Here is a 57,671-nt window from a genome sequence, read left to right as displayed (position 1 = left end):
GAGCAAAAAGAAATTTCTGGGAGTGAGGTTAAAGGCGGGATCGAGGGTTGCGATCGCGCCGTTGATGTTCGAGATAAACGGTTGCCCAACTCCAGTCACGCGCACAATCACATTTTGAATCGCGGGATTGGTGATGAATGCCGCAACATCTCCATTCGGTAGAGAAAATTGTAGGAAACTATGGAATAAATTGCTGCCTCGCGTGGTGCCGTTGATGATTCCGCAAGTGCCACCTGCTCCAGCACAAGCTCCGATCGCTTGAGTACCCAAGGTTGCATCGGGCACAATTTGAGCTTGAATGGGTAGGGAAACGAAAATAGCAGAAACAGTAGCGCTAGCAAGGGTGAGGCGGTGCAACAGGTTCAGCGGCATGATGGATAGCAGCGGTAGTAGAGGTGCGGTTATTCTACCAGCAGGGTTAAGGATGATTCATTAAAATTCGCTGCCTGCCTGAGCCAAGTCAAAAGTATCTACAAAATCACCTCATGAAGTTTTTAGTAGCTCCTAAATGCGGCAAACTGTGGCAAAATCACTGCCATGCTTCATCCTTTGCAACCCGGACAAATTATCACTAGCCCCGGCTGCCATTTTAGCTATCGAGTAGTTGGCGCGTGCTGTCGCTTGTTCGATCGCGAACAGTTGCCTTGGCCCTGCTGTCGGTTGCAGTGGCACAGCAAAGAACCCAGTTGGCGGCGAATTGGACGACGGCTAATTTTAGATATGGCGAGTCGCGCTCATCCTACTTATAGCGTTGAACTGTTGGGGCAAGGGGGCGATCGCTCCCTGTCCAATCCATCGGAGCCAATGATTTTGACCTGTTATTGGGTAAAACTGCCGCAGCCGATGAATGAATGGTGGTATTCCGATCGCCTCAAACGAGAGATGCTGCTGTCTATCCAGCCTCCTGCACCCATGACTCGGCTGGCAACCTGCTCTACCACGGTTGGCACCGCCGATGACACTAAAACAGCCGGATAAACCGCCGTTCCCCATTCTGGGTGCAGCAGAATAGAACAGCCATCAATTTCCAGGGTGTTGTATCCCAAACACGCTCTGACCACCGCAACATCATCGATGGATCGCCCTGCTTGAGAGCGCATCGGTAAACCAGTTTTTGGATCAAACAAATCGGCATCGTATCCCTGATTTTGTAGTGCTGCTGCGATCGCGCCGCCTGTTTGCAAAAAGCGATCGCGCAATAAATGCTTTTGCGTTTCTGTCATCAGCGATCGCTCCATCAACCCGCAGCCGGACTGCTGTAGCACAATCAATACAGACGCGATCGGACACGACCAACCGGGCAAGAGTTGATCGGCATACCGATACATAAACGGGCTAGGCGGATGAACCGAATAAAGCATCGGAAGAACACTGGATAAAAAGAAGGACGCAATTTGAATGCGCCCTTATCACCATATTATTAAAACGGGCGAGGAGGGATTCGAACCCCCGACACCGTGGTTCGTAGCCACGTGCTCTAGTCCACTGAGCTACACACCCCTATCAGCTTTGCTATAGTAGCATATTCAATTCACATGACACAAAATTTTCTTTCTCTTTCTGACAATCCTTCTGCGGCGCTAACTCACCTAGATGAACAGGGACAGGCGCAGATGGTAGATGTTTCTGGTAAAGCTCAAACCGTCCGAGAAGCGATCGCGGTAGGACGAGTGCGAATGTTACCCGAAACCCTCACCGCGATCGCGGCTGGCAATACGCCCAAAGGGGATGTTCTGGCAACGGCGCGACTGGCAGGGATTATGGCAGCCAAACAAACCGCTAATCTGATTCCCCTCTGCCATCCCCTGCCCATTCACAAAGTAGATGTGCAGATTACGCCCAATCCCAACCTGCCGGGATATCACATTCAAGCGATCGTCAAAATCAAAGCCGAAACTGGGGTAGAAATGGAAGCCCTCACTGCCGTGGCGATCGCGGCTCTAACGCTTTACGACATGGCAAAAGGGTTAGAAAAATCAATTTGCATTGAAGATATTCACCTGCTCAGTAAAACAGGCGGTAAGTCCGGTGACTATCACAACCAGGATTAAAGTACGAATTCCGAAGTGCGAATTCCGAATTCAAAACTCAATAGTCACCACTCGCCATTCGCCATTCGCCATTCATTATGTTGCAAACCATTTCCACTCAGCCTTTCCTCGATCAACAGCCGGGAACTTCTGGACTTCGTAAAAAAGTTTCCGTGTTTCAGCAGCCACACTATCTGGAGAATTTTGTTCAGTCGATTTTTGACAGTTTGAAGGAGTTTGCCAGAAAAACGCTGGTAGTCGGTGGCGATGGACGGTACTACAATCGCACAGCCGTTCAAATTATCCTGAAGATGGCGGCGGCAAACGGCTTTGGACGAGTGCTAGTCGGGCGCGACGGCATTCTTTCTACGCCTGCCGCATCCTGTATCATTCGGAAAAATCAGGCATTTGGCGGCATCATCCTATCTGCCAGTCATAATCCGGGTGGGGTGAAGGGCGACTTTGGCATCAAATATAACAGTGGCAATGGTGGACCTGCGCTGGAATCCTTGACAGAAGCGATATTTGCTCGTAGTCAAACCATTCAGGTCTATAAAATTTTGGCGGCAACCGATGTCGATCTGAATAAAGTGGGCTTGACTAAACTGGGTGAGATGGCAGTAGAGGTGATCGATTCGGTGAATGATTATGCTCAACTGCTGGAGTCTTTGTTTGACTGCGATCGCATTCGAGAACTGCTGACCAACGGGCGGTTTCGATTGTCTATTGATGCCATGCACGCAGTCACCGGAGCCTATGCCCATCGATTGTTTGAGCAACGGTTAGGGGCAACGTTGGGCACGGTGCAAAAGGGTGAAAGTTTAGAAGATTTTGGCGGCGGACATCCCGATCCAAACCTAGTGTATGCCCATGAGTTAGTGGCGCGGCTGTTTGGAGATAATGCCCCTGACTTTGGTGCCGCGTTTGATGGCGATGGCGATCGCAATATGATTTTGGGTCGCAATTTTTTTGTCACTCCCAGCGATAGTCTTGCGGTGCTGGCTGCCAATGCAAAACTGGTGCCTGCCTATCGTGCGGGGCTAGCCGGAATTGCCCGTTCCATGCCCACTAGCCAAGCAGCGGATCGGGTTGCTGCTCATCTAGGCATTGACTGCTACGAAACTCCCACGGGCTGGAAATATTTTGGCAACCTGCTTGATGCTGGAAAAATTACCCTCTGCGGCGAAGAAAGTTTTGGCACCGGGTCAAATCACCTGCGCGAAAAAGATGGCGTGTGGGCGGCACTATTTTGGCTAAATATTCTCGCAGTGCGGCAGCAGTCAGTTGCCGCGATCGTCCAAGAACACTGGCAGATGTTTGGACGCAACTATTACACTCGCCATGATTACGAAAACCTGGAGAGCGATCGCGCCCATGCGTTAATCCAAAATTTACAGAGTCTCATGCCAACCCTCAGAGGTAAGCAGTTCCGTAGCTATCAGGTGAGCGGCTGCGATGACTTTAGCTACACCGATCCGGTGGATGGCAGCATTAGCGCTCAGCAAGGCATCCGACTAAGCTTCACTAATGGGTCGCGCATCGTCTTTCGGCTTTCTGGAACGGGGACCCAAGGCGCAACTCTTCGAGTTTATTTGGAGCGCTACGAGCCAAATGCTGCTCACCACAGGCTCAATCCTCAAGCTGCCTTGAAAGACCTAATTGCGATCGCCGCAGAGGTCGCCCAAATTCATGCCTTCACTGCCAGAGCCACTCCAACGGTAATTACTTAATGGCATGGGCATAATTACTTTTTACTAAAGTGTAGATTTATGATGAAATTGAAAGATTTGTAAAGAAAAGTATTTATTTGTACCATTCTCAGTTAAGTTAAGGCAAATTTGAGGACTCTCTATGAGATATACCGTAGAAGATGGTGGGCGCTTAAATAACTTCGCGATCGAGCCAAAGATGTATAAAGCAGAACCCCCAACCGGAAACCAAAAGCGCAACTACATCATTTTAGGCGTAATTGGAATGGGGTTAGTTGGAGCGCTAATGGCTGTTGCGGTATCAGTATCTTAGCCATCTGTTGATCATCATAAAAATGGGAGGATTTCAAACCCTCCCATTTTTGCTTTGTAACCGTCTTTATTTCAGCGTTTCAACTAAAATTTGCCCTCATCCTCAATTGAAATTAGAGGCTAGATTTATGGCTTGCGGATATCCTTTGCCATATCACGGAACATATCCATACTGGAGTCAGCGCGGCGACGTTCACGCACCTGGGCTGGAGTGGGCGTTGCGGCAGAAGTGCTAGACTGAGCAGCACCAAAAGACGACTGGGCTGCGTCCGTTTTCTGTTGTTTCTTAGCCGTCATTGACGATACTTGTGTGTTTAGGTCAGGAACAATTCCGTTAACCCCTTTTGCGTAAGTGCGCTTGATATTTTTCACGGTTCGCATATAGTCTATGTTGCCCATGCTGCTTGCACTGTCTGCATCTAGGAAGTAGGCATCAGAATTTTTCTGAACTCGTTGAGTTACAGGTTTTACCTTTTCAGGCTTTACTTTTTCAGGTTTTACTTTTTCAGCCTTCGCTTTTTCAAGTTTTGGTGCGGCTGCTTCGTCGGGTTGCCGCTTGGAAAATAAACCTCTGATAAATCCAGTCACAATGTCTCCCTACCTCTGTTTTATTGCGATGTGTTAATCGATATGAACAATCATAACAACAGAGGTTATCTCTTGAAAACAGGAGATTGTAAGGATTTCGAGGATTTTAAAAAATAATTGAGCGATCGCCCCAGATCCGATCTCAAGCCTCAGCATTAGGATTGCAGCGATCGCGCCATCAAAAACGGCAAAATATGGGCAGCAAGCTCGGCAGAATGATTTTGGGGCAAAGAATGGGTTGCTTCTGGCAAAGTCACCAGTTGAGCATTGGGAATCTGGTTAGCATAGGTTTCACTGTGCCATTGAGGGATCGTGTCATCGCGATCGCCCGTGATCACCAAGGTTGGCGTTTGGAGGCGATGAATTTCTTTTTCAACGGTGTCGATCGCATCTTCGGGACGAATGCGATCGACTAAAAATGATCGCGCGGCTGGCTGACTGTTTAACTCACCCCGCATCCAAGCAATTTTTTCTAACGTCTCTTTCTGCCCAAACCAATTTGAAAAAGGTTTGATTCCATTCAGCACCCAATCGACCCAAGGCGTTTGCCACAGAATCGGACGCAAATGATCGTATCGTCCAGCAAAACTATCATCTCGAATTCCGGCTGGAGCTAGCAATATTAATCCTTTAACCGCAGTGGGATAAGCCAAGGCATAAGCAGCAGCGACCCATCCGCCAAAGGAATGTCCCATAAGGTAGCAGGGTTCCAAATGTCGAGCTTGAATAAACTGCCGGACAAACTCAACTTCTTTGGCAACATTATATTGAATATCAGGTTTGGCGGAATCACCAAAGCCTAATAAATCTAGCGCAACACAGTGTATTTGAGAGTGTATTTGAGAGTGCATTTGAGTTTGTAACTGCGCCATCAGTGGTAGCCAGCACTTGCCGCTACCCATGAATCCATGCAGCATTAACAAGGGTACGCCCTGTCCTTGCTCTAAGTAAGCCGCTGGCTGCGGTTGGGTTGCCTGAAGAAAGTCTAAATTAAGGTTTTGGATGAGTTTTTCGGTCATATAATCGGTCATATAAATTGAGGAATTTTAGATTATTCTTCTACGTTTTCTGATGAGATCGCAGTTTCTACTTCGCTTTCAAAGGTGACTCCTTCATAGATGTCAGCGATCGCAATGTCTACCCCAATGGATTCAAGCTGAATGATTGCCGAATCCGATTCATACTCCCTCAAAACCCATCCGTCATCAGTTTTAGTATGATGTTCTACATACATTTCATACTGACTCACTAATAAATATTCTTGGAATTCAGAAATGGAGCGATAGTAGCGAAATTTATCGGTGCGGTCGTAATTTTGAGTTGATTTCGATAGCACTTCAATAATTAACTTGGGATTTAGCACGACATCTTTTCTGCTCTCTTGGAATACAGGTTGTCCCTGAATAATATAAACATCAGGGTAAACATAAAGGCGATAGCGAGGTATCCAAACTCGCATATCTCCAGCACGAACGGTAAAATCTTTGCCGCGTGATGCAAATTTGAGTAGCGCACAAAAATTGACAAATAATGTGTTGTGGTCAAACGATCCGCCTGTCATGGGTACGATTTCTCCATTCCAATATTCGCTGCGAGACTCGGCGGTTTCTTCTAGGGCAAGATATTCTGCGGGAGTATAGTTTTTTTGTTGAACTTGCATTGTGAATATTGAGTAAGTGGGTAGCGATCGCTCAATTCTTATAATCCTAGCGCTTACCCTAAAAATAGCTTGTAGGCAGGATTTTGGCTTTCATCCCAATAGAGATAGCCCAGCGTTTCAAGAAATGCTTGCCATTCTGCCATTTCTTGGGGTGGCACCTGCATTCCAACCACAATGCGCCCGTAATCTGCACCGTGGTTGCGATAGTGAAACAGGCTGATGTTCCAGTTGGGACTCATGCTAGTGACAAATTGCATCAGAGCACCGGGGCGTTCGGGAAACTCAAATCGATAGAGCAGTTCGTTATGGGCGAGGGGAGAATGTCCGCCGACCATGTGCCGTAGATGCAGTTTCGTGAGTTCGTCATCGGTGAGGTCAATGGTTTTAAAGCCACACTGTTCAAATTTGATCCCCATTGTGGCGGCATCGGCGCGGTTTTGAATTTGTACACCCACAAAGATATGAGCCTCTTGTTGATCAGCAATCCGATAGCTGAATTCAGTTAGGTTGCGATCGCCCAAGCATTGACAAAACTGGCGCAAACTACCCGGTGCTTCGGGAATGTTAACCGCAAAGACTGCCTCGCGTCGTTCACCAAATTCTGCCCGTTCTGCCACAAAACGCAGGCGATCGAAGTTCATGTTGGCACCGCAGGCAATGGCAATCAGAGTTTGTCCGCTGATTTGTTCGCGCTCGACATAGGCTTTGGCAGCCGCGATCGCCAACGCCCCGGCAGGCTCCAAAATCGATCGCGTATCTTCAAACACGTCCTTAATCGCCGCGCAGGTCGCATCCGTATCCACCAGCATCACTTCGTCTACATACTGCTGGCATAGGCGAAAGGTTTCTTCCCCCACTTCCCGCACTGCTACGCCATCGGCAAACAAACCCACTTGCGGTAAGCGCACTCTGTGCCCCGCTTTCAATGATTGAGACATCGCATCGGCATCCACGGGTTCCACGCCGATGATCTTGATTTCAGGGCGAATCCGTTTGACGTAAGCTGCAATCCCAGAAATTAAACCACCGCCACCGATCGCCACAAAAATCGCGTGGATCGGCTGCTGACACTGGCGCAAAATTTCCATCCCGATCGTGCCCTGTCCGGCAATCACATCCGGGTCATCAAACGGGTGAATGAAGGTCAGCCCTTTTTCCGCCTCTAGCTGCCGTGCGTGGGCATAGGCATCATCATAGGTATTGCCATGCAACACGACCTCGCCTCCCCTCGCCTTAACTGCATCAATCTTCACCTGAGGCGTGGTCACTGGCATGACAATCAGTGCCGTCGTGCCCAACTGCCGCGCCCCCAATGCCACTCCCTGAGCATGGTTCCCGGCGGAAGCCGCAATCACGCCTAGTGCCAACACCTCTGGCGGCAACTTCACCATTTTGTTATAGGCACCGCGCAGCTTAAATGAAAAGACCGACTGCATATCTTCCCGCTTGAGCAACAGCCGATTATTCAGCCGCCTAGACAGGTTGGGCGCATCATCCAAAGCCGTTTCCTGAGCGACATCGTAGACACGCGCTGTCAAAATTTGTTGCAGATAGTCGCACATGGTCATAGTTGAAAGGCTGAATGGAAGACAATTTTACGTTACCACTCACAAGACTCCTTAAAGCTCTAAAAATTTGCTATTCAACCCCACAAAAATGCTACGTTACCACTCACAAGACTCCTTAAAGCTCTAAAAATTTGCTATTCAACCCCACAAAAATGCTACGTCGAAAACCTAGATACAATGGAGGCAATCCGTAGCGAATAGTGCCGTGATGAGACAGCTACCCGTCAAACTGCCGACCGATACTTGGGTTAATGCCACTTGGGAGGAATACTTGCAGGTAGCGAACGAGCCTACCCATGAAAGAGCTAAGGGCTACTACAACAACGGACGCATGAGGTTAGAAATGTCGCCTTTAGGTAATCCTCACTCGCGTGATCATTTTATTGTTCTGGTCGCGATCGCTCTGTTTGTCAGTATTCAAGATATTGATCTTGATGGACACGATAACTGCACCTATCGCAAAACAGGCTATGAGGAAGCTCAGCCTGATGTCTCCTTTTATGTGGGAGCCAATGCCGAAGTGGTGTCCTGGGAAACCACAATCATTGATCTCGATACCTATCCAGCCCCAGATTTGGTGATTGAAGTTGCTTATTCATCTTTGGCAGATGATAAAGGGGAAAAGCGCCTACTGTATGAGTCTTTGGGCGTACAGGAATATTGGATTATTGATGTACAAAAAGTTGAAATCATTGCCTTTGCGATCGCCAATCGCGGGAGTCGGCGGATCGATCAGTCTCTAGTATTGCCGGGACTGGCGATCTCGCTGTTAGAAGAAGCCCTGTGCCTCAGCCGTCAAACAAATCACGGTAAAGTCAGCGCTTGGCTACTCTCCCAATTTCAATCAACAACGCACCCAATCAATCAAGCTCCAATGGAGCAGGACAAGTGATGCGGATAAAATTCCCAGTTTTGGGATGAATGAAACCGAGATGATAAGCGTGGAGATGATAGCCACAATCACCCGGAACCGGAAAATTCCCAGCCTCGCTACTGGACTGCAACACAGGAATACCGCCCACGCCATAGAGCGGATCACCGAGCAAAGGAAACCCAGCAAAAGCGAGATGAATCCGAATTTGATGCGGTCGCCCCGTTAATATAGTGACTTCTAGCAAAGTGCTGCTAGGTTTGCGTTTGAGGACTTGAACATCGCTGTGGGAAAACAAGCCATCCGGTGAGGCACCATAAATGTAGCCTAGGACAGGATGGGGAAGTTTACCGATCGCCTGAGTAATCGTGAACTGATCCGGCATATCGCCCGCTCCCACCAGCGCCCGATAAACCTTATGGATCTGCCGCTTCCGTAGTTGTTGACTGAGATAGGCTTTTGCCAAGGGCGATCGCGCCAACAGCATCAAGCCCGATGTACCGCGCCCCAGTCGATGGATTGGCACCGGCGTATCTTGCGGATAGATCTGGTGTAACTGACCTAGCAAGGTATGGTCTAAAAAGCCACCTCCCGGCAACACAGGCAATCCCGCAGGCTTCGCGATGACCAACAAATCCTCATCTTCATGCAGCACTTCAAACTCTAGCGGCACCTCTGGCTCTTGCCATGGAGGACGATGATATGCCAACCATTGCCCTGGTTGCAAGAGTGTTTCTGGCGCGATCGCCTGGTCATTCAGCAACACTTGCCCTGCTGCAATTCGATGGTGCCAGTCATCCCGGCTAGAGTGGCGATAGCGTTGAGTGTAGTAGTCTAATACCGTCGATCCCGCATCCGGACATTTGACCTGCTCTCGATAAATCCAGCCACGGTTCATATAGCCCTCACCCTAGCCCTCTCCCGATGGGAGAGGGAACCGGATCTGATAAAAACGCTTGGAGATAGAATCAGCAAATTGGTAACGCAATTGGATAAATTCCTTTTTTAGGCTTTAGAGAGACGGTGAATCCAAAGATAGTTTTCGCCTTCTGGAGAACACTTTGCCTGGATCAAAGCATTGGAATAGTACAAATTTTGCCCAGATAGATCATTGCGATAGCCGGAGGATGTCCATTCGCCATAAGGATCATTCACAAAAAATCCATTCTGGTCATAGCCGCGCACTACGATAATATGCCCAAAGGTAGTGAAATAGCCGTGGATGATGCAAGGTCGCCCTTCTGCGATCGCCTTGCGAACATCAGACTGACGACCTCGCATTGTAAAGTCATTTTTTAAGCCATAGTTTCGCGACATCGTGGCTAAATCATTGCCATCCCAGCGGCTTAAACCCTTGTTGATCATATAGATGTATAGTTCATCTTCTAGTTGACTCACGCCCGTATTGCCCCGAATCTGAAAGTAAGTCATCACCATGGCAAACGCAGTGACATTGCAGGCTCCAGTTGGGTTTAGCGCATTGTCTAACTGGCTTTTGTAGGGAATATTTAGCTGCTTGGTTGCAGGAATACCGCCTGACTCCGGCTCCGGTTGAGGAATGGGAATATTTTTTTGCTGGGTGTTGATAAATTCAAAGTCTGGAGCGTAGACATACCAAGTGTTACGGGGCGGATTACTCAAAGCCTCCCACAGGAGAGAAATTTTGTAATGATTGTTGGGAGCCGTTGCCCACGACTGAAGATTGACAATCCTGCCGGTCGAGATCGCCACCTTATCCTGAGCAGGGAGCTTGGAAGAATCAGCCGTGGACTGCTTAAAAAGAGTGCTTCGAGTAATTTTGAGGCTGGGAGGTTGGATCAGTTGAATATGAGGAATATAGACATACCAAGTGTTGCGCGGCGGATTCCCTAAAAACTCTCCCATTAAGGCGATTTTTAAATAGCTTCTATCTACTGCTTTCCAAGAATGAATATTAAGAACTGTGCCCGCAGAAACCGACACTTTATCCACGGGAGATAGCTGAACTGCATCCTCAGTCGTCTGCTTAAAAACGGTATCCTGGACGACTTTAAGTTGTATAGCCATACGTTTTACCCTAAATTTTGGTCTATTGCTTAACCAGTTTGACTCAGGGGCGATCGCAGAGAACTACGGACTGCAAAAATAATTTCCGCCCCAGTTAAATGAATTCATCGTAACTACACTAAATCCTATTCTTCATCGCGCTGCACACCGCGAATAATTCGAGATAGCTCGGTTTTTTCGTCTACAGCAATTCGGGTCGGTGATCCGCTGATGATTCGTTCAAAGTTGCGGAACGAGTCCTTAATTTCGGGACCATGGTCGCTGATTGTGTATTCCCGAATGCCTTTATCATGCCAAGAGCCGCGCATTTTGAACACATTGATCGCACGAGACATTTCTCCCCGAATTTCCACATATTGCAGCATTAGAATGGTGTCGGTAATGGTGGAAATATGCGAGTCGGTGATGGAGTTCGACCCCATAAACTGGTCGGTGGTGTTGGTAAAGAAGCCCGTAATTTCTTCTTGCTTGGCAAACCCAGTCACACCAATCACAAACTGGCGAAATGCATTGTTGCTGACTCCACGGGCGATCGCCGACAGAGAATCGATCGCAATTCGAGCCGGCTTAAAATCCGCAATCTCCTGCTTAATCGTCTGCAAATGATCTTCCAACCCTGCCGATTCTGGATAGGCACAGAGAATTTTTAGTAAGCCCTGCTGCTCCAATTCTTCAAAATCAATTCCCCAGGAATAGGCATTTCGCGAGAGTTGAGCGCGCGACTCTTCATAGGCAAACAGGATCGCTCGTTCACCTTTGATGCAGCTTTCTTCCAAAAATTTGCTCACCAGCATCGTTTTACCTGTGCCTGTTGCGCCCGTCGCCAGAATGATCGAATCTTTGAAATAGCCACCGCCACACATTTCGTCCAGAGTTTTTACGCCAGACGACACGCGCACATTCGACGATCGCTGAGTCAAGCGCATTGCCCCCAATGGGAAAATATTGATCCCTTGCCGCGTCATCGTAAATGGATATTCCCCCTTCATGTGAGTAGTGCCGCGCAGTTTCAAAATTTCGATCGTGCGGCGACGGCGTTCACCCTCCAGCACATTTCGCAAGATCACCACATTGTCCGAGACAAACTCTTCTACGCCAAAGCGGGCAACCTGCCCATATTCATCTACCCGCTCCGTGGTCATAATCGTGGTGACACCCACCTGCTTTAACCGCGCCACAATCCGAAAAATTTCTCGCCGCACGACCGACACCGCATCATATTGTTGAAACACTGCCGTCACGGAATCAATCGAAACCCGCTTTGCCTTATATTTGCGAATGGCATATTGAATCCGCTCAATCAATGCCGAAAGGTCAAAGTTACCCACCACATCCTGCCCATCAGGATCGGGGGACGCATCGAGAATAAACAACCGACCTTCATCAATAAACTTTTGGAGATCCCAGCCAAAACTAAAAGCATTTTTGATAATATCGGCGGGAGATTCTTCAAAGGTGACAAAAACACCAGACTCATCAAAATTAACGATGCCGTTGTATAAAAATTGGACAGCGAGCAACGTTTTTCCGGTGCCAGAGGTGCCACTAACCAAAGTTGTTCTGCCAATGGGCAAACCGCCATGGCTAATGTCGTCAAACCCTTCTATCATCGTGCGGATTTTGTCAACCCCTGCTGTGGGGATGCCGCTCCTGTTTTGTTGATTCAATTCATTCATAATGATTTTTGAATTGACCTGCTAATTGCGCCTAGTTCTTTACACCGCTTGTATCACAAAAGCTACCCACCAATTCTGTTTATTCTTCGTAGACGTTATTCGTTGGCAGCTTCATCTTCCCGCAGTTCTTCATACAGTAAATCTAGTCCAATTAACACTTTTTCGCGATCGGATAGATCGCCAATGATTTTGCGAACCGGCGGCGGCAAAATTTTTGCGAGGGTCGGGGTTGCCAAAATCTTATCTTCTTCGGCTAACTGCGGATTTTTTAAGACATCAATTACTTTGAGCGCATATACCCCCTTGAACTCTTCTTCCAGAATATTGTTGAGGGTTTTTAGCGCTCGAATCGAGTTTGGCGTGTTGCCAGCAACGTACAGTTTCAGCACGTAGGTTTTTTTCAGTGGCATAAGCTTGGGGGTTAACTAGCGAAAGAGTAGGAGTGAATAGCCTAGGGTTCTCTAGGAATTGAGCGGCGATACATTTCGCATAAATGAGCGATGATGTCAATCAACGTCAGCCGATAATCCAGGAGGATTTCTTCGCTGCGTCCCTCTAATTTTAATTGCTTAGAAATTTCGTCGATTAACTCCATGTGAATTTCAACGATTTGAGGCACAGACATGTCTGTAAAAAAGGAGGTATTGATAAAGTCATCAATTTGCTGGTTCAGCGTACCATCGTTTGTGAAATAGCACAGGATTATATCGCGATAGCTTGCTTTGAGCTTGTCTAATAGTTCCTGCTGTTGATCATGGGATAGGTGGCGGAAAAAGTTTTGGGAATTGCGCTTGTAATATACGCCTAAATACCCCAGCCGTTCTTTGAGTTTTTCGGCGAGGCGTTGCTGTTGCAGCATGAGCAGGGTTTGGGTGGCTGAATCGATCGCGGTTTCTGTCTCCACGGAATCTCCAATCCGGCAAGTAGGCGACAGATGAATAAACCGGGCGATCGCTTGCTCAGCTACGTCATCCATCAGCACAAATTGGGCGGGGGTTGTGTGAAATTCGGCAGTGTGATAGATAAAAGGCGATCGCCCAGAAGCATCATGCTCATGAATGAAGTCATGCTCTGAAATAGATACGCCATCTAATCCGGTATGCAAAATCACGGCAGGTAAGACAATCACCTGACCATGTAACCAGTTAACCAAGTGAGGCAACTCTGAACCACTCTGCAAGATGAGGCAATCAAGCTGTTGTTTTTCTTTTTCAATCGACTCACAAAATTGGTCACTAGCAGTATGAAAGGCAACATGATAGCGATCGCGATTTAAAGCATCTAAAAGAGCTTGGGCGGCAAAATCAGAATTGAGAAATAGACCAATAGAAAGTTTTGAGGACAAAGTTTTTAGAAAGTCAACAGTATTAAGAGAGAAAGAAAAACGTTGGGGTCAGTTGAGGCATGGGGAAAGCCGACGGCTGCATCGGCTGCTAAATCTTGCATATAGGCACAACTTTAATTAATTATAATTGTCTGCCTGTTTTGCTCAATCCACCTCCATAATGAGGGCTGGAGTTTAAAAACTAACTTGTTCACCATTCTCTACCAAAATTTGCGGATTCACACCGCTGTTAGAAAAAGGTGACGTTATTCTGATATTTTTTCTTGCATTCAATTTTTCTCACTGGACGCTTCGCTTGAATAAACCATTCTCAAGAATAGAGCGCGATTAAAAAGCTTATAGAACCTGGAGGGTTATTGAGTACACCAAGCTTTACCTTCCTTCACGGTGCAATTGATCATGCTTCTGCCTAATATCTGCTTGAGTGAGTTGATGTATTCTGTTCCGGTTTTTCCAAACACGGTGACAGTTCAAGTAGCGTTAACGGCATTAAGCCGCAGCCAATGCGATCGCTTGATTATTTTAAATTCCCAGCAGCAACCGATTGGGGTTGTCAAATTGCAGCACTTGTTGCCCCAATTACGGTTGCCCACAAACCCTGCTCTTCTTCCTCCTCTCACCCTACCACCACGCTTGGATTCACCCATTACCGCGATCGCGCCTTCGGTGATCGAGCCGATCATTGTGGTGCCTTCTGAGTGGCAACTCTCCCAACTGATGATGCGGGTGCAACTTCCCGACACGGAAGCGATCGCCCTTATTAACAACGCAGGCGAAGTTCTAGGGCTTTTGGATACCGAACAAGTCTTTCAGCTACTTACCGAAAATGCGATCGCCGTCGCTCAAACTGAAGCACCCTCTAATTTGCCTGACTTATATTTGCCTGCCTACTTATCCACAGAAGCGCCCCCAGAAAACCACTCCAACGACTACTCAGCCCAGCAACAGCGCCAGATCATTCAGCTTACTCAGCAATTGCTCGCTCAACGCTCCGAGCTAGAACAACGCATTAAAACTCAGCAAGGTGAAATCAATCAACTGCGGCAGCAAAATCAATCTGTCAATTCAGCGGCTCCCCCCCATAGCACCCAATTTGCCGCCGTTTCAGCGCCACCCTCTCAAGCTGCCCTGTTTCACTCATTGTTAGCACTTCTAGAACGCCTACCTCTGCCCCTGATGTTGCAAACCAACAGCGGTACGGTATTAGCCCAAAACTCCATTTGGCGTAGTCAAGTCGGCGATTTACTTGATCCTGCCTGGATTCGCCAAGAAGCATCTCATTTGTTAGGAGAACCCAATGCAGCCCCGCCCCTATCCGAACCCAACCTGTGTTATTTGGGCACCTCTCCGGATAGTTGTGTGTGTTCCTGTCCTCTCAAAGATGGGCAGGAACGAGTATTACAGTTCATCAAAATTCCACTTTGCACCTTGCTACCTGATTGGAACATCGACTGGTCAGATCCCTTACCTCAAGCAGCCCCAGCGTTCTTGCCCCAGGCAAACTCATCTCAAGGCGGCTCGTTTCGGTTAGCAAACCTAACTGCTGATGGCAAGCTCACCACAGAAGCCAGCGAATCTCAGCGTGCCGTTTCATCTAGATATAAATCTCAGAATATTCTGGTATCATCTCAGAGCGCGATTCAGGATGCGATCGCAGCCGGAACTGAAGCGCTTTGGCTAGTGCAAGCTCAAGATATCACCGAACAACAGCAGCTAGCCCACGAACTGACCGCCAAAAATGCCGATCTGATTCAACTGAATCGGCTTAAAGATGAGTTTCTAGCTTGCATTAGTCACGAGCTAAAAACTCCACTTACTGCCGTTTTGGGCTTATCAAGCTTACTGAAAGATCAGACATTAGGCGAATTGAATCCGCGACAAATCCGCTATACCCAACTGATTTATCAAAGTAGTCGCCACTTGATGACCGTGGTGAACGACATTCTGGATTTAACGCGAATTGAAACAGGACAATTACAACTGTTGTTTGCCCCGGTTCATGTCTCTACGGTGTGCGCCCAAGCGTTTGAGCAAGCAAAACAACTGCGACTCCTAGAAAATAAGTTGGAAGAGCCGCCAACGGATGAGCAGCTAACGGCTCAATTTTCCTTGGAGATTACTCCAGAGCTAGATATTCTAGTTGCCGATGAATTGCGACTCCGCCAAATGCTGATGCATCTCTTGTCGAATGCGCTGAAGTTTACCGACCCAAACAAGCCCATTGGTTTAAAGGTGAATCGGTGGGGAGGCTGGATTGCGTTTACGGTTTGGGATCAAGGGATTGGTATTCCGGCAGAAAAGCAGCACTTAATCTTTCAAAAATTTCAGCAGCTAGAAAACCCGTTGACGCGCCAGTTTGAAGGGGCAGGGTTGGGGCTGGTATTGACGCGGCGATTGGCTCGATTGCATGGCGGGGATGTTACCTTTTTATCGAAAGAAGAGGAAGGCAGCCAATTTACCGTTTTGTTGCCTCCATTGCCGCCGAATAAAGCGCCTTTCGCCTATCAGGATGAGGCAGAGAATGGGACTGCGTTGACTGCTGAATCGGGGGAATGGTTGGGAGGACGATCGCCGATTTATCTGCCACAGGATCGGTTTAGGGCAGAGGTACATTCGGCAGTGAATGGTTCTACTCGCCGCGATCGCTTAGTGTTGATGGTGGAAGCGGTGCCGCAGTTCATCGAAGCATTATCCAACCAGCTTGTGGGTTTAGGCTATCGGGTGGTAATTGCGCGCTCTGGCACCGAGGCGTTAGAAAAAGCGCGTCGATTGCAACCCTGCATTATTTTTCTGAATCCATTGCTGCCCTTACTATCGGGCTGGGATGTGCTAACGCTGCTCAAGTCCAATGCGGAAACCCAACATCTGCCAGTAGTAGTTATGGCAACCACGGTGGAAGAAGAAGAAGCTTACCGCTGTCAGGCGAACGGGTTTATGAATTTGCCCGTTCAAACAAAGGTGTTGGAACAAACCTTGAAAACACTGTTGATTGAAACAGAAGAACCTATTTTTCGCGATCGCCCTATCGCAAACCTGACAATTTTACGGTTATATTCTGATGCCTGTAGCGATCGCGGCTTACCCCCTTTAGCGGGTTTGAATCATCTGCTTCAATCTCATCGCTATCGCATTTTAGAATCGGATGATTTAGAGCAAGCTGAATTATTAGCGCGGGTATGGAAGCCTCACGTCGTTTTATTAGATGGGTCTCTGCTGGCTCCAGCTTCCTACCTAGAACAACTCAGTCATTATCCATCCTTGTCTGCCCTGCCCTTAGTCACGCTCGATACGGCAGTGACTCAAGCCGCCAGCCAAATTCCTGGTTTGCTCGTGTTTCCCTATTTGGCACCTGCTACAACGACTCTTTCTGAGGAAGTTGTCCCGGCAACGCTGCTGCAAGTTCTTCAGATTGCAGCGAGTTCAGTCTGGCAGCCATCAATCTTAGCAGTGGATATTTCTACGGTGCTAGGATCGGTTGATCCCGCCGCTGATCCCATTTATCCCCCCTCAGAACCATCCCCTAAATCGCCCAAACAAGTGGAGTGGCTACATGCTTTAACTCAATATTTACAAACAGCAGGATTACGCAGCGAGATTAAGCAGTCTTGGCAAGAAGTCATCCAGCAAATTCAGGCTCAAAGCGTCGATTTATTGTTGATTTGTTGGACAAGTGATGCGCCACAATCGGACGCGATCGCCCTGCTCTCATCCCTAGAATCCTTAGACCAATCGCCTCCCATTCTCATCCTAGATCATCGCTATCAGCACACCTCCACAACTCCTGACCCGCTACCCGATCAGGTGACTCAGCTTGCCACACAAATCATTGTTGCACCCACCAACATGACAGATTTATTAAAAGAAATTCACTGGACAATGGGTGAAGGGCGCAGAGGAAATGGCGAATGGCGAGGGGCAAATCAGGGATGACGAGGGGCGATATTAAACCTGCATTCGAGTGAGTGTCATTATTTTTTCGCCATGAGTGTTGTTGTCTTGATCTTTCCTCGCACTGCTTTATCAAATCTAAGTAAATATGCCATTATCAGCTTACCCACTTGATAAGTGTCCCTTCATCAATCTCGTTGATAGCTTGTGGATAATAGATTATTGGAGTGGAGTTAATTATTTTAACCCAGTTTGATAGTACTGACATTGCTGAAGGAATCGCTGGATTAGCCTAGGTTTACCGCCAAAATGAAGATGGAGATAGGAGGCATGGACTTGAAGCTGCTGCCACCCTTCAATTTGATGTAGGGTGCCGTCATAGTTTTGCATGGCAAACAACGGGTGCTCTGGCTCAGCGGTTAGATAGGAGCGATGAAATTCATGTCCCCAAACAATTTCGCCTGTATCCATCAAGGCAGTGGATCGCTGTACGGTTGCCTGTCGATAGCCTAAAGTTAGTCGTTTACCCATCTGTGCATCGGTTGGCAAAATTCCCACCATGGAATGTGCCTGGGCTTCAAAATCAATAATGCGATCGCATAAATACATCAATCCGCCACATTCAGCATAGGTGGGCATTCTTGCGGCGATCGCCGCTTTCACTGCCTGTCGTGCCGCTTGATTGTCGCTCAATTCTGCTGCAAATACTTCTGGAAAGCCGCCACCAAAGTAGAAACCGTGAATGTTTTCGGGGAGGGCGCGATCGCTAAGCGGACTCCATTCCACAAGTTCAAACCCAGCCGTTTGGAGTAAGTCTAGGTTATCGGCGTAGTAGAAACTGAAAGCGCGATCGTGGGCAATGGCAAGGCGGGGAGGAGAGGGGAAAGTTTTGAGTTTTATAAGTCTTTCAGACTGGCTTTGCCAACGCGAAGCGTCTCCGTAGCTTTTGCTTCCCGCAGGGTAGGAGATATTTTGAGTTTTGAGTTTTGAATAGTGGAGGGGTAGAGGGGTAAGGGTGGAGGGAGCCTGAAGGAGGGAAGAGAGGATATCCCAGTTGAAGCAGGTTTCGCCAAGATGGGCAAGATGATCGATGACGGTTTTCAGTTGGGGGAGTTCAGCCGTGGGGATGAGTCCAAGGTGGCGATCGGGAATGGTAATTTCGTCTTGCCGTCGTAACACTCCGAGAATGGGCAGGTTAAGGGGTGCGAGGGCATCTTGGAGAAGTTCGAGGTGGCGATCGCTGCCAACCCGATTTAAGACCACTCCGGCAAAGGTTAATCGAGGGTCAAAGGTAGTATAGCCATGGGCGATCGCCGCGATTGAACGGGAAGTGCTGCTGCAATTGAGTACTAACGCGATCGGTAAACCCAATAGCCGTGCAATATGCGCCGTGCTTGCCCAATCATCTTTGCCTGTCACACCATCAAATAAACCCATTACGCCTTCAATAAGGGCAAAGTCAGCAGATTGACAGTGGCGCTGAAAGCACTCAATTATGTAGGATTCTGACGTGAGAACCGGATCGAGATTGCGGCAGGCGCGCCCTGTAACAAACTGATGAAACATCGGATCGATATAGTCGGGTCCAACTTTAAATGACTGGACTCGCGCCGGGTAACGACGACAGAGCGCCGCCAAGAGCGCCAGCGTGACAGTGGTTTTGCCGACCCCGCTCCGTTCGCCTGCAATTACAACTGCCATGGCTGCTCTTCGCTATTCCTTCAACAGAAGTGTCCCTACAGCAAGGCTCACTATTCTTTCCAAGTTGATTGCCAATCGGGGCACTTTTCCTCTTCCCAACCAGATGGATGCATTCCACAAACCAGCATCACACCGTTGTATGCTTGACCATGATAGTTACGGCACCCAACACAAGCCGCATGATCATTCAACATCGGTTCCACTGTGCGAGTAAACGGTTGGGTCGTTTCTTCAACCACAATCTCAAACCCAAGATACGCTTCTAAAATAGGGTCAAAAAATTCGTTAAGGTACGGTTCAATTTCAAGCTCAAACGTGTTTTGCACTTGCTGAGCAATCTCTTCTGATGTGTCGATAAAAGAATCGATCGCCTTATCCATCTGTTGGGTCACGTCAGTCACCAACTGCTCAACCCCTTCTACCAAAATCTGCATCATTTCAGAGAATTCCTGCGACCAACTTTCCATAGTGACCTATTTCGATTATTTTTTCGATTGTTTCAAAGAACACTGGAGGAATGGGGCGCATCCTCAAATACATTTGCTAGACAGTATTCAATCATACAATTTGGACAACTGCAAAAATGAATGCAGCCATCATAGCCTAAAATCTGACCTGTAAAAAACTGGCAAAGCCTAAGAGTCAATTGTTTCGTAGATGCTTTAACTCTTCTTGTAACTCTTCCACCCGACGACGCATTTCATCTACATCATTAGGAGTTTGGGATTCTGATTCATCTTCATCCAAAATCTCGATTTTACGAGGCTCGGCTGAAGGGTTAGAACTAGAACTTTCGACAGGAGGATTTTGAGCTTTATTAACCATTTCATCCACAAAACGACGCGCTTCTTCAGTGTTCATCTCGCCCCGTGCCACCATTTCATCAGCAAGCTTTTGGGCTTGCGATCGCAGTTCAGCCAATTTTTCGGTGGCTTTCTCCCCGGCTAGGGAAGCCAACCCTACTCCCAAATACATCGCTTTTTGGACAATATCTCCCAGCCCCATCGTTTGTTTTCTCCTAATCTTCCTAATCTAAAGTCTTGCCAGGTCAATCAAATTTAAAATTAGAACTCCTGCTTTCTACCTCTTTAGCATAGGCAAAATTAACTCATAATTGCCATTATTTCTGGGTAGCAATCTACGTTATGGCATACCTACCTGTTTTAGCATCGTAGCGCGTGCCCGTTCCGATAACTTGTCTAGTGAAACCTGCTGAGCATCATCAATTAAATTCTCTTTTTGCATTAGCTCAATCATCGTTTGCAAAAGAATGTCTTCAATCTGTGTGGCTTGGTCTGCCAACCAAAGATGAGTGTCAGCATCCGAGGGAAACTGATCAATACAGCTAGTAGTGTAAACGCGGAATGTTCGTACTTGCCGTAGCAAACGCGCCAAATAACCAGGACACTCGCAGGCGATTACTTCAGCGGCTCTGCAAATTTCTAGAAGAGCTTCATCAGACAATTCTGATAAATTAACTGTCTCGCTTGAATTAGACATATTTGTTGCTAGATATTTTTGTAAAAACTTAACTTTTTCAGTTAACCCTATGCTCTACCTAAAGTATCAACTCCATCCAGTAATTAGCCCTTTTCTAGTCTGCAAATAGTAAAAACGTCCTATAATTATGTTTCTGTCGTTGGGGTGGTAAAAGAAAATATTTTTCTTTCTTCAATTGTATAGCTAATAATTAAATCAACTAAATGGACGGTTACTTATTTAAGTCAGCCATTATTTAATTATTTTTAATTATTAAAGATTAAAAAAAGAATTAAAGATCTGAAAGATCGGCGTGAGTTGATGCTCTAAATAGCAGGCAAATTGAACCAAGCTGCCCGTGTTGGAAGCAGGGTTGTTCTAGCTAAAAAGGTGCAATATCGATTAGAGACGATAGAATCTATAAATCATTAAGGAATGTGTCCTTCGGTTTCTATGCCTAAACGCCGGAATAGTTCAGACGATTCAGCCGTTCATTCTCAAAACGGTCACAGTCCTGTTTTCCCCTCTCCGCTTAGTACGATTCGGATTCGGGGCGCACGGCAGCATAACTTAAAAAATATTGATCTAGAGTTGCCCCGCGATCGCCTGATTGTGTTTACTGGGGTGTCTGGTTCAGGCAAATCTTCTCTTGCGTTTGATACGATTTTTGCAGAGGGGCAGCGTCGCTATGTAGAATCGCTGAGTGCTTATGCTCGTCAGTTTTTGGGTCAGGTAGATAAGCCGGATGTGGATGCCATCGAGGGGTTAAGTCCTGCCATCTCTATCGATCAAAAATCGACTTCTCATAACCCCCGCTCTACGGTGGGCACCGTTACCGAAATTTATGACTACATGCGCTTGTTGTATGGGCGGGCTGGTGAGCCTCATTGTCCCCATTGCGATCGCTCGATTGCGCCCCAAACCATTGATCAAATGTGCGATCGCATCATGGAACTACCGGATCGCACGCGCTTTCAAATCCTGGCTCCTGTAGTTCGGGGTAAAAAGGGAACTCATCGAAAACTGCTGTCTAGCCTGAGCGCTGAGGGTTTTGTCAGAGTCCGGATTAACGGTGAAGTGCGCGAACTAGAAGACTCAATTGAACTGGATAAAAACCAGGCACACGCGATCGAAATCGTAGTTGATCGCTTAGTCAGAAAAGAGGGAATCCAAGAACGCCTAGTCGATTCTCTGAACACTTGCCTGAAGCACTCTGAAGGTATCGCCATCATTGATATATTGACGGAAGAGAGCACAGGGAAGAGGGAAGAGGGAATAGGAAATAAAGAACCGGGCAATGTGGTTGCGTTTCCAGGGGGGCAATCGCTGAAGGTCGCTGAAAAAGGGGGCAGCTATGGTGAACCTCCTAGCGTGGAACTGCTAGCCCCCAGCCCTTTAGTCTTCTCCGAAAACTTTGCTTGTCCTGAACATGGCGCGGTCATGGAGGAGCTTTCACCGCGATTGTTCTCTTTCAATTCGCCCTATGGTGCCTGTCCTGCCTGTCATGGTTTGGGAATGCACCGCAAATTTTCCGCAGAATTGGTGATTCCGAAACCAGAATTGCCTGTTTACGCCGCGATCGCCCCCTGGTCAGACAAAGACAACACTTACTATCTTGCCTTGCTGTGCAGTGTTGCCGCCGCTTTTGGCTTTGATATCCAAACACCCTGGAAGCAACTCACCGATGAGCAACAGCATGTGCTTCTACATGGCTCCAAAGATCCGATCTGGATTGATGTAGACTCTCGCTATCGGGAAGGAAAAGGCTACAGCCGCCGCTATGAGGGCGCTTTGCCGATGCTAGAACGCCAGTATCAAGAAGCGAATTCTGATACTTATAAGCAAAAACTGGAGCAATACCTTGTTGATCAATCCTGTGAAGTGTGCATGGGGCAGCGTCTTCGTCCTGAAGCGATCGCCGTTCGGATTGGGCAATATCGCATCACCGATTTAACGGGTGTTTCGATTCGCGAGTGCCTTAACCGCGTCAATCAAATGAACTTAACTCCCCGGCAGGCACAAATTGCCGATCTAGTGCTGCGGGAAATCAAAGCTCGACTCCAGTTTTTGCTGGATGTAGGGCTAGATTATCTTACTCTCGATCGCGCCGCTATGACCCTTTCTGGCGGTGAAGCTCAGCGGATTCGGCTGGCTACCCAAATAGGCTCTGGGCTAACGGGCGTGTTGTATGTGCTAGATGAACCCAGTATTGGGCTACACCAACGAGATAATGCTCGCCTCTTAAAAACGCTCGTTCATCTGCGCGACCTTGGCAATACTTTAATCGTGGTTGAACACGATGAAGAAACTATTCGGGCTGCCGATCACCTGGTAGATATTGGACCTGGAGCCGGGGTGCATGGCGGCAGAATTATTGCAGAAGGCAGTTTCGAGAATTTATTGAACGCCCCAGAATCCTTAACCGGGGCGTATTTATCAGGGCGCAAAGTAATTACTACACCCACAGAACGCCGCAAAGGAAATGGGCGATCGCTCAAAATTCGGAATGCCCACCGCAACAATCTTAAAAACATTGATGTCGAAATTCCCCTAGGCGAACTGGTCAGCGTCACAGGCGTATCCGGGTCTGGCAAATCAACCCTGATCAATGAACTGCTTCATCCCGCGCTCCAACACCACTTCGGCAGTAAAATTCCGTTTCCTAAAGACATGGATGGAATTGATGGGTTAAGCGCCCTTGATAAAGTGATTGTGATTGACCAATCGCCGATTGGACGCACCCCTCGCTCTAACCCTGCTACTTATACAGGGGTGTTTGACGTGATTCGAGACGTGTTTGCCGAAACCATTGAAGCAAAAGCGCGGGGTTATAAACCAGGGCAGTTTTCGTTTAATGTCAAAGGCGGTCGCTGTGAAGCCTGCGCGGGTCAGGGCGTGAACGTGATTGAAATGAACTTTTTGCCGGATGTGTATGTGCAGTGTGAAGTGTGCAAAGGGGCACGCTATAACCGCGAAACGTTGCAGGTCAAATTTAAGGGAAAATCCATCGCCGACGTGCTGAACATGACCGTGGAAGAGGCGGCTGAGTTTTTTAAGAACATTCCTCAAGCCTTTAATCGACTGCAAACTTTGGCAGATGTAGGATTGGGCTATATGCGGTTAGGGCAAACGGCTCCCACATTGTCGGGCGGAGAAGCGCAGCGGGTGAAGCTGGCAACGGAATTGTCTCGACGGGCAACGGGCAAAACCCTTTATCTGATTGATGAGCCTACGACAGGCTTATCGTTTTACGATGTTCACAAATTGCTAGATGTGATCCAACGCTTGGTGGACAAGGGCAATTCTATTTTGGTGATTGAACACAATCTGGATGTGATTCGATGTGCTGACTGGCTAATTGATCTCGGACCAGAAGGCGGCGATCTCGGGGGAGAACTGATTGCCGTTGGCACCCCAGAAACCGTAGCAGACAACCCAAATTCCCATACTGGAAAATACTTAAAACAAGTTCTACAGCACTATTCCTCACCTCTTATCACAGCTTAGGAGAGTAGGGGCGGTCAGATAGCTGCTAGTTAGTATAGTTAGGCAACTCTGTGACTAACCAACCCCTCCGAATTAGGCAATTTTCGCTGATAGTTTAGATTTGTTAAGGGCTTGAGACTGTACCTCAATAAACTCGTTCTCAGTACAACGTAAGTCTATCTATTGGCATATCGTAGAATTGCAGAAATTTTCTTACAACTGTAAAAGTAGAACAAGAAGTGGGTAGCCTAAACCCATAATCTTGGCTCACATATTTCTTCTTCACCTAGATTTTATGAAACACCTACACACCTTGACGGGGTTCGTCGCGATAGTTGCATCGGTTTCAGCAGCCCTATTCCATTCCACTTCGGTTCTAGCAGGTCAACCTCAAGAACTCAATGCCTACACCTTTCCTTCATCAAAAGTTGTCGGAATTCCGGGTGCTTGCAGAATGATTCGGACTGGTAGCAACCCCGAAAAAGAGGCAGAATGTGCTGAATGGGGTCGCAAATTTAGGGAAAATGGGAAGCGTCGATATAATGAATCTTCGACCACACCCACCACCACCTCAAGGAAACCAGTGCAAACCTTAAGCTGCTACACTACTGGCGGCGTTTATAGCAACCTGGGTGATTGTCGCTAAGTTTCTCGTTTACTGGGATCTTCTCCAGTTATCAATTCTTTTCGTTGAGAAAGGATTAAATTTATAGACAAATTCCTAATTAGGCGATATTCATGATTTATGGGTATCGACGATCGCTTGTCAGCTTTTCCAGAATCCGACACAATAGCTACCGACGGTTCCCACTCGGTTTTGATCAAGCTGAAACGATTTGACACTAAAAGGAATAATATTATGGGACTTTTCTTCGACGTACTCAGTGCTGTAAATAATCCGAATCAACAGGCAAGCATTGAGGGATTAAGCTCCATGACGAATGCAGTCCAGCAATTTGCTGGCAAAAATGGACTAGATGCTTCAGCGACACAATCCTTAATATCTGCTGTTGGCGGTTCTTTGCGCCCAGTATTACAGCAGCAAGCAACCGCAGCAGGTGGAACATCTCAACTGGCTGGCATGATGGGTCAATTTGCAGGTGCAAACCCGCTAGGTGGCATGATGGGACAAGTATCTGGCGGTAATTTTGATATGTCAGCACTGCAATCTATGATTCCTGCTGAAATGCAACAACAGCTAATTAATAATATTTCTCAAAAAACTGGTATGAACGCCAGCATGATTCAAAGCCTATTGCCTTCAGTGTTACCGATTGTGATGAATTTTTTCAATATGGGTGCGCCTACGCCGGGTAACCGAGGTGGAAATCCACTCCTAAGCGCTTTTCTAGACAGCGATCGCGATGGCGATACCGATTTGGGCGACGTAATGAAATTTGCTGGGCGCTTTCTCAACGCACCGCAGCAGTAGTCGCATCTATTAGCTTTAACCAAATGGGGCAAGAGGGTAAGGAGTCAAGAGATAAAAATAGTCACCTCTTTATTCCTTCACCTCTTCACCTCTCCAGTGTTACTCCATCCATGGCTGTACAAAGCTCAAGCTGTGGGGATGTAAACTGCCTCAGAACGGGCTAGTTTTAGCCAACGACCTTCATTAGTGACGTAGCCTATTTCAATGAGATAGTCGCGATCGCCCGCTGGAATTGATAAGTGGCGATCGTGGTCAGTTTCACTGCATTCATACTCGTAAACGCCATAAGGCGGTTGATAATCCAAGTTGATGTTGGTCACATCGTAGAGACGAAGCGCCATTTTTTGCCCACCTTGGCTCAGTGCAGATTTTTTTTGAAAATCTGTTAGATTCCATGATGCATAGGCGTTGGAGCCTCCATGGGGTGCCAAAATAATTTGGCTTTCTTGAGTTGATTGCATCGGAGTAGGGTTACATTGGGGGACGCGAACGGGTTCAGAACGCCCCAGTCTAACCCAGCGGTTGCCAGCGATAGGATAGCCTAATTCCACCAGGTAATCTCGGTTATCCACGGAGATCGGCAAATGAACATCTTGGGCACGAGCATCAAATTCAAATTGCCGAATACTATGGGGCGGTTGGAGATCGGGATCGATATTGGTCACATCACACAGGCGAATGGCTAGCTTCTCTCGTCCTTCTCGCCGTAGTGCCATCTGTGTAGTTGGAGCGAGTTCCCAATAGGCATAGACATCGTGACAATTTCGTGGACTTAAAATAATTCGGCAGTCGGGACTGCTTTGCGGAATCGCGGCTGTAGCTCCTGCTGCTATACCTCCCACTAACGGGGCGCTTGCCAGTGCGATCGCTCCCCTCTCTAAACCTTGCTCTCCAGGACTGCATGGTGGCACTCGCACGGGGACAGAATGGGCTAAAGACAGCCAGCGATCGTCATCGGTAATGTAGCCCAGTTCGACTAAATAATCGCGATCGTCTAGGGCGATCGGGAGGTGAGTATCTTGCATTCCTTCACGGCACTCAAACTGGCGCATACTATGGGGTGGCTGATGTTGAATATCAATGCCAGTCACATCGTAAAGCCGTAACAGAAGTTGTTTTCCGCCCTGTTTTTGGAGCGTTTTTTTGGCACCTTCAGGCACTTCCCAATAGGCATAAGCATCCTGACAGTTTCGGGGAGTTAATATAATACGGCTATTTTGGGGCGGTTCGCTGGCTGCAATAGCCGCCCCTCCAGCCGACGTGCCCAGCCGATCTTTGAGCCACCATACCAAGATCGGTATGCCTAAAAGGGGTAGCAAGAGCCACCATAGCCAACTAAAATTCCCATCACGCCCATCCTGTGGATTAGCAGAATCCGATGGGGATGGCTGGGAAGTATTAGGAACGGCGGCACCTGCGCCTGTTTCGGGCAGTTTGGCAGCTTGAACTCTTGCCTTTTCAATTTCAATCGCCGCTTCTGGAGTGGATGCATAGCCTAAAAAGGCTTGCACTGTTGGGCTAGGCGGCGCTTTATAGACATATGACAGCGGTTGGGAAAAGGGATATTTGGGATTGTCGGGAAACGTGTCATAGAGGGAAACAATCCGAATGCCTGGTTGATCTAGGACTTGCTCGGCGATCGCGTAACCTATGCCATCATTTCCCAGTTTGGCGATAACGGCTGCGGTTTGATCTTCTGTAACTGTAAATGCCGATTCTCCAGTTTTAAATGGTGCCGCTTGGAATACGTCATAGTTTAGGAATGCCTGTCGAGTATCACTTGTTGCAGGGCGATCTATTAACCGCACGGGTGCATCCGTGCCATCTATATCTGCCCAATTGGTAATCTCACCTCGAAAAATTTGGGCAAATTGTTCAATCGTCAGAGTCCCTCGAAACGGATTCTCTTCTTTCACAAACAGCGCAATCTTATGTCGCGCTACGGGCACCGCTATCAATCCTGCGGCTTGTTCTTCCTTCGTCAACGGACGACCGCTAGCGGCAAGATCGATCTTCCCCTCTTTAAGTGCTTGCAAGGCATCAGTGGTTGGAGCGATCGCCAAGTTCACCTTAGCTCCTGGATATTGCTGCTCAAATCCTTGCTTTAACGTTTGGGTAATCGCTGCCATACTGCCTGAGCCTGTTACCCGAACAACGGTATCCGCTGGCACGGAGCTTGGCGGCAAGGGGGCTGAGGGGGCAGACTGAGCCAATACTGGCAGCAGAAATCCACTGCCCTGAAGCCTGGGGAATGCTGCTAGGGCAAGCAAAATCGCCAGGGGAAGAATTGAAATGTACTTATGCTGAGAGGTTTTCATATACAGTCTCCCTGACGAGGTAAAAGCTTTTAAATTTTCCAATCGATTTTACGGTGAAATTCTGCGTATGGTGAGTTTAGTTCAGTTTATTTAAATCGGGCACATTGATTATGCTTCAGTTTCATCCGCCCGGTATGGGGCAACAGCGTGTTGAAACATCCTTGGGCGAAATGGTGTATTACGTTGCGATCGCTGATCCCTGGTTGATGCCGTCATTTGAGGCTCAACCGCTCATTTTTTTACATAATTTTGGCGGCGGGGCTTCTGCTTATGAATGGTCAAAGGTTTATCCAGCATTTTTGGATACTTATCGGGTAATGGCTCCTGATCTAATTGGCTGGGGAAAATCTGCTCATCCTGTGCGAGAGTATCGGGTAGAAGATTACCTGATAACGCTTACAGAATTTTTGGAGAAGACCTGCGGTAGCGATCGCGCCCTGAAAGTCGATCGCCCTGCCATTGTAATCGCATCATCTTTAACGGGAGCGATCGCGGTGCGTCTTGCAGTACAACGCCCTGACTTATTTAAGGCGTTATTTTTGGTTTGCCCTGCTGGTTTTGCCGATTTTGGGCAAGATGCGGGACGACGATTGCCGTTGCCAGCGATCGGGATGCCTTTGTTGGATCAACTGATTTACAGCTTGGGGGCAATGAATGAAGTTGCCGTGCGTAGTTTTTTAGAGCGATTTTTGTTTGCCAACCCCAGCCGAGTTTCTCAGGAAATGGTGGCTGCCTATTTAGAATCAGCCCAGCAGCACAACGCTCAATCGGCTGCACTTGCCTTTCTCCGGGGCGATCTCTATTTTGATTTGGCAACCTATGTTCCTCAACTAACAACGCCAACGACGATCCTATGGGGCGAGTCTGCTCAATTCATCAGCGCCGATTTAGGACAACGGCTTGCGAGTCTTAATTCGACCTATATTAAAGCCTTTGTGAAGGTGCCCAATGCAGGCGTGTTGTTGCCTTTAGAACAACCTGCGATCGCGATCGCCCTCCTACAACAGTTTTTATCGCAATGCGGCTAGCCAATAAACTTTATTACAAATTTGCAATTTTAAAGAAACGATGAACTCAAGTTTACGAACCTCGACAGTGAATATACTGGCGGTAGATTCAACAGGTTAAAATTTTTAGCCGATGCCTCTGTTCACTGTTTAAGTGTGCTTACTGAGAAGTGTATAGCAAGGCTACCCACAGCAGTTTGTATCCAGTTTTCACAGATAGATTTTAGATAGGTTTTAACAATGCGATTTGCTATAGAAACGGTTTGTCAGGTGACTTCTATCACTGCCCTTGTATTGACTGTGACAGCCCCCGCTCAGGCTTTTAGCTTTAATACTTCTGGTGCTTGGGACGCGATCGCGAACCCTGAAGTTGCCTATCAAACAGTAGGAGCAGAAAACCAAATTCGGTGGGGTACAGGTGTTACCAGCGGCATTGAAGGTAAGAGTGGTTTAGGATTTGCTGGAAAATCTGGAACTGCATCGTTTGGCACTATTTTCAATCTAGGTACATTACGCCACTTCAACAATCCCATTTTTGGATTTGTACCAACACCAATTGGGTTAACACTTAATTTAAACTTTGGTGGAACTCTGCCAGTTCCCGCGCAAACATTTTTATTCAATCTAGCGATTGATGAAACCAATAATGCCCTGAATCCTTGTCCCTATTCCCCCAATAATGCAGCGGGATGTTCGGACAAAATCTCCTTTGCTGCCACAACTTCCAGCAACTCTTTCACTGTGGATCAGAAAGTTTATACTTTAGAGCTTTTAGGGTTTAGCCCAACGCCTAATGGAACGGCGGTGAATGAGTTTATTTCTGAGGAAAACGGGATTAATCAAGCATTTCTGTTTGGCAGAGTGGTTGAGACGGAAACAAGTGCTGCTGTACCGGAGCCAACCGCGATCGCGGGAGTCATGTTAGCCGGGGCAGGTTTCCGTTACCTACGCCGTCGCCAACGTCGTTCCTAACTTATTCTTAAGTTACAGCTTCACCATTCAGTTCTGTGCTACTTTGCCTGAAAAAAGTGAGCAACTCTCGGTTAACGGTTTGTGGAGCTTCCTGTTGAATCCAGTGTCCGCAGTGCGGAATGAAGGTAAGCCGGAAAGGAGCGCTAATCAGTCGATCTAACCCGCTGGTTAAACTGGGGCTAAACAAGGAATCTTCTTCGCCCCACAAAACCAACGTTGGCACTGTGACCAGTTTGGGTGTCCAGTCGCGCAGCCAGTTCCAAGGGAGCAAGAGTTGTCGATAGTAGTTAATTGCCGCAGAAAGCACACCTGGTTTAGCCAGAGCCGATTGATAAATTTGAGCATCTTCTTTAGAGAACGCGCCCTTGCGAACGGCTTGCTCTCGCAGAATATTTTTGACAAATTCTGATAGGTTTTGCTGAATCAGCCACTCTGGAATGCCGGGAATTTGAAAGGCAAACACATACCAACTGCGACGAACTTGATCAACATTGCTAATCAGTTCTTGGACTAATTTTGGGGCGGGAGCCGCACTTAAAATAGCCAGTCGGTTTAAGTGTTGCGGAAACTTTTGGGCAAGATTCCAGGCGATCGCGCCACCCCAATCATGCCCTACCACATGAGCGCGAGTGTAGCCGAGATTTTCAATTAAACCGCGAATATCCGCCGTCAGGGTTTCAAGATCATAGCCAGTGGCAGGCTTATCAGATTCGTTATAGCCGCGCAGATCAGGCACAACGACTTTAAAGTGGCGCGCTAAGGCAGGAATTTGATGCCGCCAAGAATACCAGAATTCTGGAAAGCCATGAAGCAGAACGACCAGTTCCCCTTCTCCTTGGGTAACGCAATGTAAACGAATGCGATTGGTTTCAACAAAGTGATGATGCCACTCAGCAAGAACAGTCATAGGAATTTTGTCAGAGAAAGTAACCCCGTTTAGGCATTCATTGGAAATGAAGCCCCTGTACTATTGTATTCCTTACTACCATTGAAAATCTACATTACGGGTCTTATCGCTCACAAGTGGGTTGCGCTGATTGTCAACCACTCTATGCTTAGCCTTCAGGATTTCGCAACTCGTATTTTAGAGGCGAGGTTTGAGATAGACGATCGCTTGCCGCCAGACAATGGTGGGTTGGTCATACTGATCTGTTAGCGAGATACAATGATTGTCTTGCCAACTAATTTTTCCGGCTAATAAGTCCCCTGTAACTAGCTTTAGCTCGACTTCATTGCCATCTCGAATCAGGTTTTGAATTTGGCGAACACTGGGTAGCCCTGTCTCAAGTTCTGTGGTCATTTTTGGTGCCCCATGAAGGAAGGATCAATTTTATACGTCATCAGTTTGATTTAAGAACTTCAGCCTAATGCTGAGCTTTTAACCCTAACAACTTTTCTATCCTCACGACTTATAGCTTATTTTTCTTCGACTACTGCACTCTCTTTAGACATCTATAAGACCATCATGCAAATTGAGTTCACCAAATACCACGGATTAGGCAACGATTTTATTCTGATTGATAACCGCCTGTCTGATGAACCTCGCCTCACGCCAGCCCAAGCCGCGACGATGTGCGATCGCCATTTTGGGGTTGGCGCAGATGGCGTAATCTTTGTGCTGCCGGGGCAAAACGGCACTGATTACACCATGCGGATTTTCAACTCTGATGGTTCTGAGCCAGAAATGTGTGGCAATGGTATTCGGTGTCTTGCCCGGTTCATTGCTGATTTGGAAGGAGTCACCGAGCCACGGTCTTACACCATTCAGACCTTGGGTGGGCTGATTACACCAAAATTGACCGCCGATGGATTAATCACCGTAGACATGGGTGAACCGATCTTACGGGCAGCAGACATTCCAACCACGTTAGGACAGCCTGATCAACCCGTGGTCAATCACTCCCTCGAAGCAGCCGAGACAATCTGGAACGTGACCTGCATCAATATGGGTAACCCTCACTGCATCACGTTTGTGGATGATGTAGCCGCTATCTCTTTGGAAACAGTGGGTTCACCCATTGAATGCCATCCTGCATTTCCCCAAAAAATTAACGTTGAATTTATTCAGGTGGTGCGATCGGATTATTTGAAAATGCGCGTCTGGGAACGGGGCGCAGGGATTACCCTAGCGTGTGGAACAGGCGCTTGTGCCGCATTAGTGGCAGCCGTGTTAACCGATCTCAGCGATCGCAGTGCCACTGTTGAGCTTCCCGGTGGGTGCCTGTTAATTGAATGGTCAGAAACAGACAACCACCTGTATATGACGGGACCTGCCGAACGAGTCTTTGCTGGAAACTATAGCGCATCCCAGAGTTGACTCAAGCGATGAAACCGCCGCGATCGCAATCATGATTGCGATCGCAATTATAGTTACAACGTTTCAATCACCTCAGATTTCTCAAATCTTACCTTCGCCAAAGTCGCATACTTATCATCTTCAGATCGATAGCCTGCGGCACATGCAACAACTGTCGCATACCCTTTTTCAGGCAGTCCTAGAACCGTGTCATACTTGGCAGGTTCAATCCCTTCCATTGGGCAAGTATCCACGCCCAGCAATGCCGCACAGGTCATAAAGTTGCCTAACGCAATGTAGGTTTGTCGAGTTGCCCATTCATTGACGCTAAGGCTGCGGGCACCATACACCACATCGCTAACCATCACTTTTCGATAGCCCGCTAACGATTCTGGCTCAGCCTGTCTCACTTCAGCCGTGCGTGCTACAAAGTGATCAACATGCTCAGCCGTGAGATTCTTTTTAATCGTGAACACTACATAATGAGAACATTCACTCACCTGCGCCTGATTCCAAGACAAGGGCTGGAGTTGGGCTTTCAGGTCTGGATTTGTGACAATCAAAAACTTCCAGGGTTGCAGCCCATAGGAAGAGGGAGTCAGGACTAGGGATTCTTCTAAAGCCGCCCAGATGTCTGCTGGAATTGTTTTAGTAGAATCAAACTTTTTGGTCGCATATCGCCAGTTTAGGCGATCGAGTAAATCGGTCGGTGTGGTTAGACTCATAGATTAAAAACATTGCGCTGATTACTCGATGAGTATACTCCACACCTTTTAGCTGAGGTGGTGTAGGAGAGAACGGAGTTTTGAGTTTTGAGTTTTGAGTTCGGAGTTTTGAGTTTTGATCACATTGCATTTCTGTGGGAAATAATTTGAGTTTTGCGGCAATCAACCTTAGAACTCCGTACCCTGAACTCCGCACCCTGAACTCCGCACCCTAAACTCCGCACCCTAAACTCCGCACTCTGAAATCTATGAAGGTTGGTTGATAGCGTGTAAACCGCATTCTTTTTTGGTCGCATCTTCCCACCACCAGCGCCCTTCCCGCTCGTGCTGATTGGGTAGAGTGGCTCGTGTGCAAGGTTCACAGCCAATGCTGACAAAGCCGCGATCGTGTAGGGAATTGTAAGGCACTTCGTAGGAGCGAATATACATCCAAACATCGGCAGAAGTCCAGTTGGAGAGGGGGTTGAACTTTACTAAAGTGCGATCGCCTGCCGAAAACGCAGTATCCGCTTGCACAACCGGCACTTTTCCACGGGTGGCAGGATTTTGATCTTGTCGTTGTCCTGTAATCCAGGCATCTAAGGTGGAAAGTTTGCGGCGCAGTGGGGCAACTTTACGAATGCCGCAGCATTCATTGTGTCCATCTTCATAAAAGCTGAATAGCCCTTTGGTGCTGACCATCTCTTCTACTTGAGTTGCGTCGGGAAAGAGGATGTCGATCGCAATGCCATAGTGCTTTCTAACGCGATCGATGAACTGATAAGTTTCAGGATGAAGCCGCCCGGTATCTAAGCTAAAAACTTTGACCGCTTTGTTTAATCGATGCGCCATGTCAATCAGCACCACATCTTCCGCACCGCTGAAAGAAATTGCAATGTTATCAAATAGGTTTAGCGATCGCTCTAGAATTTTTTGAGGACTTTGGCTAGTCAGTTCTGCTGCCAAACTGGGAATATCGAGTGTGGCAATTGTTTGCGCCATAATTTCAGTGTTCTCTAAAAGGGTCGGGTTCCGCAGAGTCTATTCTATCAAGCGTCTACCCCGATCTATACCTCAATCTAAACAACTGAATTGGGCAAGCGTAGTCTTTGGGGTCAGCGCTTAGATACACTGAAATGATCTCGTCAAATATGATGACAGAATAATTACTAACCCCTTACTAAAAAAAATCATGCTTAACTTTATTCTGACTTGGCTAGCTGCCGCTCTTTCGATATTTCTGACGGCTCAGTTTGTTCCTGGCTTCAAAGTCGATAGCTTTACGGCAGCGTTGATTGGCGCAGTGGTTTTGGGCTTTGTGAATGCGATTGTGCGTCCATTGCTAGTTCTGTTTACGTTGCCATTCACGATTTTGACATTGGGCTTGTTTTTGTTTGTTGTGAACGCGATCGCGTTTTGGATCGTTGCTTCCCTCACGCCGGGTCTATCTGTCAGCGGCTTTTTCCCAGCATTTTTGGGCGCGATCGTGCTTTCTGTCGTCTCTTGGCTTGTCAATTGGGTCTTGCAAGCGCTCAAACCTTCCTAACTGGCGATCACTTCATCACTAGCGGCACCACGGTTAGTTGATTGGGAATGCCCAAGTCAAATTGCAGCAAAGGTGAAAGATGATTAACCGAAATTGGCGTAAAGCCAAGGCGCATATAGAACTGTACTAGGGAAGGTAAGCAGGTGAGATAAAGCGGTTTCGTTGCTTTTTGTCCTAAATTGTTAATCAGGTAGGAGCCTAAGCCGCGATCGCGCAATTCTGGCACCACAAATAGGTCGTTTAACACGGAATAGCGACTGTAGCAGCGCAATTTGGCACAGGCAACCAAGCGATCGTTTTGCTCGATCACCCAAAAGTTTTCCCAGCCTTCGTTCCAGGTCAATACTTGAACAGCCACTACGCCGAAACCCACCGCTCCTGCAACCCCCACCAATGGCAACAGTTGTCCTGGCTTTAAGGAAATCACCAGGTAACCACCTAGCAAGATGCCAGCGGCGATCGCGAGTCCTCTCAAGGTACGCTCAGAGTCCGAAAGAGAGGGCAAAACTTCTCGCCGAAACTGCTCTAGCAAGCTTTGAATCAGCGGCTTATCGGCAGGTGTTGCAGAACGTAGAACGCAGTCGGGCGGCAGGGGAAGAGGATCAAGCATGAGTGGAATGGGGGCGTAGACAGTGATAGGGGAAGAGTTACGCGATACCGCGCTTGGAAACTTTCCCCCTATGATGCTAATCCATTGCGGTAAGGTCTGGAATAAAGAGATTTAGGCGATCGCAGTTGAGCCAAAGCATAACTCGTTACTCTATATAAGGGGCTATAGAGCGCCTACTTTTCACGCATAAAAATTTGTTTAGCCATGGTTTCTACTCCTTTAACTGCGCTTCCCGTCAATATGTCCTGCATTCGTGCTGCAATTCAAGCACTCCAGCCACAAATTGTAGACTGGCGGCGACGGCTGCATCAAAAGCCAGAGTTGGGTTTTCAGGAGTTTTTGACATCACAGTTTGTCGCCGAAAAACTGCAAGAGTGGGGAATTGAACACAAAACGGGGATTGCCAAAACGGGGATCGTTGCCACCATTTGCAGCGATCGCCCTGGGAAAGTGTTTGCCATTCGCGCCGACATGGATGCATTGCCGATTCAAGAACAAAACGCTGTCCCTTATAAGTCGCAGCACGACGGTATCATGCACGCCTGTGGTCACGATGGACACACGGCGATCGCGCTAGGCACTGCCTATTACCTATCGCAGCATCGAGACGACTTTGCAGGCACGGTCAAAATTATTTTTCAACCCGCAGAAGAAGGGCTGGGCGGTGCGGAACCGATGGTCGAAGCAGGTGTGTTAAAAAATCCAGATGTGGATGCCATTATTGGGCTGCATTTGTGGAATAATTTGCCTCTGGGTACGGTAGGAGTGCGAAGCGGCGCGCTGATGGCGGCGGTAGAATGCTTTGAGTGCGTGATTCAGGGCAAAGGTGGACATGGTGCCATTCCGCAGCAAACGATTGATTCTGTGGTAGTGGGTGCCCAAGTGGTGAATGCATTGCAAGCGATCGTTGCCCGTAATGTTAACCCAATCGATTCAGCCGTGGTGACGGTGGGTGAATTTCATGCAGGCACGGCGCATAACGTGATTGCCGACAGCGCCAAAATGAGCGGGACTGTACGCTATTTCAATCCGCTGTATAAAGGCTATTTTGGCAAGCGGATGGAGCAGGTGATTAAGGGCGTTTGCGAAAGCCAAGGTGCCACTTACAACCTGAACTATTGGGAACTGTATCCCCCTGTGATTAACGATCGCGCGATCTCCGATCTAGTTCGCTCTGTAGCGGAAGAAGTTGTGGAGTCGGCGATCGGGGTCGTGCCCGAATGTCAAACGATGGGCGGCGAAGATATGTCTTTTTTCCTAGAAGCGGTTCCCGGTTGCTACTTCTTTCTCGGTTCCGCCAACGCCGCCAAAGGACTCGCCTATCCCCACCACCATCCCCGCTTCGACTTTGATGAAACCGCCCTCAGCATGGGTGTAGAAATCTTCGTTCGCTGTGTCGAAAAATTTTGTCAGCGCTAAATAATAAACAAAGTAAACTTCAAAATCAGAGTTTTGATAACTAGCTATAGCGCTGCGTGCTAATCTCGACGTGTTAATCTCAACGATAGTTCTTTACCGCGATCGCTCATGGGTAGCCAATCGACCGCCAAAACTATATTTTTGCTTGTCTCTATGGTGGGCTGGCTAATCGTGGGTGCAGCGCTAATGTATCTGTTTCCCTGGATTGCCGATCGCCTCGTGGCTTCTGATCTCACCCATGTATGGCTCAAAACGTTAAGTCGTAGCGGCTATAATCCAATGCTGGCTTGGGTTGGAGGCGGTATTGCTCTAGCGGCAACTGTAGTTGCTAATATCATCTGGCACCAACGATTTGAAGGCAAGATCTAGATCAGGAGCCGCGATGGAGTTTGGGATGACGATCGCGGATTAACTCTCCCCAATTTAACCAAAACCATTAGTCGTTCTACGATTCACCCATGGTTCCTAACCGTCCTTCGATGTCGGCTTCGGCTTCCAAGGAGAGCGATCGCAACTGATCCAGCATTGTCTGATCCACATTTTCCCACATGCCTCGTTGATGGGCTTCCAATAGCCGTTCTGCCATATCGCGCAATGCCCAAGGGTTTTTCTGTTGCACAAATGCTTGCACCTGCGGATCGAGGACATACGCTGCTGCCACGCCTTCATACATATAGTCTGCAACGCATTCCGCTGTGGCATCGTAGGCAAACAAATAGTCAATTGTCGCCGCCATTTCAAAGGCTCCCTTATAGCCATGTCGCATCGCTCCGGCAATCCATTTTGGATTAACGACTCGCGATCGATAGACTCGCGCAATCTCCTGTTGCAGCGATCGCACCTTTGGATTTTCTGGCAGGGAATGATCACCAAAATAGACCGTTGGATTTTGTCCTTGGAGCGATCGTACGGCTGCGGTTAACCCGCCCTGAAACTGGTAATAATCATCGGAATCGAGGAGATCATGTTCGCGGTTGTCCTGGTTTTGCAGCACAATTTGCAGATCAGTTAATCGACGTTCAAATGCTTCTGGTGCCGAGTAACCCACGCCCTGAGCGCTGTAAGCGTAGCTGCTCCAGTTGAGGTAAGCACGGGCAAGATCTTCTGTAGTTTCCCAGTTTTGCGATTCAATCAATCCTTGCAATCCAGCCCCATAGGCACCGGGCTTTGAACCAAACACTCGATATCGCGATCGCTGCTCTGCCTCTTCAACCGTCAAGCCTGCCTGCTGCCACTCCTGGGTTTCTTGTTGCACCTGTGCCGCCAGGGGATTCTGATCCGCCGATTCATCCAATGTCGCGATCGCCGTCACTGCTTGATCAAACAAATCAATCAAGTTGGGGAACGCATCCCGGAAAAAGCCCGAAATCCTCAACGTCACATCCACTCGCGGACGACCCAATATCGACAGCGGCAACACTTCAAAATCAATCACTCGACGCGAGGCACCTTCCCAGACGGGCTGCACACCTAACAGCGCCAACGCCTCCGCCAAATCATCGCCCCCGGTTCGCATCGTGGCAGTGCCCCACATCGATAACGCCAAAGTTTTGGGATACTCGCCATGTTCTTGAGTATAGGTTTCGACGAGGACTTCAGCCGCTTTACGCCCCACATCCCAAGCGCTCTCAGTCGGCACGGCGCGAATATCTACCGAATAGAAATTGCGTCCTGTGGGCAACACATCCGGACGACCCCGTGTGGGCGCACCTGACGGAGCCGCTGGCACATATCCTCCGGCTAATCCATGCAGAAGGTAGGACATTTCCTGAGTAGTATTTTGCAGATCGGGCAAGAGGCGATCGCGAATCCAGTTCAACTCTGTGGATATTTCAGGATGATCCGATGAAACACTTCCATGCAGCAATTGCTCAACCTGCTCTGCGGCGTAGTTTTCAATGATATCAACAGCGTCTCCGATGGTGCGAGGATGAGAGTTTTGTTCACGCAGTGTCTCCATAGGAGATATTTTGAGTTTTGAGTTTTGAGTTTTGAGTTTTGAATTAGATGTAGGAAAGTTAAAAGTCGTACAACTTTTTCCATTATCTACTGCCCATTCCTCAACTAACTGCGCTGGATCGGCAGTTAACGGGTCGAAGTCGAGGTTCCAGGCTTGAGCGATCGCGCGGGTTAAGCCTAACCGTCCTGGTGATGGATGGCGGGCGATAGAGACGATGAGATCGCGCAGTTGTCGTCCGGCGGGGCAGTGTCCAAAGAGGTGTAAGCCGTCGCGAATTTGGGATTCTTTCAGTTCACACAAATAGCGATCGGCGTTGGTGATCAGTTCGATTAGGGCGGCGGGGGTAAATTGGGCAAGATCTAGATCGCCTGCCATGGCTTGAACTTCCTGACTAAGATTCTCTTGCTGAATCAAGGCTGTCATGCGATCGCGAATTACTGCTAATCGAGTTGGATCAAGCGTTTGGGCTTCGTAGTATTCATCAATTAGACCTTCAAGCTGTTGCAAACCGCCATAGAGTTCGGCGCGAGTCATCGGCGGTGTTAGGTGATCGATAATCACGGCTTGCGATCGCCGTTTTGCCTGGGAACCTTCTCCCGGATCGTTGACGATAAATGGATACAGATGGGGAATCGCACCAAAAGCGACTTCAGGGTAACAATCCTCAGACAGAGCAACACTTTTGCCAGGGAGCCATTCCAAGTTGCCATGCTTGCCGACATGGACGATCGCATGAGTGCCAAAGTCCGATCGCAACCACTGATAAAACGCGAGATAGTCGTGGGTTGGTTCTAAATCAGGCGCGTGATAATTGAGTGTAGGATCGGTGTCATATCCGCGTGAAGGTTGAATGCCCACGAAAATATTACCGAGTTGAATTCCGGCAATCGCAAATGAGTCTTGGGCATCTCCCCAGCGTTGGTTAATCTGAGTTTTTACGATTTCCGGAAGGGTATCAAACCAAGCTTGATACGCTGCGATCGCCAGAGGTTGGGCAACCGGATTCATCCCTTTCGTTTCGGGATCATTCGTGATGCCTGCGGTGAGTCGTCGAATCAGTTCATCATCGTTTTTTGGAATGTTTTCAACGTGATATCCAGCCTGTTGCATTGCCTGAAGAATTGCCACACAGCTTGCCGGAGTATCTAGCCCGACTCCATTTGCCAGCCGACCGTTGCGGCTCGGATAGTTGGCTAAAATTAACGCTACTTTGCGATCGCCCACCTTCTCCTGCCGCAACTTCGCCCAATTTGCCGCCAAGTCTGCCACAAACTGAATGCGATCGTCCACGGGCTGATAGTTCAACACTTCCGTTTCCAAGGCTGCATTCCATCCCTGCACCTGCTTAAATGAAACCGCCCGACTAATAATGCGTCCATCCACTTCTGGCAATGCTACATTCATCGCCACATCGCGGGGAGACAATCCGCGCCATTCCTGCTGCCACTGCGCCAACCCGCCGCCACTCAGAATTACTTGCAGCACCGGAACATCTAACTGTTGCCACAATTCTGGAAAGTCAGAAGCCGTTTTACTGCCCCGTTCCCTTTCTCCTAATTGAGCTAGAGAAAAACTGGTAGTATTTAGCAACACTTGAATGCCAGCTTCATCTTTGGGGCGGAAGTAGTGCAGCAACTCTGATTGCACATCAGGATCGCGTAGTGAGGAGACAAAGATAGGAACGGGATGTAAATCGCGATCGCTCAATGCCTGACACAGTGCATCGATTGGGGCGAGGTTGCCTGCTAAATAATGCGCCCGGTAAAACACAATCCCCACGTGGGGTGCATTTTGTACCGCAGGTAGGATAAGGAAGGGATAGATTCCGGCGGATGGCACGGGTTGCGGCGGTTCATAATCATACTGATTGGATACCCCGTGATGCGCCAGCCAACGTAAAGCGTTGACCATGTTCTCTACACCGCCCTCCAGAAAGTAGCGCCAGACCTGATTTACCTGGGCGATCGCGAGAGTAGAATGGCTAATCAACGTTGGATCGGGCTGGTTATCTCCCGGCAGCACAATTAGCGTTGCCCCCGTGCGATCGACCGTTTCGCGCACCACTTCCAAGCCATAAGACCAGTAGGAACGTCCGCCCAACAGCCGCAGCACAATTACCTGCGCTTGCTCTAAAACCGTTTCGGTGTAGGTGTCAATTGACAATTGCTGCTGAAGTTGCAACAAATTAACCACCCGCACCGCCGGAAAGCTGTCAGGTAAATAGGGCATTGCCTGAGCGATCGCGCTGATGTCAGTATCTGCTGCGGTAATCAACACAATCGGGGCGGGAGTTTGCTCCACAAAGATCACGCCGTCCGTATTAGGAGTCCAACCGCCCGGTGTTGCTGCCAATCTATGCATGATGTCTTTCTAGTGAGTGAGGCTTTTGAACGTGGTTTATCATACCTCCGATTGGCTGGCTAACACGTCACTATCCAGGAACGCGATCGTCCGGCTAACTGTCCGAATTGATCTATAGTCAGGCTGATGTCCTGGAGCTTTTAGTTCTCGTCAACTGCTCAGTGAGTTCTTGATCTTCTTGTTGATAGATCGCCTTTTCAGTTTGAATAAAGACGGCTGCTAAAGCATCATAGGCTTCAGCCCATGCCGCCATTACTTCGTCAGTTGCAGCATCTTGTAAAACATCTTTCATCGCCTGCAATAACTTTTCACCAATCAGGGGATATTGCTCAGGTAAGATGCGAGTTTCTACGTGACGATGGGCAATCTTGTCTACTGCTGTAGCTAGCTCATCCAAGCGATCAATATGAGTCGCATAGGCATAAACAGCGGCAGCTAACTTGTATGCCTGATTATTTCCATCTAGATGCTGCATCCAAGTAGTTTCAAAGCCGCGTTTATAATCAGGACGCTCTTCAAACACAATCTGATACATCCGTCTGGTAATCTCTTCACCTTTTTCTTTAACAACTGGTGCAGTTGCCTTAACAATCTCAATTGTTTTTTGGCTAACCATAATGCAAAATTCTCCTCTTACTATCGAACTTTCAGAAAATAAGAGTTACTCAGTCACTAAACACAATTGATTCAAGCTACTGACATCACCATTTGATCGACAGTTATGTTTACCCAAAGCGGCGATCGCACTGGCAAGCGACTTTGTAACTAACAACGGGTACTTTTAAAACGGGTACTTTTAATTTATCACAACAAAAATTTATTACAACCCCATTCGATTCTGCTCTGATCAATGCTTGATTGCTGTGATACTGCGATCAACAGCAGTTCACCTAAGCAACCTTCACCGACAGCTTGCGACCGTCCACTGCCATCAAGTATTAACCGCGCTGATGACGAATAATAGTGAAGTTTTCATCATCTGACCTAGCTCTGCTGGCTCTTGGTCAATTGTTTCTAATAATAATCTGATATATTCAGCAGTCGCTTTGCGATGACTCTCTTGGTTTCGTTGATTTTGCAAACTCTCCAATTTGTCAGGGTCACCAGGCATACATCAATAGGCAACTGTTCGAGGTGAACATCCTATAAAATCGGCAATTCCTCGTTGAGTTTTACCATCGTTTTGAAGTAAAAGAATTAAAATTCGTTCTCGAACATGGGCTAATTCGGCGTTGCTGAATTGAGGTATGAATATCAAAATTCGCCCTCACCCTAGCCCTAGCCCGCTGGAGAGGGAACAAGACTTCTAGCTCCCTTCTCCCAGCGGGAGAAGGGTTGGGGATGAGGGCAAATCATGCTTGCATTCAGCAACACCTGGGCTAATTCACTCTCTCGAAGCGCTTTTTGTAATTTATCTACTTGCTCTGAATCTAGAAAGTTTTTTGCTGGCATCGCACGGGTGGTTTAATCATTCTTATGACTCAATTAGGCAACTTAAATGCTGATCAGCTTACACCCGCTCAAACACTCCAAATACTAACGTTGCAGCGAGTTGATCCAAGATATTGCGAATTTGGGGCGTGGTTGGAATTCGTCCTAACCCAAACAGCGTTTGAGCGTTATCTTTGCCACACCGACTTTGCCTCTGACGTTGATGCTCCAGAAATGACTCGCACTGCATGAAAAACACACTAAACGCTGCCAGGATTGCATCGCTTAGGCTGTAGCGGGTTCCATTACTGGCTTGTCGTGGATCTTCAATCCGGTTGATGGCTTGCTGTAGATAGCTCATCAAAACACCAAAACTTAAAGGCATTGGTTCCATGAAGACGCTCCTACTCAGGTGCTTCTTTATCCTCTAGCCTAATTGAGCCACATGTCAAAATCTGAATTTGGAATTGCTGCATTGCAAGAGGGGGCGATCGCAAGCCCAGAGACAACCCACTGGCTGAACTCGAATGTCACTGGAAGAGTTTGCTTGATGGGTTTTGACTTGCTCTAATAAAGCTGCACCATCCGTAGGTTGATGTTCGGGGCGATCTTCGGAGGAATGGCAGGATTGACAGATGAACAGGGTGTGTTGAGTCATGAGCTTAAGGCGTGTTGACGAGGTATTTTTCCAGGTCATCAAGAACGGCATTGGCAGCCAGCAGGTTAAACCCTCGCCATGTCATGTAGTCAACCAAGTAAACTCGATCGCGTTGAACAGCACGAAGTTTTCGCCAAAGTGGTTTTTGTTTTAGGTCTTCCAACTGCTTGCGATCGTCGGTTGTCATCATGCTAACCAACAAGATATCGCCATCCGCTTTGTCTAGCTCTTCCTCAGAAATTGGTAGCATGTTAGCTTGCGCTTCCACATCTTGAGCAGCAGGACGTTGTAATCCAACATCCCTGAGAATGCGGTCAGGAAACGAGCCTTTCACTTCACTAAAGACGTTGCCCCCAGCAATAGAAACAAGAGAAATGGTTTGATCTTGATATCGGTTTCCTAATGCTGCTTTGAGGGTTGCCACTCGATTGTAATAGCGATCCCAGGCTTGTTGTGCCGCATCTTGCCGCCCTAAAACCTCAGCCACAAACTCAAAAGTTTTTCGCCAATCGCCACTGTTATGAGGCAGGCTCAAAGCGGTTGGTGCAATTTGGGATAACAAAGGATAGACTTTTGTCTCCCAGTCGTAGCCAATGATCAAATCAGGCTTGATATACAGCATCTTCTCTAGGTTTGGATCATAGCCACCCAATGCTTGAATTCCAGCTAGGTAAGGTTTTAGGTAAGGTGGGGTTTCAATATTTTCAGTGAATGCCTGGAGATAGGTGCTGCCGATCGGTTTGATGCCGAGTGCCAGCACATGAGCCAAGATGGAGGTGTGGAGAGTCACAACGCGCTGCGGATGTTTGGGAATACAAGACTTCCCCAGCGTGTGTTCAACCATGCGACAGTCTGCGGTTGGTTGAGCAGGTAAAACGGATGGCTTCTGCTCTGCATGATTGCAAGCAGTAATTAGAGTAAATCCTAAAATACCCACGATTAGCCAACAGAGAAAACGTCGCATGATGATCTTAAATGATTAAAACTCCACTGAAACTTTGCCAGTAATTGCAAGGGGAAGTCCTTGAGTAATGCTTGCTCGACTGCTTGACCCAGAAGCATAGCGTTCGTTGAATAGGTTTTCAACTGCCAACCTGAAAGTGACATTATTGATTTTGTAACCTGCTCCTAAATCAACTCGGACATAGCCTGGAAGCTCGAATGTGTTTTCGCTGTCTCCAGAACGTTCACCTGCATAAATCAAACCTGTTGACAAACTCAGCCCTTTTAAGCCACCTTCGGTAAATTCGTATTTACCATAAAGTCCTAAACTGTGACGTGGACTGTTGACTGAACGGTTTCCTTGAAGCCCGCTGATGCTGCTGGTGACTTCTGAATCTAGCAGCGTGTAGGCTGCAATCAGGTTGAAGTTTTTGGTGATCTTGCCAGCAATATCTAACTCAAACCCACGACTGCGAACATCACCCACAAGAATACTTGCATCAGTCACAGGATCGGTTTCGGCAATGTTAGTTTGTTTCAAGTTAAAGAGTGCTGCTGTAACGCTAACACGATCATTAAGCAGATTGACCTTAGCACCAATTTCAAACTGAGTTGCTTTTCTGGGGGCGACAGGGCTACCGTCAGCAGACAGACCAAACTGTGGTTCTGTCGATTGGCTAAAACTGGCGTAGAGGGATGCTGAATCTGTGAGACTGTAAACCAATCCGACAGAGGGAGAAACAAAATTGCCGCTTTGTGCAACTTTACCCTGATCAAAAAACTCAAATTCACCATATCGAAGACCCGCTAGTAGGCGAAATCGTCCCAGTTTGACAAAATCTTGGATGTAAATGCCCCAATCCTTATTACTAAAATCAATGAGACGTTTAGAAAGACCCGTTGGAAGTGGAACATCAAAGGTGGGATTGGCAACATCAACACTACCAAAGACGCTGATCGCACTATCAAATCTGGAGCGATATTTGTTGAACTCAACGCCTGCCAGTAGTTTATGTTCGGAGGCTCCAATCTTGAAGTTGCCTCGAACTTCACCGCGAAGGTTGTATTGATAATAGTCGTCAGAAATTGTTCGGTAGAAGCGGGGTAGAATATCACCATCAAAAAAGATAGAGGTCAGAAGTGGTTGTAACTCTCTTTGGGTATTGAAGTATTGACCACTCAAGTTGATTGACCATTGCTTGCTAATGGGCTGATCGAAGTAAGTTGCAATGCGGTAGTGATTGTAGATTTGGCTATTGCGCGGATCGGTATAGCTGCGATTGTAGAAGAATCTGTCATTGAAAAATTTGGCACCTGTATTAAAATCTTTATCTTGACGATAATATTCCCCTTCAACCGTTAGAGAACCGCCTCCTCCTGTTTTCAACGTTAGCGATGGAGCAACATAGATCCGATTATCTTCAACATTGGGCACGAAGGATTGGGCACCTTGAAATGCTAAGTTCAACCGATAAAGCAAATTTTTATCTGAGGTGAGTGGACCTGTGAGATCGGCTTCTCCCCGGTAAAAATCAAAACTGCCTGCTTCAAAAGAGACCTCATAGCTGGGTGTAGCTTGAGGCTTTTTGGTGATGTAGTTCACCACACCCCCTGGTGTCCCTGCTCCATAGAGGATCGAGGAAAACCCCTTCAATATTTCAATGCGCTCAATATTTGAAAGATCTCTGACTAGCGATCGATAATTATCTCGCAGCCCGTTGATATAAACTTGGCTACCAGTACTAAATCCACGAATTTGGAAATCTGTAAACAGTCCGCCTTGTCCAACGTCCCCAGCAGCTACTCCACTAATGTAAGGAGCTAAGTCTTCTACTCGTCGGGGTGCTGTGTCTTCAATCAATTGATTGGTAATGACACCGATCGATGCAGGTGTGTCTAGCAGAGGAATGTCAAGCCGGGTTCCTGTGGTTGCATTCGGCACTCGAAAGTCCTGCTGTCCTTCGCCCGTCACCACAATTTCCTCATCCGGTTCATCTGCTTCCGGGTTCAGGCTATACGCCAAACCTCCTGCTTTCAGCGTCACCTCGGTTTTGGGTAGCGCATTATTTCCCGCCACACTCACCCGAATATTGCCTGCCTGCTGCTCCATCTGCACCGTCGCAATATCCGCCGTCGGGTTATCTGCCACAAACGGCTGTCCCTGCGGCAACGCCAGCACCGCATTGGGAATCTCGGCAATCAGGCTATTCCCTTCCGTGCGAAACTTCGTGGCATCAATGGTCAGCGGTTTCCCCTCCGCCGTCTCCAGCACGATATCAAGTCCGGCTTCCGTGCGCTCCAGTTTCACGTTTGTGACCTGCACCTGTGCCGCTCCCATTTGGGCGACCCAATCTTTGACGGTCGTGGCAGGTTGCTGGAGATCGCGAACACGAGAAATATTGGCAACGGATTTTGAAACAGATGAAGCGGATACTCCTCCTCCATCCGTTTCATCCGCTTTCACATCCGTTGCCACACCGATCGCCACCCACACAACCAACTGCACCAATGCCCACTGTCTACCGTTCATACCACTGCCTCACACACATTAAACTGATCTATTGCAACAGATTCCTATTTGCTGTGCAACAGAAAGCAGTGTAGAGAACGCGATCGCACCTCGTCTACTCAAATCCGGACTTTGATCCCGATTCGGACAAAATTGGTCAAAAAATTTGCCAAAAGGCAGAAGGCGCTTTCACCCCTATTCTCTATTCCTACCCTTACCCAAACGCCAAAATCTGCGCCGCACTCAAACCGAACTCCGGCACGATCGTCGATCGCAGCGGCGTATCTCCCGTACAAACGGTGTCTTCATATTGTCCATTCACCCACAGGCACATCGTCACCTGCTGTGTCTCCGGATCAATAATCCAATATTCCGCGATTCCTCGTGCAGCGTATTCTGTGCGTTTGTAGCGATAATCTTGGTCTCGATTCTCCGCTCCAGGTGACACAATTTCAACGACTAAAACAGGGGGTGGCATCTCATGGGTAACTATATTTCTGGTTCGTCCCGCCAGCGCAGTGTAACCTTGTTCGCTGAGAACGGTTAAATCAGGTAAGCGCACCTTTGCCCGTCTGCCGCTCACCGCAATTTCAGGCGTTGCTGAAGCAGATATGAATTGCCCTCATCCCCAACCCTTCTTCCCAGGGAGAAGGGTGCTAGAACTCTTGTTCCCTCTCCTGTGGGAGAGGGCTAGGGTGAGGGCTGCAAAAGGCTTAAGCACAAAATCATAGTTCTATTCAGCAACGCCCAATTTCAAGATCTTTCAGATTAATCAATACAATTAGCACAAACTTTGCCAACTCAAACATCAATAATTTAGCCAACTTGCAGTTTTCCGGTGATTCTGTCGGCATTTCTACCAAAACCCCATCCACCAACTCATACCGTGTATCCGTGCCATCGTCGTAAGCAAGATACTCCTCCATCGTCATCAGCTTAGATGTACTGGATGCTGTTTGGGTCATGGTCAAAAGCCTCACCGCTTGCCAACATTCAAATCATCTCTCACTTCACTCAATTCTAAAAGGTATTAATGTTATGTAGACCTGCGCCATCACGCCATCACTCCTCCACCTAGCGACCCATCATGCATTGCTTCGGAGTCATGCCAAACTTGCGCTTAAACGCGGCGGCAAAATGCCCTTGATTGCTGTAGCCAGTACGATGCGCCACCTCCGCCACCGTCCAATTCGTTTGGCATAATAACTGCTCTGCCTGGATTAGCCGTTGTTCAAGTAAGTACCCACAGACCGTAGTCCCAAATACCACCTGAAATCCTCGTCGCAAAGTGCGATCGCTGACTCCAACCCGCTGAGCCAGTTCAATCTGGGAGAGGGGATGATCCAAGTGAGATCGCAACAACTCAGCAGCTTGATAAACTCGGCTCAGGGTTTGGGGTTTGAGATTGTCGGATGAATGCGATGGCGACGGCTCTTGCAGGGCAGTCAGTTGCAGGGCGATCAGTTCCAAGGCTTTGCTTTGCAAGTACACCTGCTTAATGCCGCCGGAAAACGGGCAATCCCACATTTGCTGTACCAGCGATCGCATCGCGAGTGTCGTCTTCGGTGCAAACACCTGTTGTGGATTGTCTCCTTGCAGCAGCGGCAACCATTCTGGACACACTTCCCCTGATGGATCGCGAAACAACTGCCGCACCACTTTTGGTTCTAAATGCACATCGACCCCAATTTTAGGGTGCCCCGCTGGGTTAAATACATCATGGGTGGGCTGGATGCCGCTGCCACCAACATACCCGTGCTGTGCATCGATATAGAGAAAATCACCGCAGTCCGCAATGCCAGCCAGTAAAACCTGAAACTGCACTGGATGAGGGTTGGGGGATACTCGCACATTGACATCCTCATAGGCTTCGTGGAATAGGCAAAGCTCAAACCCCGGCATCAGTTGAATCGTTCGTCGATAACCATGCCCCAAGGTTGGAGGGACAGGAGAGATCGTTTCCATGCGATCGATCGTGATCACGGATGGATAGCATTGCTCGGCTTCTTGCCACAGTTCTGCTTCCGTTTGGGCGGTCAGGGTAAGACTCATGTACTGAGGACAACTAATGAGAATAACTTTCAATATCCTAGCCTAGCATCTGAAAGTCAAGTGAATTAGCTGCAATTAGCGGCATAGACGCTCCTTTTCCGATCCATGCTAAAAGTGGCGAAACTGTTTGGGTGCAACTCCCACGATGCAATTTGTGACGGCGAGGAATATCAGTTTCCACGTTTGGTCTAGGGCGGCAAAACAGAGTAAATCTGAGATGCAATTTGTGACGGCGAGGAATACCAGTTTCCACTCGGCAGCACCTTATGGCAAGACCGAGGATTTCAAGGGTTTGCACCTCTTGGAGTGACGATTAGGCAACCCAAGAAAAAGCGGCGTTGCTGAATAGAAGTAGGGGTAGGTCTTGTGCTTACCCTGCCGGATATGAAGGGCAACCACAAGGGATTGCCCCTACGAATTTCATCTCCAGATTCAGCAATGCCCAAAATCGTTTGGGTCACTCCACTCTCATCGATCGAGACCGTTTGCAAAGAGAGCCAGAACAACTGGCAGAACAAGGTCTGCGGGTGTTGGTGTTAGCTGAGAAATTGATTTCCACGCAACAGACAACATTAGCTCAGGCTGACCTAGAGTCGAAGCTAACGTTTTTGGGCTTGCAGGGCATGATTGAACCCGCCCCATGAAGCAGCGATCGCAGTCTGTCAATCTGCCGGAATAGTAAGTGAAGATGATCACGGGTGATCATTTGACAACAGCAATGGCGATCGCAGAGCAGATTGGGCTGAAGAAGCGGCACAATTGACGGGCTTCAATGGGCAAAGCCGGAACCGATGTTGCCAGCGACTAGATGGACGACCCCATTGTTTGCTTGCAGGTTGTGTAGCGCTCTAAAGGAACGAATTAGAGCATTTCAATATGAGTGCTGCTCGAAGTTACAGTTGCCTTTTTCCTACTGCAAATTAGCAGGAGGATTTTCAGGCACAACCCAGTAATAGACAGTCCCGCCATCTGCTTCGACCACTTGATCGGGTTTCCAATCACCCATATCAAACGCATGGGAAACAATGCGCGTCCCTGGTTTCAATTCGCGTAGCAATTTGGGTCGCAACTTCACATTAAGTTCTGGCAGCAGATAGAGCGTCACGACGGTTGCATCACTAAAGTTGGTTTGGAACAAATCCTGTTGGCGAAACTGAACGCGATCGCTGACCCCTGCTTTTTGAGCATTTTCATTGGCTTCTTGAATTCGCTCTGGGTTAATGTCAATGCCTATGCCACGTGCGCCTCGATCCTTCGCCGCTGTAATCACAATCCGCCCATCACCACTACCCAGATCGTAAACGACATCATCAGACTTGACGTTTGCCAACCGCAGCATCTCGTTCACGACAGGCGTAGGGGTCGGAACATAAACAACATCGGGTGCGCGAGTGGGAGATTCTGTAGTGGGATTAGAAGCTTCTGTAGTGGGATTAGGAGCCGCCTGCACCTGATCAGAAGTAGAGTTAGTTTGAGAGTTGGCGGTCGGACTTTGAGCCTCCGATTCAAAATTCCGCTGTTGGGTACAACCAACGCTGGTCAGCGTGAGAATGCTGATGCCAACGAACAGCGATCGCGTCATAGACTTGAGTTGCATAATCCTAATTTCCTTCAAAAAAATTTGACTCAAATTAATACCTATTTAATACTGACCTTTTCAGAACCTGTTCTTCACAACCTCTAGAAGTTGTACCCTACCCCCAATCGCAAGCCCACTTCTGTTTTGCCAAAGAACCCAATATTAGCCGCTGCGTTGGCTGTGAATTGATCCGATATGGGCACATCAATGCCGCCAGTCACTAAGCCGCGCACCACACTACCACTACCCGTTGAAATCACTGCCCCCCCTCCTACAAAAGGAGCAACTAGCACTCGTCCATCCACCGCAGAACGCAGCGGAAAATCAAATGTCACAGGCAGCAAAATGGCGGGTCTACGATTGAAATTAATGGCAGGACGGGCAGAGATATTATTGGTTAAGCCAACTTTGCTAAAGATGGTAAAGCTACCTCGCCCTAAATCAGTACGTCCACCAAAGCCAATGTTGCCGCCTATACCAACGTAACTTGGACCCGATCTCGTTGCTCGTCCAGGCGTAATCGTTTGAATAGGTGTGGTTTCAGGGGTGGTTGTTTCAGGGGATGGAGCCGTTGTTTGTGCAGTCAAGGTCTCAGCCTGAAGACTAGCGGCAGATGTTCTAACCGTGCCAGGTGCAGGGGTAGCTCCGGTTTTCAGAGCGGGTAGATCTGCGGAAAGTTCTGCCGTATCTGTTGGCTCAGGAGTGGTTGAAGGAGATTGAGCGTGAGTTGACTGCCCACCCAGGAGAATGAGAATTCCAGCAAAACCAGAGACTAAAAAGAGTTGCTTGAAACGTAAAATATTCATGGTCGAAAACCTATTAGGGATAGGGTGAACAATCAAGATATATTTTCAGAATCAACCACAAATGTGACTGGAAAGTGACAGCAAATAACTTTCAGATCAGAGGTAATTCGATTTGAAATAGTGATCCCTTGCCAACTTGACTACTGACTGTAAGGTATCCACCGTGGGCTGCTACAATTTGCTGTGCGATCGCCAATCCCAATCCAGAGCCACCTTTTTGTCGCGTTCGTTCCTCATCCACTCGATAAAATCGTTCAAAGATATGGGGCAGACCTGCTTCTGAAATGCCAATCCCCGTGTCTTCTATTGGAATTAATACTCGATGATATTGACTGATTAACCGCACCCACACTGTTCCTTTAGACGATGTGTATTTGCAAGCATTTGTGAGGAGATTGATAATTGCTTGCTGTAACAAATCAGCATTACCGTTAATCCTAATATTCTCTTCTGGTAGTTCTAAATGAAGTGTTAAATGTTTGGCAGCAGATTGAATGGATGGAGTTGCGATCGTTTCTTTCAGCAAGTCATTTAAGTGAATCAGTTGAATTGTGTTTGAATCTAATCGTCCTCCCTGACGAGCCAAAAACAGCAAATCCGTCACTAACCGATTCATTGATTTAGCCATTTCTGCAATATTTTCTAAGCGAATGTGTTTTGGTTTACCTGCCTCAACTGGACTGAGTAAACCCACTTGAGCATTGCTCAGAATCGTTGCCAGCGGCGCTCTGAGTTCATGGGAGGCATCGGATGTAAATCGTTGCAGGTGAGCGTAGGCGTTGCGGATCGGTTTCATGGCGATTCCGCTCAAAAACCAACCCACTAAACTAATAACACCCAGCGTCAGAGGCATGGTGATCACCATCACCATCAGCATTTCTCTCAGAGCAACTTGGGCATCCGTCAACGGAATCGCGATCTGAAGATAGCCGATCGTGCGTCCGTTATGATCCACGGGTAGCGTTAATTGTCGTAGCCATTCGGGATGCGCTTGAATTGTCTCAAATGCCGCGATCGCCTGAATTTGGTCGGCAGGCTGTCGTCCATAAAACTGATATAACGTTCCTTTCGCAGAGTACCAGCGAGCATAAATCAAATTACTGTCAGAGGGCGGAGAGTATTTTCCTAGAATGGGTACATTACTCAGATCAATTCGTTCTTTGTCCTGTCGCCACTCATAGTCGATATTGGCTGTCATGACTCTAGCTTTGCGGTAAAGCAGGCGATCGCTCTCTTCTAAGCGGTTGATCGATCGCTGGTAATAGAGGATGCTGGCAAACAGAATCAATATACTGCCCATCGACAGCGTGAACCAACGAGTCAGGTCACGACGACTACGATTGAACATCTGGATTCAAGCGATATCCAATGCCATAGACAGTTTCTAGCCAGTTCGCGCCGACAGCCTGTAACCGTTGCCGCAGACGACGAACCAAGGCAGTAATGGCGTTGCTCTCCGGCTCACTACCCCATTCCCATAAGGCTTGTTCAATTTGATCACGCGAGAGTACTTGGCGGGGATGGCGCATCAAATATTCTAACAACTGAAATTCGCGAGTGGAAAGTCGCAGATGGTGTTTTTCCCGTTCTAAAGTTAGTGCGGATAAGTGTAAAGTTAAATCCTTGACGTGTAACGTATCTCCTTTCCAAAGAGGCGATCGCCGCCCCAATGCCCGCACTCGTGCCAGTAGTTCAAAGATATCCGCAGGTTTAACTAGATAATCATCTGCTCCAGCGTCCAAACCGCTAATCTTGTCAGAAATTGTGTCTTTCGCGGTCAATATTAATACTGGAACGGTTTTGCCCATGTGTCGATAGTGTTGGCACAAGCTGACTCCACTCACTTGTGGGAGCAACCAATCTAGAATTAGCAAATCATACTCCCGCTGGGACATAATCCACTGTGCGATCGCTCCATCCCCCACTCCATCTACAACATGCCCTGCCCCCGAAAGAGCAGCTTGTAGAGGTTCTCGTTGGTTTGTGTCATCTTCTACCAGCAGAATTCGCATAGTGATCAACCTGACTTTGCACTTTGCATCCTAGAAGGGCAGTTCAGGAAAAGCGTCCCCCAGAAGTGAGATCTCTGACATCCCGTTATTTACTAAAATTGTGTTATGCAACGCGATGTGCGGCTATCCCAATAGCCCTCACCCTACATCCCTTTTTGGGAGAGGGACTTTGGCGTTACACCCTTAACATAAAGACTTCCAATGACTCTCCGTCGCTTTTCGCAACTGCTTCATCGCGCTGGTTGGGAATTCTGGCTGCCTTTACCTCTAATCGCAGTACTCTTCTGGGTGGCAGGTCATTCTATGGCAGCACAGGTGTTGAGCCGTCCCTATGACTCTCTTAGTAAACTTCGGGCAGATCGACAACCGGGTGTCAAATTGTCGGTTACGATTCTGGCGATGAATGCCGAGATTGATCGCCGTCGAAGCAAGACAATCATTTTTGTGAGGACAATGAACTTTAGTTTAAAGAGTCTGGAGTATGAGTTTCCCGTTGTTCAAGCTAGCCAGGTCGAAACAGCGATCGCCCAAAAACTAGAGATGCCCGTTGAAACGGTTCGCAAACTGATTAGCTACCGATTTGTAGATTGAGGACAGCGGGGCATCATCAGGAACTTACGTCAAATGGGGAAAATGGGCAATGATGATGGAAATGTCAGGATGCTGACGAGCGATCGCTTCCGGTTCAGCGCCCAGTACGGGTGCCCCCAAACGCTTTGGATAAGCATTGTGAGTTAAAACCAGCAGGTCATCGATTTCTAGAATTTGAGCGACCTGATGCACAAAATTTCCTCGTATTTGCTGCACTGGCACGTCTTCGTCTAGACCGGGAATTTTGCCAGAAATCCGCGCTGCACGGGGATTAGAGTGAACCTGTAAAATTCGGAGTGACGCTTTTAACTCGGTTGCTAGAGTCTGCATTAACATCAAGGTTTGTTGAAAGCTGGCAGTGGTGATTTCTGGGTCAGCGATCGCCAAAAACACCCGCTGAGTAGACTGAACCGGGTGAGTGAATCGAGTAATGAGCATCGGAACGAGAGTCCGACGGGCAACGTTATCAATCACACTGCCAAAGAAATTATCTTGATAGGTGGAATAGCCCTTCCAGCCGCAAATGACCAGATTGGCGTTGCGCTCTTGCGTGGTTCGCAAAATTCCTTTGTCGATCGAATCATCTACGCGACCAATGGTTTCCACATCCGTCACTGCTGCATGGGCGATCGTCTCAGCGGCATCCAGCAATCGTTCTTGTTGCAGTTTTGCTTCGGTTGAAATCGGGGCACGCGCATCCATCAACACGTGTAGCGGTAACAAGGTTCCATTCGTGCTTTTTGCCAAAATCAATGCGAGTTGCAGCAGGTTGTCCTCGGTGCTGGGATTTGCGACTGGAACCAGAATGCGATATTGCGGTGAGGCTTGAGATAGATTGCTCGATTGGGGTTCAGGAGCGTTGCTGGTTTTCATGCCCTCCCCCCAGCGGGCTGTAATCCAGGGAGAGGCAATGCAAGTGACTAAAATCATGGCGATCGTCCCATTCACCGTGAGTTGATCCACCAGCTTGATGTTGTAGGCAACGGTGATGGCTGCCAGGGTTGAAGCGGCTTGAGCTACCGATAGCCCAAACATCACCATCATGTTAGAAAAATCAAACTGAAATAGTTTGCTGGCTCCCCAAGCAGGTACAAACTTCGCCACGATCGCCACTCCCACCATGACGGCAGAGATCAGCAGCGATCGCGGTTCCTGAAACAGAATCAGTGGATTGACCAGCATCCCCACGGAAATCAAGAAAAACGGCACAAACAGTGTATTACCAATAAACTGAATTCGGTTCATCAAGGGACTCAGTTGCGGAATCAGTTGGGTAATGGCAATGCCTGCTAAAAATGCCCCAATGATCGGTTCAATCTCAATCAGTTTGGCGAAGTAAGACACTACAAATAGAGTTGCGACCACAAACGTAAATTCGGCTCCTTCATCATGCCCAAAGCGGCGGAAAAACCAGCGCCCCAGCCTAGGAACTCCCCATAAGGTGGCAATCGTATAGAAAGTGAGTGAGGGAAGCAAGAATAGCCAGAAACCCAGCGTCAGATTTCCCTGGTGCGCTTTGACCACCACTGCCAGTACCAGCAGAGCTAACACGTTGGTAATCAGAGTCCCACCTAGGGTGATTGTCACTGATTGCGATCGCATAATCCCCAGTTTGCTTGCGATCGGCAAGGCTAACAGCGTGTGTGAGGCAAAGCACGATGCCACCAAAACGGATGCCAAAAGCGAGTAGCCCAACAGCAGCATCGCTGCCATGCCCAGCACCATGGGCACGGCAAAAGTCGCCAAGCCAAAAATCAATGCTTTCTTGGCGTTATGTTTCAGGTCATCCAGGCTAGTTTCCAACCCTGCCATAAACATGAGAAACAGCAGTCCGACGGTTCCTAAGAGGATGATCGTATTATCTCGCTCTAGAAGACCAAAGCCGTGGGGACCCACGATCACTCCCGCCAGAATTAAGCCGACGATCCCTGGTAGCCGCAGCCGTTCAAACAGCAGGGGGGCGACCAGCATGATCGCCATGATGATGAGAAAAATCGTTACGGGATCAGTAATGGGTTCCGATGGCAGCAGCGGAGCTAAAATCTCTTGCCACGATGGAAAGGTAACCGCTAAAAAACTCCAGAAATAATGCATTACAACTCATTCAGACGACAGTAATCATCATAGAAAAATTGCTGTATCGCTTGTAAAGGAAAATCAGAGAGAATTGAAGGAAAATTCAATAGAGTGTTGGCGATGATGCCTATAGATTAGTACTAATCATGGAGCAGTTGCAGGGTTTCGGGTTGCACACTAAACAGAATAATCGGATGCAGCAGCACCCTGAAAAAGGCGACCATTGAGGTGTAGCGATGAAATTGCAGCAAGATGTTAATGCCGTAGGAGGATTTAATGCGATTCACGCGAGCCGTCAGGACAAATTGCAATGCCATCATCGCCAGTCCAATAAAGCCCAACGCGACTGACAACCCAATCCAAAAGCCGCGTCCACCAGAAGGCGGATAGAACATCAACACCAATATGGAAATAGTGTTAAGAATAAGTACGCCACAATCCACAGTGCGGCAACCGCGATCGGGCTATGCATCAACAACCATCTCATGGTGTTCTCTTGCCTTATTGCTGGGATGCGAGTTGAAATCGACGATTCACTTCTTGCCAGTTCACCACATTCCACCAGTTATTCAGATACTCTGCTCGACGATTCTGATAGCGCAGATAATAGGCATGTTCCCAAACGTCATTCCCCAATATTGGAAAATTGCCATTCATCATCGGGTTGTCCTGATTCGGTGTTGTGGCAATTTGCAGTTGCCCTTGAGGATTGCGAACTAGCCAAACCCAGCCACTCCCAAAGCGATCGCCCCCTGCTTCATTGAATTGCTTTTTAAAGCTATCGAAATTGCCAAAGGTTTGGTTGATGGCTTGAGCGATCTCGCCTGTGGGTTGCCCACCGCTGTTTGGACTCATAATCTGCCAAAAAATCGTGTGATTTAGATGTCCACCCCCATTGTTTTGAACTTTGGTACGAATCTCTTCCGGTACACTGTTGAGGTCACGCAATAACGCTTCCACACTGCGGTTCTGTAAATTCGTTTGCGACTTTAATGCTTCATTTAATTTTTTTACATAGGTCGCATGGTGGCGATCGTGATGCAGTTTCATTGTTTCGGCATCGATCGCTTTTGCCAAAGCCTCATACTCATAAGATAAAGGCGGGAGTTGAGCAGGATAGGCACTCAGTTCACCTCCTGGTGATGCAACGGCAGTCGGTTGAGTCGTTGGGGGAGTAGTCTGTGCCTGAGGAGTGGTTTGGCAGGAAATGAGCAACAGCACCAGTGCTGCGCCTGCCATTAGAAACCGGATGGGTCGCCGTAAAAATCTTTTCATCATCACTTAATTTAATCAGGTAGATATAGTTATGATTCACCTTTAGCATCAGCAACAAATGTGATTCAAAAGTGACAGCTAGAATCTTGATCGGCTTGGCACCAGGGTCAAAATTTTCAAGTGAGAGACAGTGAGCGATCGCCCTTTTTCCTTACCTGCTTTGAGTACTCGACTACCCCAAACCTAAATACATCTTTAGTCGTTGTTGCGAGTGACTTAACCAGAGACAACGCGAATGCCAATCCAGATACATCTATTCGATCGAACCTCAGCCTCAGCTATCCGATGCGGCTCAATCTGACGACTAGCTTCACCGGGCGCGATCGCTTACTGGTACGGCTGCAATCCTCTAATCGAGTGCCCAATTTTAGCGGATTATCGGGCACTGAAATGACGCGCCTCTCTTACGAAGTAGGCAATACAGACAATCAATTAACGCTGAATTTGCTGGAGTATCGGTTTCCAGTCAATGATCAACTGACGATTCATCTGTATGGCAATTCTGGATCTCGTCATTACTATGCAAATTATTTCAACCCCTATTTTGCTAGTTTTGGCGGTTCCAAAGGCTCACCCTCTCGTTTTTCCAGAACGAAATCCCATTTATCGGATTGGTGACATTATTGGAGCCGGAGTTGGAGCCGTTTACCGCTTTAGTCCTAATGCACGACTGGATTTAGGCTAGTAGTCTGTCAAGAAAGAATTGATGGATAGAGACGCTTGAGTTTGATGCGGGCATCTTGAGTCGTAAATTGC

The 57,671-nt window shown here is 48.0% G+C and carries 54 protein-coding genes, 1 tRNA gene and 2 pseudogenes (1 of these 57 running past the window's edge); 18 read left to right on the top strand and 39 right to left on the bottom strand.

Translation table 11 applies throughout. The features are described 5' to 3' along the window. On the bottom strand, positions 1–372 hold the 5' end (the start) of the coding sequence (locus AB3R30_RS16920) for a two-partner secretion domain-containing protein (protein ID WP_458650382.1). It extends 3,033 nt beyond the left edge of the window; the window shows 372 of its 3,405 coding nt (coding positions 1–372); the start codon lies at positions 370–372; the stop codon falls past the left edge of the window. 165 nt (positions 373–537) lie between these two features. Between AB3R30_RS16920 and AB3R30_RS16915 the strand changes: the two genes are divergently transcribed. After that, the gene (locus AB3R30_RS16915) at positions 538–978 is read left to right on the top strand and encodes a hypothetical protein (RefSeq protein WP_458650381.1); all 441 of its coding nucleotides are present in this window, start codon (positions 538–540) and stop codon (positions 976–978) included. Between the two features lie 26 nt (positions 979–1,004). On the opposite strand, the pseudogene AB3R30_RS16910 reads toward AB3R30_RS16915, so the two are convergent. Both AB3R30_RS16910 and AB3R30_RS16905 read right to left on the bottom strand, forming a co-directional pair. Further along, positions 1,005–1,223, bottom strand: a pseudogene (locus AB3R30_RS16910) (hypothetical protein); the annotation flags it as partial. 203 nt (positions 1,224–1,426) lie between these two features. Next, positions 1,427–1,500: transfer RNA gene (locus AB3R30_RS16905), tRNA-Arg, on the bottom strand. Between the two features lie 35 nt (positions 1,501–1,535). Between AB3R30_RS16905 and moaC the strand changes: the two genes are divergently transcribed. The 3 genes from moaC (at position 1,536) to psb34 (ending at position 4,052) form a co-directional block, all read left to right on the top strand. Then, positions 1,536–2,051 carry a cyclic pyranopterin monophosphate synthase MoaC gene (moaC, locus tag AB3R30_RS16900; protein ID WP_458650380.1) on the top strand — a complete coding sequence of 172 codons (516 nt, stop codon included), beginning with the start codon at positions 1,536–1,538 and terminating at the stop codon, positions 2,049–2,051. A gap of 77 nt (positions 2,052–2,128) precedes the next feature. Further along, the gene (locus AB3R30_RS16895) at positions 2,129–3,760 is read left to right on the top strand and encodes an alpha-D-glucose phosphate-specific phosphoglucomutase (RefSeq protein WP_458650379.1); all 1,632 of its coding nucleotides are present in this window, start codon (positions 2,129–2,131) and stop codon (positions 3,758–3,760) included. 121 nt (positions 3,761–3,881) lie between these two features. Then, positions 3,882–4,052 carry a photosystem II assembly protein Psb34 gene (psb34, locus tag AB3R30_RS16890; RefSeq protein WP_458650378.1) on the top strand — a complete coding sequence of 57 codons (171 nt, stop codon included), beginning with the start codon at positions 3,882–3,884 and terminating at the stop codon, positions 4,050–4,052. A gap of 125 nt (positions 4,053–4,177) precedes the next feature. On the opposite strand, the gene AB3R30_RS16885 is transcribed toward psb34, so the two are convergent. The 4 genes from AB3R30_RS16885 to ilvA form a co-directional block, all read right to left on the bottom strand. Beyond that, positions 4,178–4,639, bottom strand: a complete 462-nt coding sequence (locus AB3R30_RS16885; protein ID WP_458650377.1) for a hypothetical protein — start codon at positions 4,637–4,639, stop codon at positions 4,178–4,180. Between the two features lie 155 nt (positions 4,640–4,794). After that, complete coding sequence (locus AB3R30_RS16880) at positions 4,795–5,670, bottom strand: alpha/beta fold hydrolase (RefSeq protein WP_458650376.1); 876 nt, start codon at positions 5,668–5,670, stop codon at positions 4,795–4,797. Positions 5,671–5,690: 20 nt separating this feature from the next. Further along, complete coding sequence (locus AB3R30_RS16875; protein WP_458650375.1) at positions 5,691–6,299, bottom strand: Uma2 family endonuclease; 609 nt, start codon at positions 6,297–6,299, stop codon at positions 5,691–5,693. Between the two features lie 53 nt (positions 6,300–6,352). Next, positions 6,353–7,867, bottom strand: coding sequence for a threonine ammonia-lyase, biosynthetic (gene ilvA / locus AB3R30_RS16870; protein ID WP_458650374.1), 1,515 nt, complete (start codon positions 7,865–7,867; stop codon positions 6,353–6,355). 208 nt (positions 7,868–8,075) lie between these two features. Here ilvA and AB3R30_RS16865 point away from each other — a divergent pair, with 208 nt between their 5' ends. Further along, a complete protein-coding gene (locus tag AB3R30_RS16865; protein ID WP_458650389.1) occupies positions 8,076–8,759 on the top strand; it encodes a Uma2 family endonuclease in 684 nt (227 codons plus the stop codon). Here AB3R30_RS16865 and AB3R30_RS16860 read toward each other — a convergent pair. The 5 genes from AB3R30_RS16860 to AB3R30_RS16840 form a co-directional block, all read right to left on the bottom strand. Beyond that, entirely contained in the window at positions 8,728–9,636 is a 909-nt protein-coding gene (locus tag AB3R30_RS16860; protein WP_458650373.1) for an RluA family pseudouridine synthase, read from the bottom strand. The genes AB3R30_RS16865 and AB3R30_RS16860 overlap by 32 nt on opposite strands. A gap of 107 nt (positions 9,637–9,743) precedes the next feature. Beyond that, positions 9,744–10,784, bottom strand: coding sequence for a C39 family peptidase (locus AB3R30_RS16855; protein ID WP_458650372.1), 1,041 nt, complete (start codon positions 10,782–10,784; stop codon positions 9,744–9,746). 125 nt (positions 10,785–10,909) lie between these two features. Next, positions 10,910–12,460: a circadian clock protein KaiC gene (gene kaiC / locus AB3R30_RS16850; RefSeq protein ID WP_458650371.1), complete on the bottom strand. Its 1,551-nt coding sequence runs from the start codon at positions 12,458–12,460 to the stop codon at positions 10,910–10,912. Positions 12,461–12,555: 95 nt separating this feature from the next. After that, positions 12,556–12,870, bottom strand: a complete 315-nt coding sequence (kaiB, locus tag AB3R30_RS16845) for a circadian clock protein KaiB (RefSeq protein ID WP_458650370.1) — start codon at positions 12,868–12,870, stop codon at positions 12,556–12,558. 41 nt (positions 12,871–12,911) lie between these two features. Next, positions 12,912–13,805, bottom strand: a complete 894-nt coding sequence (locus AB3R30_RS16840; RefSeq protein ID WP_458650369.1) for a circadian clock protein KaiA — start codon at positions 13,803–13,805, stop codon at positions 12,912–12,914. Between the two features lie 399 nt (positions 13,806–14,204). On the opposite strand from AB3R30_RS16840, the gene AB3R30_RS16835 reads away from it, so the two are divergent. Continuing rightward, a complete protein-coding gene (locus AB3R30_RS16835) occupies positions 14,205–17,735 on the top strand; it encodes an ATP-binding response regulator (RefSeq protein ID WP_458650368.1) in 3,531 nt (1,176 codons plus the stop codon). Positions 17,736–17,930: 195 nt separating this feature from the next. On the opposite strand, the gene AB3R30_RS16830 is transcribed toward AB3R30_RS16835, so the two are convergent. The 4 genes from AB3R30_RS16830 to AB3R30_RS16815 form a co-directional block, all read right to left on the bottom strand. Then, on the bottom strand, positions 17,931–19,394 hold the full coding sequence (locus AB3R30_RS16830; RefSeq protein ID WP_458650367.1) for a cobyrinate a,c-diamide synthase: 1,464 nt from the start codon (positions 19,392–19,394) through the stop codon (positions 17,931–17,933). A 50-nt stretch (positions 19,395–19,444) separates the two neighbouring features. Then, positions 19,445–19,861, bottom strand: coding sequence for a hypothetical protein (locus AB3R30_RS16825; protein ID WP_458650366.1), 417 nt, complete (start codon positions 19,859–19,861; stop codon positions 19,445–19,447). A gap of 175 nt (positions 19,862–20,036) precedes the next feature. Beyond that, positions 20,037–20,399 carry a phasin family protein gene (locus AB3R30_RS16820; protein ID WP_458650365.1) on the bottom strand — a complete coding sequence of 121 codons (363 nt, stop codon included), beginning with the start codon at positions 20,397–20,399 and terminating at the stop codon, positions 20,037–20,039. Between the two features lie 138 nt (positions 20,400–20,537). Then, on the bottom strand, positions 20,538–20,894 hold the full coding sequence (locus AB3R30_RS16815; RefSeq protein WP_458650364.1) for a hypothetical protein: 357 nt from the start codon (positions 20,892–20,894) through the stop codon (positions 20,538–20,540). Positions 20,895–21,326: 432 nt separating this feature from the next. On the opposite strand from AB3R30_RS16815, the gene uvrA reads away from it, so the two are divergent. From uvrA to AB3R30_RS16800, 3 genes are all read left to right on the top strand, one after another. Next, entirely contained in the window at positions 21,327–24,380 is a 3,054-nt protein-coding gene (gene uvrA, locus AB3R30_RS16810) for an excinuclease ABC subunit UvrA (RefSeq protein ID WP_458650363.1), read from the top strand. 274 nt (positions 24,381–24,654) lie between these two features. Next, entirely contained in the window at positions 24,655–25,005 is a 351-nt protein-coding gene (locus tag AB3R30_RS16805; RefSeq protein ID WP_458650362.1) for a hypothetical protein, read from the top strand. Positions 25,006–25,218: 213 nt separating this feature from the next. Then, positions 25,219–25,791: a DUF937 domain-containing protein gene (locus AB3R30_RS16800; protein ID WP_458650361.1), complete on the top strand. Its 573-nt coding sequence runs from the start codon at positions 25,219–25,221 to the stop codon at positions 25,789–25,791. 125 nt (positions 25,792–25,916) lie between these two features. Here AB3R30_RS16800 and AB3R30_RS16795 read toward each other — a convergent pair whose 3' ends face one another. Continuing rightward, positions 25,917–28,109, bottom strand: a complete 2,193-nt coding sequence (locus tag AB3R30_RS16795; RefSeq protein ID WP_458650360.1) for a DUF4912 domain-containing protein — start codon at positions 28,107–28,109, stop codon at positions 25,917–25,919. Positions 28,110–28,219: 110 nt separating this feature from the next. Here AB3R30_RS16795 and AB3R30_RS16790 point away from each other — a divergent pair, with 110 nt between their 5' ends. Both AB3R30_RS16790 and AB3R30_RS16785 read left to right on the top strand, forming a co-directional pair. Beyond that, positions 28,220–29,137: an alpha/beta fold hydrolase gene (locus AB3R30_RS16790; RefSeq protein WP_458650359.1), complete on the top strand. Its 918-nt coding sequence runs from the start codon at positions 28,220–28,222 to the stop codon at positions 29,135–29,137. A 219-nt stretch (positions 29,138–29,356) separates the two neighbouring features. Beyond that, on the top strand, positions 29,357–30,088 hold the full coding sequence (locus AB3R30_RS16785) for a THxN family PEP-CTERM protein (protein WP_458650358.1): 732 nt from the start codon (positions 29,357–29,359) through the stop codon (positions 30,086–30,088). Positions 30,089–30,095: 7 nt separating this feature from the next. Here AB3R30_RS16785 and AB3R30_RS16780 read toward each other — a convergent pair whose 3' ends face one another. Together AB3R30_RS16780 and AB3R30_RS16775 are read right to left on the bottom strand one after the other, a co-directional pair. Beyond that, positions 30,096–30,995 (bottom strand): alpha/beta fold hydrolase, encoded by a 900-nt coding sequence (locus tag AB3R30_RS16780; protein WP_458650357.1) that lies wholly within the window; start codon positions 30,993–30,995, stop codon positions 30,096–30,098. Positions 30,996–31,172: 177 nt separating this feature from the next. Beyond that, positions 31,173–31,388: an Hfq-related RNA-binding protein gene (locus AB3R30_RS16775; protein ID WP_458650356.1), complete on the bottom strand. Its 216-nt coding sequence runs from the start codon at positions 31,386–31,388 to the stop codon at positions 31,173–31,175. A gap of 165 nt (positions 31,389–31,553) precedes the next feature. On the opposite strand from AB3R30_RS16775, the gene dapF reads away from it, so the two are divergent. Then, the gene (dapF, locus tag AB3R30_RS16770; protein ID WP_458650355.1) at positions 31,554–32,405 is read left to right on the top strand and encodes a diaminopimelate epimerase; all 852 of its coding nucleotides are present in this window, start codon (positions 31,554–31,556) and stop codon (positions 32,403–32,405) included. A 53-nt stretch (positions 32,406–32,458) separates the two neighbouring features. On the opposite strand, the gene AB3R30_RS16765 is transcribed toward dapF, so the two are convergent. Beyond that, on the bottom strand, positions 32,459–33,109 hold the full coding sequence (locus AB3R30_RS16765; RefSeq protein WP_458650354.1) for an NAD(P)H-dependent oxidoreductase: 651 nt from the start codon (positions 33,107–33,109) through the stop codon (positions 32,459–32,461). Between the two features lie 246 nt (positions 33,110–33,355). Then, positions 33,356–34,090: a phosphoadenylyl-sulfate reductase gene (locus tag AB3R30_RS16760; protein ID WP_458650353.1), complete on the bottom strand. Its 735-nt coding sequence runs from the start codon at positions 34,088–34,090 to the stop codon at positions 33,356–33,358. Positions 34,091–34,280: 190 nt separating this feature from the next. Here AB3R30_RS16760 and AB3R30_RS16755 point away from each other — a divergent pair, with 190 nt between their 5' ends. Further along, a complete protein-coding gene (locus tag AB3R30_RS16755) occupies positions 34,281–34,634 on the top strand; it encodes a phage holin family protein (RefSeq protein WP_458650352.1) in 354 nt (117 codons plus the stop codon). A gap of 7 nt (positions 34,635–34,641) precedes the next feature. Here the strand turns inward: AB3R30_RS16755 and AB3R30_RS16750 are convergent, their stop codons facing one another. Beyond that, positions 34,642–35,244 (bottom strand): GNAT family N-acetyltransferase, encoded by a 603-nt coding sequence (locus AB3R30_RS16750; RefSeq protein WP_458650351.1) that lies wholly within the window; start codon positions 35,242–35,244, stop codon positions 34,642–34,644. Between the two features lie 204 nt (positions 35,245–35,448). On the opposite strand from AB3R30_RS16750, the gene AB3R30_RS16745 reads away from it, so the two are divergent. Both AB3R30_RS16745 and AB3R30_RS16740 read left to right on the top strand, forming a co-directional pair. After that, positions 35,449–36,663 carry a M20 metallopeptidase family protein gene (locus tag AB3R30_RS16745; RefSeq protein ID WP_458650350.1) on the top strand — a complete coding sequence of 405 codons (1,215 nt, stop codon included), beginning with the start codon at positions 35,449–35,451 and terminating at the stop codon, positions 36,661–36,663. Positions 36,664–36,771: 108 nt separating this feature from the next. Then, complete coding sequence (locus AB3R30_RS16740; RefSeq protein WP_458650349.1) at positions 36,772–37,032, top strand: hypothetical protein; 261 nt, start codon at positions 36,772–36,774, stop codon at positions 37,030–37,032. A gap of 76 nt (positions 37,033–37,108) precedes the next feature. Here the strand turns inward: AB3R30_RS16740 and cobN are convergent, their stop codons facing one another. The 10 genes and pseudogenes from cobN to AB3R30_RS16690 all read right to left on the bottom strand — a co-directional run bounded on the left by cobN (position 37,109) and on the right by AB3R30_RS16690 (position 48,576). Beyond that, entirely contained in the window at positions 37,109–40,984 is a 3,876-nt protein-coding gene (cobN, locus tag AB3R30_RS16735; protein ID WP_458650348.1) for a cobaltochelatase subunit CobN, read from the bottom strand. Between the two features lie 118 nt (positions 40,985–41,102). Further along, the gene (locus tag AB3R30_RS16730; RefSeq protein ID WP_458650347.1) at positions 41,103–41,600 is read right to left on the bottom strand and encodes a globin domain-containing protein; all 498 of its coding nucleotides are present in this window, start codon (positions 41,598–41,600) and stop codon (positions 41,103–41,105) included. A 366-nt stretch (positions 41,601–41,966) separates the two neighbouring features. Then, positions 41,967–42,215: pseudogene (locus AB3R30_RS16725) on the bottom strand (IS630 family transposase); the annotation flags it as partial. A gap of 279 nt (positions 42,216–42,494) precedes the next feature. After that, positions 42,495–42,809: a hypothetical protein gene (locus tag AB3R30_RS16720; protein ID WP_458650346.1), complete on the bottom strand. Its 315-nt coding sequence runs from the start codon at positions 42,807–42,809 to the stop codon at positions 42,495–42,497. A gap of 54 nt (positions 42,810–42,863) precedes the next feature. Beyond that, on the bottom strand, positions 42,864–43,073 hold the full coding sequence (locus AB3R30_RS16715) for a DUF1636 family protein (RefSeq protein WP_458650345.1): 210 nt from the start codon (positions 43,071–43,073) through the stop codon (positions 42,864–42,866). Between the two features lie 4 nt (positions 43,074–43,077). Further along, the gene (locus AB3R30_RS16710; protein ID WP_458650344.1) at positions 43,078–44,037 is read right to left on the bottom strand and encodes an ABC transporter substrate-binding protein; all 960 of its coding nucleotides are present in this window, start codon (positions 44,035–44,037) and stop codon (positions 43,078–43,080) included. Positions 44,038–44,052: 15 nt separating this feature from the next. Then, entirely contained in the window at positions 44,053–46,545 is a 2,493-nt protein-coding gene (locus AB3R30_RS16705; RefSeq protein ID WP_458650343.1) for a TonB-dependent siderophore receptor, read from the bottom strand. A 193-nt stretch (positions 46,546–46,738) separates the two neighbouring features. After that, positions 46,739–47,107: a Uma2 family endonuclease gene (locus AB3R30_RS16700; protein WP_458650342.1), complete on the bottom strand. Its 369-nt coding sequence runs from the start codon at positions 47,105–47,107 to the stop codon at positions 46,739–46,741. 154 nt (positions 47,108–47,261) lie between these two features. Then, positions 47,262–47,489 carry a Uma2 family endonuclease gene (locus AB3R30_RS16695; protein ID WP_458650341.1) on the bottom strand — a complete coding sequence of 76 codons (228 nt, stop codon included), beginning with the start codon at positions 47,487–47,489 and terminating at the stop codon, positions 47,262–47,264. A 109-nt stretch (positions 47,490–47,598) separates the two neighbouring features. Continuing rightward, positions 47,599–48,576, bottom strand: a complete 978-nt coding sequence (locus AB3R30_RS16690) for a helix-turn-helix transcriptional regulator (protein ID WP_458650340.1) — start codon at positions 48,574–48,576, stop codon at positions 47,599–47,601. Positions 48,577–49,028: 452 nt separating this feature from the next. Here AB3R30_RS16690 and AB3R30_RS16685 point away from each other — a divergent pair, with 452 nt between their 5' ends. Beyond that, on the top strand, positions 49,029–49,220 hold the full coding sequence (locus tag AB3R30_RS16685; RefSeq protein WP_458650339.1) for a hypothetical protein: 192 nt from the start codon (positions 49,029–49,031) through the stop codon (positions 49,218–49,220). 266 nt (positions 49,221–49,486) lie between these two features. On the opposite strand, the gene AB3R30_RS16680 is transcribed toward AB3R30_RS16685, so the two are convergent. From AB3R30_RS16680 to rppA, 4 genes are all read right to left on the bottom strand, one after another. Beyond that, a complete protein-coding gene (locus AB3R30_RS16680; RefSeq protein WP_458650338.1) occupies positions 49,487–50,173 on the bottom strand; it encodes an SAM-dependent methyltransferase in 687 nt (228 codons plus the stop codon). An 83-nt stretch (positions 50,174–50,256) separates the two neighbouring features. After that, positions 50,257–50,961 carry a hypothetical protein gene (locus tag AB3R30_RS16675; protein ID WP_458650337.1) on the bottom strand — a complete coding sequence of 235 codons (705 nt, stop codon included), beginning with the start codon at positions 50,959–50,961 and terminating at the stop codon, positions 50,257–50,259. 91 nt (positions 50,962–51,052) lie between these two features. Beyond that, positions 51,053–52,309 (bottom strand): sensor histidine kinase, encoded by a 1,257-nt coding sequence (locus AB3R30_RS16670; RefSeq protein WP_458650336.1) that lies wholly within the window; start codon positions 52,307–52,309, stop codon positions 51,053–51,055. Beyond that, positions 52,296–52,973 (bottom strand): two-component system response regulator RppA, encoded by a 678-nt coding sequence (gene rppA / locus AB3R30_RS16665; RefSeq protein ID WP_458650335.1) that lies wholly within the window; start codon positions 52,971–52,973, stop codon positions 52,296–52,298. The genes AB3R30_RS16670 and rppA overlap by 14 nt, the downstream gene beginning before the upstream one ends. A 201-nt stretch (positions 52,974–53,174) precedes the next feature. Here rppA and AB3R30_RS16660 point away from each other — a divergent pair, with 201 nt between their 5' ends. Continuing rightward, the gene (locus AB3R30_RS16660; RefSeq protein ID WP_458650334.1) at positions 53,175–53,564 is read left to right on the top strand and encodes a hypothetical protein; all 390 of its coding nucleotides are present in this window, start codon (positions 53,175–53,177) and stop codon (positions 53,562–53,564) included. A 24-nt stretch (positions 53,565–53,588) separates the two neighbouring features. Here AB3R30_RS16660 and AB3R30_RS16655 read toward each other — a convergent pair whose 3' ends face one another. From AB3R30_RS16655 to AB3R30_RS16645, 3 genes are all read right to left on the bottom strand, one after another. Next, positions 53,589–55,658, bottom strand: coding sequence for a cation:proton antiporter domain-containing protein (locus AB3R30_RS16655; protein ID WP_458650333.1), 2,070 nt, complete (start codon positions 55,656–55,658; stop codon positions 53,589–53,591). A 122-nt stretch (positions 55,659–55,780) separates the two neighbouring features. Continuing rightward, positions 55,781–56,035, bottom strand: coding sequence for a ferric reductase-like transmembrane domain-containing protein (locus tag AB3R30_RS16650; RefSeq protein ID WP_458650332.1), 255 nt, complete (start codon positions 56,033–56,035; stop codon positions 55,781–55,783). Positions 56,036–56,141: 106 nt separating this feature from the next. Further along, positions 56,142–56,918: a superoxide dismutase gene (locus tag AB3R30_RS16645; protein WP_458650331.1), complete on the bottom strand. Its 777-nt coding sequence runs from the start codon at positions 56,916–56,918 to the stop codon at positions 56,142–56,144. Positions 56,919–57,035: 117 nt separating this feature from the next. Here AB3R30_RS16645 and AB3R30_RS16640 point away from each other — a divergent pair, with 117 nt between their 5' ends. Then, positions 57,036–57,533 (top strand): hypothetical protein, encoded by a 498-nt coding sequence (locus tag AB3R30_RS16640; RefSeq protein ID WP_458650330.1) that lies wholly within the window; start codon positions 57,036–57,038, stop codon positions 57,531–57,533. Positions 57,534–57,671 lie beyond the last annotated feature (138 nt).

Origin of the sequence: Sivoneniella epilithica UHCC 1019, assembly GCF_040830845.1 — a bacterium.
In the GTDB taxonomy this organism is placed as follows: domain Bacteria; phylum Cyanobacteriota; class Cyanobacteriia; order Leptolyngbyales; family Leptolyngbyaceae; genus ULC077BIN1.
Note: the sequence above shows the minus strand (reverse complement) of the source record. Positions and strands in the feature narration are given on the sequence as shown.

Bases quoted from the DNA above. Each gene is read 5' to 3' on its own strand.
- AB3R30_RS16860 (WP_458650373.1), bottom strand. From the start codon at position 9,636: ATGAACCGTGGCTGGATTTATCGAGAGCAGGTCAAATGTCCGGATGCG.
- AB3R30_RS16655 (WP_458650333.1), bottom strand. From the start codon at position 55,658: ATGCATTATTTCTGGAGTTTTTTAGCGGTTACCTTTCCATCGTGGCAA.
- AB3R30_RS16785 (WP_458650358.1), top strand. From the start codon at position 29,357: ATGCGATTTGCTATAGAAACGGTTTGTCAGGTGACTTCTATCACTGCC.
- AB3R30_RS16790 (WP_458650359.1), top strand. From the start codon at position 28,220: ATGCTTCAGTTTCATCCGCCCGGTATGGGGCAACAGCGTGTTGAAACA.
- AB3R30_RS16660 (WP_458650334.1), top strand. From the start codon at position 53,175: ATGACTCTCCGTCGCTTTTCGCAACTGCTTCATCGCGCTGGTTGGGAA.
- AB3R30_RS16815 (WP_458650364.1), bottom strand. From the start codon at position 20,894: ATGTCTAATTCAAGCGAGACAGTTAATTTATCAGAATTGTCTGATGAA.
- AB3R30_RS16820 (WP_458650365.1), bottom strand. From the start codon at position 20,399: ATGGGGCTGGGAGATATTGTCCAAAAAGCGATGTATTTGGGAGTAGGG.
- AB3R30_RS16645 (WP_458650331.1), bottom strand. From the start codon at position 56,918: ATGATGAAAAGATTTTTACGGCGACCCATCCGGTTTCTAATGGCAGGC.
- AB3R30_RS16875 (WP_458650375.1), bottom strand. From the start codon at position 6,299: ATGCAAGTTCAACAAAAAAACTATACTCCCGCAGAATATCTTGCCCTA.
- AB3R30_RS16775 (WP_458650356.1), bottom strand. From the start codon at position 31,388: ATGACCACAGAACTTGAGACAGGGCTACCCAGTGTTCGCCAAATTCAA.
- AB3R30_RS16880 (WP_458650376.1), bottom strand. From the start codon at position 5,670: ATGACCGATTATATGACCGAAAAACTCATCCAAAACCTTAATTTAGAC.
- AB3R30_RS16670 (WP_458650336.1), bottom strand. From the start codon at position 52,309: ATGTTCAATCGTAGTCGTCGTGACCTGACTCGTTGGTTCACGCTGTCG.
- AB3R30_RS16795 (WP_458650360.1), bottom strand. From the start codon at position 28,109: ATGAAAACCTCTCAGCATAAGTACATTTCAATTCTTCCCCTGGCGATT.
- AB3R30_RS16830 (WP_458650367.1), bottom strand. From the start codon at position 19,394: ATGGCAGTTGTAATTGCAGGCGAACGGAGCGGGGTCGGCAAAACCACT.
- AB3R30_RS16865 (WP_458650389.1), top strand. From the start codon at position 8,076: ATGAGACAGCTACCCGTCAAACTGCCGACCGATACTTGGGTTAATGCC.
- AB3R30_RS16805 (WP_458650362.1), top strand. From the start codon at position 24,655: ATGAAACACCTACACACCTTGACGGGGTTCGTCGCGATAGTTGCATCG.
- kaiC (WP_458650371.1), bottom strand. From the start codon at position 12,460: ATGAATGAATTGAATCAACAAAACAGGAGCGGCATCCCCACAGCAGGG.
- AB3R30_RS16745 (WP_458650350.1), top strand. From the start codon at position 35,449: ATGGTTTCTACTCCTTTAACTGCGCTTCCCGTCAATATGTCCTGCATT.
- AB3R30_RS16780 (WP_458650357.1), bottom strand. From the start codon at position 30,995: ATGACTGTTCTTGCTGAGTGGCATCATCACTTTGTTGAAACCAATCGC.
- AB3R30_RS16760 (WP_458650353.1), bottom strand. From the start codon at position 34,090: ATGGCGCAAACAATTGCCACACTCGATATTCCCAGTTTGGCAGCAGAA.
- AB3R30_RS16675 (WP_458650337.1), bottom strand. From the start codon at position 50,961: ATGAATATTTTACGTTTCAAGCAACTCTTTTTAGTCTCTGGTTTTGCT.
- kaiB (WP_458650370.1), bottom strand. From the start codon at position 12,870: ATGCCACTGAAAAAAACCTACGTGCTGAAACTGTACGTTGCTGGCAAC.
- AB3R30_RS16705 (WP_458650343.1), bottom strand. From the start codon at position 46,545: ATGAACGGTAGACAGTGGGCATTGGTGCAGTTGGTTGTGTGGGTGGCG.
- AB3R30_RS16855 (WP_458650372.1), bottom strand. From the start codon at position 10,784: ATGGCTATACAACTTAAAGTCGTCCAGGATACCGTTTTTAAGCAGACG.
- AB3R30_RS16755 (WP_458650352.1), top strand. From the start codon at position 34,281: ATGCTTAACTTTATTCTGACTTGGCTAGCTGCCGCTCTTTCGATATTT.
- psb34 (WP_458650378.1), top strand. From the start codon at position 3,882: ATGAGATATACCGTAGAAGATGGTGGGCGCTTAAATAACTTCGCGATC.
- rppA (WP_458650335.1), bottom strand. From the start codon at position 52,973: ATGCGAATTCTGCTGGTAGAAGATGACACAAACCAACGAGAACCTCTA.
- AB3R30_RS16720 (WP_458650346.1), bottom strand. From the start codon at position 42,809: ATGGAACCAATGCCTTTAAGTTTTGGTGTTTTGATGAGCTATCTACAG.
- AB3R30_RS16730 (WP_458650347.1), bottom strand. From the start codon at position 41,600: ATGGTTAGCCAAAAAACAATTGAGATTGTTAAGGCAACTGCACCAGTT.
- AB3R30_RS16710 (WP_458650344.1), bottom strand. From the start codon at position 44,037: ATGCGACGTTTTCTCTGTTGGCTAATCGTGGGTATTTTAGGATTTACT.
- AB3R30_RS16690 (WP_458650340.1), bottom strand. From the start codon at position 48,576: ATGAGTCTTACCCTGACCGCCCAAACGGAAGCAGAACTGTGGCAAGAA.
- AB3R30_RS16750 (WP_458650351.1), bottom strand. From the start codon at position 35,244: ATGCTTGATCCTCTTCCCCTGCCGCCCGACTGCGTTCTACGTTCTGCA.
- AB3R30_RS16765 (WP_458650354.1), bottom strand. From the start codon at position 33,109: ATGAGTCTAACCACACCGACCGATTTACTCGATCGCCTAAACTGGCGA.
- moaC (WP_458650380.1), top strand. From the start codon at position 1,536: ATGACACAAAATTTTCTTTCTCTTTCTGACAATCCTTCTGCGGCGCTA.
- AB3R30_RS16695 (WP_458650341.1), bottom strand. From the start codon at position 47,489: ATGACCCAAACAGCATCCAGTACATCTAAGCTGATGACGATGGAGGAG.
- dapF (WP_458650355.1), top strand. From the start codon at position 31,554: ATGCAAATTGAGTTCACCAAATACCACGGATTAGGCAACGATTTTATT.
- AB3R30_RS16740 (WP_458650349.1), top strand. From the start codon at position 36,772: ATGGGTAGCCAATCGACCGCCAAAACTATATTTTTGCTTGTCTCTATG.
- AB3R30_RS16800 (WP_458650361.1), top strand. From the start codon at position 25,219: ATGGGACTTTTCTTCGACGTACTCAGTGCTGTAAATAATCCGAATCAA.
- cobN (WP_458650348.1), bottom strand. From the start codon at position 40,984: ATGCATAGATTGGCAGCAACACCGGGCGGTTGGACTCCTAATACGGAC.
- uvrA (WP_458650363.1), top strand. From the start codon at position 21,327: ATGCCTAAACGCCGGAATAGTTCAGACGATTCAGCCGTTCATTCTCAA.
- AB3R30_RS16915 (WP_458650381.1), top strand. From the start codon at position 538: ATGCTTCATCCTTTGCAACCCGGACAAATTATCACTAGCCCCGGCTGC.
- AB3R30_RS16825 (WP_458650366.1), bottom strand. From the start codon at position 19,861: ATGGAAAGTTGGTCGCAGGAATTCTCTGAAATGATGCAGATTTTGGTA.
- ilvA (WP_458650374.1), bottom strand. From the start codon at position 7,867: ATGACCATGTGCGACTATCTGCAACAAATTTTGACAGCGCGTGTCTAC.
- AB3R30_RS16895 (WP_458650379.1), top strand. From the start codon at position 2,129: ATGTTGCAAACCATTTCCACTCAGCCTTTCCTCGATCAACAGCCGGGA.
- AB3R30_RS16835 (WP_458650368.1), top strand. From the start codon at position 14,205: ATGCTTCTGCCTAATATCTGCTTGAGTGAGTTGATGTATTCTGTTCCG.
- AB3R30_RS16715 (WP_458650345.1), bottom strand. From the start codon at position 43,073: ATGACTCAACACACCCTGTTCATCTGTCAATCCTGCCATTCCTCCGAA.
- AB3R30_RS16650 (WP_458650332.1), bottom strand. From the start codon at position 56,035: ATGTTCTATCCGCCTTCTGGTGGACGCGGCTTTTGGATTGGGTTGTCA.
- AB3R30_RS16680 (WP_458650338.1), bottom strand. From the start codon at position 50,173: ATGCAACTCAAGTCTATGACGCGATCGCTGTTCGTTGGCATCAGCATT.